The 57,671-nt window shown below is 64.4% G+C and carries 48 protein-coding genes and 2 pseudogenes (2 of these 50 only partly in view); 15 read left to right on the plus strand and 35 right to left on the minus strand.

What is annotated here, in order from left to right; genetic code table 11:
- Positions 1-1,462, minus strand: the 5' portion of a protein-coding gene (locus P7F60_RS23090; RefSeq protein ID WP_277920049.1) for a cellulose synthase. 716 nt of this gene lie to the left of the window's left edge; only the first 1,462 of its 2,178 coding nucleotides appear in the window; the start codon lies at positions 1,460-1,462; its stop codon lies off the left edge, out of view.
- 246 nt (positions 1,463-1,708) lie between these two features.
- On the opposite strand from P7F60_RS23090, the gene bcsN reads away from it, so the two are divergent.
- The 5 genes from bcsN to P7F60_RS23115 all read left to right on the plus strand — a co-directional run bounded on the left by bcsN (position 1,709) and on the right by P7F60_RS23115 (position 8,531).
- Entirely contained in the window at positions 1,709-2,647 is a 939-nt protein-coding gene (gene bcsN / locus P7F60_RS23095; protein ID WP_277920050.1) for a cellulose biosynthesis protein BcsN, read from the plus strand.
- A 62-nt stretch (positions 2,648-2,709) separates the two neighbouring features.
- A complete protein-coding gene (gene bcsA / locus P7F60_RS23100) occupies positions 2,710-4,887 on the plus strand; it encodes a UDP-forming cellulose synthase catalytic subunit (protein WP_277920051.1) in 2,178 nt (725 codons plus the stop codon).
- Positions 4,884-7,151, plus strand: a complete 2,268-nt coding sequence (locus P7F60_RS23105) for a cellulose biosynthesis cyclic di-GMP-binding regulatory protein BcsB (protein WP_277920052.1) — start codon at positions 4,884-4,886, stop codon at positions 7,149-7,151. Before bcsA ends, P7F60_RS23105 begins: the two co-directional genes overlap by 4 nt.
- A gap of 148 nt (positions 7,152-7,299) precedes the next feature.
- The gene (locus P7F60_RS23110) at positions 7,300-8,229 is read left to right on the plus strand and encodes a GGDEF domain-containing protein (RefSeq protein ID WP_277920144.1); all 930 of its coding nucleotides are present in this window, start codon (positions 7,300-7,302) and stop codon (positions 8,227-8,229) included.
- Positions 8,230-8,282: 53 nt separating this feature from the next.
- Complete coding sequence (locus tag P7F60_RS23115; protein WP_277920053.1) at positions 8,283-8,531, plus strand: hypothetical protein; 249 nt, start codon at positions 8,283-8,285, stop codon at positions 8,529-8,531.
- A gap of 53 nt (positions 8,532-8,584) precedes the next feature.
- On the opposite strand, the gene P7F60_RS23120 is transcribed toward P7F60_RS23115, so the two are convergent.
- The 3 genes from P7F60_RS23120 to P7F60_RS23130 form a co-directional block, all read right to left on the minus strand.
- Complete coding sequence (locus tag P7F60_RS23120; RefSeq protein WP_277920054.1) at positions 8,585-11,776, minus strand: efflux RND transporter permease subunit; 3,192 nt, start codon at positions 11,774-11,776, stop codon at positions 8,585-8,587.
- Between the two features lie 121 nt (positions 11,777-11,897).
- Positions 11,898-13,082, minus strand: a complete 1,185-nt coding sequence (locus tag P7F60_RS23125; RefSeq protein WP_277920055.1) for an efflux RND transporter periplasmic adaptor subunit — start codon at positions 13,080-13,082, stop codon at positions 11,898-11,900.
- Positions 13,083-13,102: 20 nt separating this feature from the next.
- On the minus strand, positions 13,103-13,942 hold the full coding sequence (locus P7F60_RS23130; RefSeq protein WP_277920056.1) for an alpha/beta hydrolase: 840 nt from the start codon (positions 13,940-13,942) through the stop codon (positions 13,103-13,105).
- Positions 13,943-14,108: 166 nt separating this feature from the next.
- On the opposite strand from P7F60_RS23130, the gene P7F60_RS23135 reads away from it, so the two are divergent.
- Entirely contained in the window at positions 14,109-15,047 is a 939-nt protein-coding gene (locus tag P7F60_RS23135) for a LysR family transcriptional regulator (RefSeq protein ID WP_277920057.1), read from the plus strand.
- Positions 15,048-15,055: 8 nt separating this feature from the next.
- On the opposite strand, the gene P7F60_RS23140 is transcribed toward P7F60_RS23135, so the two are convergent.
- From P7F60_RS23140 to P7F60_RS23150, 3 genes are all read right to left on the minus strand, one after another.
- Positions 15,056-16,063, minus strand: a complete 1,008-nt coding sequence (locus P7F60_RS23140) for a GlxA family transcriptional regulator (RefSeq protein ID WP_277920058.1) — start codon at positions 16,061-16,063, stop codon at positions 15,056-15,058.
- A gap of 292 nt (positions 16,064-16,355) precedes the next feature.
- Positions 16,356-16,871 carry a DUF992 domain-containing protein gene (locus P7F60_RS23145; RefSeq protein ID WP_277920059.1) on the minus strand — a complete coding sequence of 172 codons (516 nt, stop codon included), beginning with the start codon at positions 16,869-16,871 and terminating at the stop codon, positions 16,356-16,358.
- Positions 16,872-17,017: 146 nt separating this feature from the next.
- Entirely contained in the window at positions 17,018-17,743 is a 726-nt protein-coding gene (locus tag P7F60_RS23150; RefSeq protein ID WP_277920060.1) for a glutathione S-transferase, read from the minus strand.
- Positions 17,744-17,889: 146 nt separating this feature from the next.
- Here P7F60_RS23150 and P7F60_RS23155 point away from each other — a divergent pair, with 146 nt between their 5' ends.
- Positions 17,890-18,507, plus strand: a complete 618-nt coding sequence (locus P7F60_RS23155) for an NAD(P)H-dependent oxidoreductase (RefSeq protein WP_277920061.1) — start codon at positions 17,890-17,892, stop codon at positions 18,505-18,507.
- Positions 18,508-18,589: 82 nt separating this feature from the next.
- On the opposite strand, the gene P7F60_RS23160 is transcribed toward P7F60_RS23155, so the two are convergent.
- The 5 genes from P7F60_RS23160 to P7F60_RS23180 form a co-directional block, all read right to left on the minus strand.
- Positions 18,590-18,820, minus strand: coding sequence for a hypothetical protein (locus P7F60_RS23160; protein WP_277920062.1), 231 nt, complete (start codon positions 18,818-18,820; stop codon positions 18,590-18,592).
- 122 nt (positions 18,821-18,942) lie between these two features.
- Complete coding sequence (locus P7F60_RS23165) at positions 18,943-20,967, minus strand: methyl-accepting chemotaxis protein (RefSeq protein WP_277920063.1); 2,025 nt, start codon at positions 20,965-20,967, stop codon at positions 18,943-18,945.
- 354 nt (positions 20,968-21,321) lie between these two features.
- The gene (locus P7F60_RS23170) at positions 21,322-22,608 is read right to left on the minus strand and encodes an MFS transporter (RefSeq protein WP_277920064.1); all 1,287 of its coding nucleotides are present in this window, start codon (positions 22,606-22,608) and stop codon (positions 21,322-21,324) included.
- On the minus strand, positions 22,605-23,282 hold the full coding sequence (locus P7F60_RS23175) for a FadR/GntR family transcriptional regulator (RefSeq protein WP_277920065.1): 678 nt from the start codon (positions 23,280-23,282) through the stop codon (positions 22,605-22,607). The genes P7F60_RS23170 and P7F60_RS23175 overlap by 4 nt, the downstream gene beginning before the upstream one ends.
- Positions 23,283-23,354: 72 nt before the next feature.
- Positions 23,355-24,149: a pseudouridine synthase gene (locus P7F60_RS23180; protein WP_277920066.1), complete on the minus strand. Its 795-nt coding sequence runs from the start codon at positions 24,147-24,149 to the stop codon at positions 23,355-23,357.
- Positions 24,150-24,288: 139 nt separating this feature from the next.
- Here P7F60_RS23180 and prmB point away from each other — a divergent pair, with 139 nt between their 5' ends.
- The gene (gene prmB, locus P7F60_RS23185; protein ID WP_277920067.1) at positions 24,289-25,206 is read left to right on the plus strand and encodes a 50S ribosomal protein L3 N(5)-glutamine methyltransferase; all 918 of its coding nucleotides are present in this window, start codon (positions 24,289-24,291) and stop codon (positions 25,204-25,206) included.
- A gap of 44 nt (positions 25,207-25,250) precedes the next feature.
- Here the strand turns inward: prmB and P7F60_RS23190 are convergent, their stop codons facing one another.
- Entirely contained in the window at positions 25,251-25,694 is a 444-nt protein-coding gene (locus P7F60_RS23190; protein WP_277920068.1) for an SRPBCC family protein, read from the minus strand.
- A gap of 209 nt (positions 25,695-25,903) precedes the next feature.
- On the opposite strand from P7F60_RS23190, the gene P7F60_RS23195 reads away from it, so the two are divergent.
- Together P7F60_RS23195 and P7F60_RS23200 are read left to right on the plus strand one after the other, a co-directional pair.
- Complete coding sequence (locus tag P7F60_RS23195) at positions 25,904-26,062, plus strand: hypothetical protein (protein ID WP_277920069.1); 159 nt, start codon at positions 25,904-25,906, stop codon at positions 26,060-26,062.
- Between the two features lie 9 nt (positions 26,063-26,071).
- The gene (locus P7F60_RS23200; RefSeq protein WP_277920070.1) at positions 26,072-28,561 is read left to right on the plus strand and encodes a LuxR C-terminal-related transcriptional regulator; all 2,490 of its coding nucleotides are present in this window, start codon (positions 26,072-26,074) and stop codon (positions 28,559-28,561) included.
- Positions 28,562-29,689: 1,128 nt separating this feature from the next.
- Here the strand turns inward: P7F60_RS23200 and P7F60_RS23205 are convergent.
- The 6 genes from P7F60_RS23205 to P7F60_RS23230 all read right to left on the minus strand — a co-directional run bounded on the left by P7F60_RS23205 (position 29,690) and on the right by P7F60_RS23230 (position 35,185).
- Positions 29,690-30,721 (minus strand): C45 family peptidase, encoded by a 1,032-nt coding sequence (locus tag P7F60_RS23205; RefSeq protein ID WP_277920071.1) that lies wholly within the window; start codon positions 30,719-30,721, stop codon positions 29,690-29,692.
- Positions 30,711-31,439 carry a glutamine ABC transporter ATP-binding protein GlnQ gene (glnQ, locus tag P7F60_RS23210; RefSeq protein WP_277920072.1) on the minus strand — a complete coding sequence of 243 codons (729 nt, stop codon included), beginning with the start codon at positions 31,437-31,439 and terminating at the stop codon, positions 30,711-30,713. Before glnQ ends, P7F60_RS23205 begins: the two co-directional genes overlap by 11 nt.
- On the minus strand, positions 31,436-32,092 hold the full coding sequence (gene glnP / locus P7F60_RS23215; protein ID WP_277920073.1) for a glutamine ABC transporter permease GlnP: 657 nt from the start codon (positions 32,090-32,092) through the stop codon (positions 31,436-31,438). Before glnP ends, glnQ begins: the two co-directional genes overlap by 4 nt.
- A 113-nt stretch (positions 32,093-32,205) precedes the next feature.
- On the minus strand, positions 32,206-32,946 hold the full coding sequence (gene glnH, locus P7F60_RS23220) for a glutamine ABC transporter substrate-binding protein GlnH (protein ID WP_277920074.1): 741 nt from the start codon (positions 32,944-32,946) through the stop codon (positions 32,206-32,208).
- A 20-nt stretch (positions 32,947-32,966) separates the two neighbouring features.
- Positions 32,967-34,304, minus strand: coding sequence for an aspartate aminotransferase family protein (locus P7F60_RS23225; RefSeq protein WP_277920075.1), 1,338 nt, complete (start codon positions 34,302-34,304; stop codon positions 32,967-32,969).
- Positions 34,301-35,185, minus strand: coding sequence for a MurR/RpiR family transcriptional regulator (locus P7F60_RS23230; protein WP_277920076.1), 885 nt, complete (start codon positions 35,183-35,185; stop codon positions 34,301-34,303). The genes P7F60_RS23225 and P7F60_RS23230 overlap by 4 nt, the downstream gene beginning before the upstream one ends.
- Positions 35,186-35,275: 90 nt before the next feature.
- Between P7F60_RS23230 and P7F60_RS23235 the strand changes: the two genes are divergently transcribed.
- Entirely contained in the window at positions 35,276-36,115 is an 840-nt protein-coding gene (locus P7F60_RS23235) for a 3-keto-5-aminohexanoate cleavage protein (RefSeq protein WP_277920077.1), read from the plus strand.
- A gap of 208 nt (positions 36,116-36,323) precedes the next feature.
- Here P7F60_RS23235 and P7F60_RS23240 read toward each other — a convergent pair whose 3' ends face one another.
- The 4 genes from P7F60_RS23240 to P7F60_RS23260 form a co-directional block, all read right to left on the minus strand.
- Positions 36,324-36,647 carry a hypothetical protein gene (locus P7F60_RS23240; RefSeq protein WP_277920078.1) on the minus strand — a complete coding sequence of 108 codons (324 nt, stop codon included), beginning with the start codon at positions 36,645-36,647 and terminating at the stop codon, positions 36,324-36,326.
- 88 nt (positions 36,648-36,735) lie between these two features.
- Positions 36,736-38,028, minus strand: coding sequence for a YsnF/AvaK domain-containing protein (locus tag P7F60_RS23245; RefSeq protein WP_347276884.1), 1,293 nt, complete (start codon positions 38,026-38,028; stop codon positions 36,736-36,738).
- A gap of 195 nt (positions 38,029-38,223) precedes the next feature.
- Complete coding sequence (locus P7F60_RS23255) at positions 38,224-39,642, minus strand: FAD-dependent oxidoreductase (RefSeq protein WP_277920079.1); 1,419 nt, start codon at positions 39,640-39,642, stop codon at positions 38,224-38,226.
- A gap of 41 nt (positions 39,643-39,683) precedes the next feature.
- Entirely contained in the window at positions 39,684-41,099 is a 1,416-nt protein-coding gene (locus P7F60_RS23260; protein WP_277920080.1) for an LLM class flavin-dependent oxidoreductase, read from the minus strand.
- A 214-nt stretch (positions 41,100-41,313) separates the two neighbouring features.
- Here P7F60_RS23260 and P7F60_RS23265 point away from each other — a divergent pair, with 214 nt between their 5' ends.
- Entirely contained in the window at positions 41,314-42,525 is a 1,212-nt protein-coding gene (locus P7F60_RS23265) for an acyl-CoA dehydrogenase family protein (RefSeq protein WP_277920081.1), read from the plus strand.
- A 151-nt stretch (positions 42,526-42,676) separates the two neighbouring features.
- Here P7F60_RS23265 and P7F60_RS23270 read toward each other — a convergent pair whose 3' ends face one another.
- From P7F60_RS23270 to P7F60_RS30855, 12 genes and pseudogenes are all read right to left on the minus strand, one after another.
- Entirely contained in the window at positions 42,677-43,891 is a 1,215-nt protein-coding gene (locus tag P7F60_RS23270; protein WP_277920082.1) for an SfnB family sulfur acquisition oxidoreductase, read from the minus strand.
- A gap of 26 nt (positions 43,892-43,917) precedes the next feature.
- The gene (locus P7F60_RS23275) at positions 43,918-44,895 is read right to left on the minus strand and encodes an ABC transporter permease (RefSeq protein WP_277920083.1); all 978 of its coding nucleotides are present in this window, start codon (positions 44,893-44,895) and stop codon (positions 43,918-43,920) included.
- Position 44,896: 1 nt separating this feature from the next.
- A complete protein-coding gene (locus tag P7F60_RS23280) occupies positions 44,897-45,946 on the minus strand; it encodes an ABC transporter permease (RefSeq protein WP_277920084.1) in 1,050 nt (349 codons plus the stop codon).
- Positions 45,936-47,468, minus strand: coding sequence for a sugar ABC transporter ATP-binding protein (locus P7F60_RS23285; protein ID WP_277920085.1), 1,533 nt, complete (start codon positions 47,466-47,468; stop codon positions 45,936-45,938). Before P7F60_RS23285 ends, P7F60_RS23280 begins: the two co-directional genes overlap by 11 nt.
- Before the next feature lie 59 nt (positions 47,469-47,527).
- Positions 47,528-48,532, minus strand: coding sequence for a substrate-binding domain-containing protein (locus tag P7F60_RS23290; RefSeq protein WP_277920086.1), 1,005 nt, complete (start codon positions 48,530-48,532; stop codon positions 47,528-47,530).
- A 205-nt stretch (positions 48,533-48,737) separates the two neighbouring features.
- Positions 48,738-48,934 (minus strand): annotated as a pseudogene (locus P7F60_RS23295) (hypothetical protein); the annotation flags it as partial.
- Positions 48,935-49,003: 69 nt separating this feature from the next.
- Positions 49,004-50,269 (minus strand): SfnB family sulfur acquisition oxidoreductase, encoded by a 1,266-nt coding sequence (locus tag P7F60_RS23300; protein WP_277920087.1) that lies wholly within the window; start codon positions 50,267-50,269, stop codon positions 49,004-49,006.
- A 70-nt stretch (positions 50,270-50,339) separates the two neighbouring features.
- The gene (locus P7F60_RS23305) at positions 50,340-51,152 is read right to left on the minus strand and encodes a MetQ/NlpA family ABC transporter substrate-binding protein (protein ID WP_277920088.1); all 813 of its coding nucleotides are present in this window, start codon (positions 51,150-51,152) and stop codon (positions 50,340-50,342) included.
- Between the two features lie 19 nt (positions 51,153-51,171).
- Positions 51,172-51,831, minus strand: coding sequence for a methionine ABC transporter permease (locus P7F60_RS23310; RefSeq protein WP_277920089.1), 660 nt, complete (start codon positions 51,829-51,831; stop codon positions 51,172-51,174).
- Positions 51,821-52,870 carry an ATP-binding cassette domain-containing protein gene (locus P7F60_RS23315; RefSeq protein WP_277920090.1) on the minus strand — a complete coding sequence of 350 codons (1,050 nt, stop codon included), beginning with the start codon at positions 52,868-52,870 and terminating at the stop codon, positions 51,821-51,823. Before P7F60_RS23315 ends, P7F60_RS23310 begins: the two co-directional genes overlap by 11 nt.
- A 5-nt stretch (positions 52,871-52,875) precedes the next feature.
- Entirely contained in the window at positions 52,876-54,108 is a 1,233-nt protein-coding gene (locus P7F60_RS23320) for an acyl-CoA dehydrogenase family protein (protein ID WP_277920091.1), read from the minus strand.
- 231 nt (positions 54,109-54,339) lie between these two features.
- A pseudogene (locus tag P7F60_RS30855) lies at positions 54,340-54,436 on the minus strand (ABC transporter ATP-binding protein); the annotation flags it as partial.
- Positions 54,437-54,898: 462 nt separating this feature from the next.
- On the opposite strand from P7F60_RS30855, the gene ssuD reads away from it, so the two are divergent.
- The 3 genes from ssuD to P7F60_RS23340 all read left to right on the plus strand — a co-directional run.
- Positions 54,899-56,068 carry an FMNH2-dependent alkanesulfonate monooxygenase gene (gene ssuD, locus P7F60_RS23330; RefSeq protein WP_277920093.1) on the plus strand — a complete coding sequence of 390 codons (1,170 nt, stop codon included), beginning with the start codon at positions 54,899-54,901 and terminating at the stop codon, positions 56,066-56,068.
- A 138-nt stretch (positions 56,069-56,206) separates the two neighbouring features.
- Entirely contained in the window at positions 56,207-57,556 is a 1,350-nt protein-coding gene (locus P7F60_RS23335; RefSeq protein ID WP_277920094.1) for an LLM class flavin-dependent oxidoreductase, read from the plus strand.
- Between the two features lie 26 nt (positions 57,557-57,582).
- Positions 57,583-57,671, plus strand: the beginning of a protein-coding gene (locus P7F60_RS23340; RefSeq protein WP_277920095.1) for a glycine betaine ABC transporter substrate-binding protein. Its footprint extends 880 nt past the window's final position; only the first 89 of its 969 coding nucleotides appear in the window; its start codon is at positions 57,583-57,585; its stop codon lies off the right edge, out of view.

Consider the following 57,671-nt stretch of genomic DNA (forward strand, 5'->3'; position numbering starts at 1 on the left):
GGGCAACGCCGGCGCGGTCGCCCAATGCATCCAGCGACAGCGCCAGCCCGTAGGCGGCCGGCTCATAGGCGGCGTCCCAGGTCAGGATCAGGCCGAACCAGTCGGCAGCCGTCTGCATCTGCCGAAGCGAACGGGCATACCAGCCGAATTGCTCGGCCGCCGCCGTATTGCGCGCCTCGACGACTGGTGTCGCCATGCGCGCCAGGACGGTGTTGTCGATGATCTTTGGCGGGTCGAGCGCCAGCAGATTGGCGACGGCGGCGAGGTAGGTGGCCCTTGTCTCGTCCGTCGCATCGCGGAAGCGATACAGCGTGTTTTCGGCGGCCTGCGGATCGCGCAGCGCCACCTGCGTTAGCGCCAGCCCCTGCGCCGCCGTCGGCGTCGCCTCTTTCTCGAAAGAGCGGCGGAACCAGTCCTGCGCCGGTTCGAACTGGTTGCGGCGATAGAAATACCATCCGAGCAGCAGGCTGTCCTCGGCGTTTTCGGTGCGGCGCGCCTCGTCCGACAGCCGCGTCAGGTAATCCTGCGGCACCACCGCCTTGGGATCGGTTCCGCCGCGCGAGACCAGCGTGCGGGCGATGCCGGTGCGGATGGCGTCGAATTCCGGCTTGCCGTCCGTCCCCGTCTGCTCCAGCCGCATCAGCGCGTCGAGATGCGGGATATCGAGAACCAGGCTGGCCTTCTGGATGGTGGCGAGGCGCTCCTGCGGATTGTGGCAGTTTTGGAGGATATAGCCATAGGCGTCGCGGGCCCGGTCCTGCCGGTCGGTGCGGGCAAAGGCCTCGCCGACGCGCCAGAGGATATCCACCTCGCTGCAGGTCAGCAGTTGCGGCGCTTCGGCCGCCAGTTCGACGACCCGGTCGTTCTGATGCGCATCGGAGGCCTGCACCAGCTGGCGGCGAGTCGTCGCCAGCCGCAGGCTTTCCACGAGTTCGTCCGGCGGCGACCAGTCCGGCTCGTTTTTCTTCCGCTCGGCAATCGCCTTGGTGACGTCGTCATAGCGGCCTTCGGAGTAAAGTTTCCACATGGCGTCAAGCTGTGGATCGCTGCCGGCGGCGATCGCCAGAGGGTCGGCCGGCGGCTCCCAGCCGGGGTAGAGCGCGCGCAGGCGCGAAATTTCCGCCTGCAGGCGCACCGTGTCGCCGCGCGCGGCAAAGTAGCGTAACGCACTTTCGTCGACCACGGGCCGCGCAGGCTTTTCAGCAACCGGAGATTGTGATCGGGGCGGTGCATTCGGCGCGGCGGGAGCCGCCTGCGACACTTCGACGAACTGGGCCGGCAGGATGTCGGCCGCCGTCATGCGCTCGCCTTTGCGGGCCACGACGTCCGTCTCGGGCTCGGGCAAGGCGCGGGTGGCCAGCGGATCGATCTCGTTCGGCCGCCAGGATTCCCGCTCGGTCGTCCCGATCACGCCTGCCGTCACGGCAGCGATCGCCGTCAATGCCAAGAGTGATGTGCGCATGCTGACTCCGCCTTTGCCGCAGAACGCCTGAAACGGCCAATTCACGCGCCAGAATTGCCCGATAGGGTAAACAAATGCTTTACATCGGCCTCAAAGATGTTTCGAAAATGCGCGCGGAGCGCGTATCGAAGGATTTTCAGCTACCGTAAATACAAAAAAATGCCCCTCTACCCTTGAGCGGGCGGCGAACTTCCGTAAGTACTAACCCGTAATAGTCAGGGGTGATTCGAGAAGGAGCTGCGCCGGGTGCGATCGGCATTTTTAATTGCCCCGCTTTTGATGATGCTTTCGGCCTGCGCCGGCGAGCCGACCCGCATGGGTGCCTCGACGAAGCTGGTGGAGGCCGAAGAGGCGATCCTGATGCCGCCGCCGGGCTCGTTTTCTGTCGCCGGCATCACCCAGAAGCGCTTCAGCAACGGCCTGCAGCAGGAGATTTTCCTGTCGACGACGTCGGCGGTGCCGGGGCAGAACGTCGTGCAGATGCGCCTCTATGGCACACGCAATGATTTGCGCTACCGCGACGACCACCTGCGCTTCAGAACGGTGACGGAAGCCGGCATCGATGCGGAAATGCGCGGCACCCTGCCCGGCATTCCAATGAAGCGCTCCCCCTATCTGGTGCAGAACGATTACGGCGCATTCGGTTATGCCTTCGGCCGCCCCTCGCCCACCGAGCTCTGCATGTATGCCTGGCAGCAATTGCGCACCCCGGAAGGCGAAAAGCCGCCCTTCGCAGGTTTCGGCGCCGTTCAGATCCGGGTGCGCATCTGCGAGACGGGTGCGAGCGAACGCAAGCTGCTGGCCTTCATGTATGGCTATTCTATCATCGGCGCGGTCGACGACATGCGCTGGAACCCCTATGGCCCGCCGGGCCCGGTCAGCGACCGGCTCGGCCATTCCGGCAATCCGATCTATCCGCCGGAAATGACGGTGGGCGCCGAACCCGACGCGGCAAGGCCCGTCGCCGTCGCCCGGCCGGCGCGACGCGCCGTGCAGCCGGTGGCGGAGCCCGTTCCCACCGCCCTGCCCGGCGCCGACCGGGTCGTCGTGCCCTCGCCGGTGCGCGCCTCGAGCGTGACCCAACCTGCCGCAAACGTCGCTCCGGCTTCTTCGGCCGGCGGGACGATCGTCCCGTCTCCGGCCTGTGTCGGCGCCAATGCCGCGACCGCCGGTGCATGTCCGTGAAAACCGCTGCCCGCGCCGTCGCGCGGCCGGGCTCGATCATGGCCGCCATGAAGGAATAGACGATGCGCAAGCTGCTCCATCTGCTTCTCTGGGTGCTGTGCGCTGCGGCGATGATCGCGCTCGCCTTCCTGCCGATCGATGCCCGCACGCAGCTCGTCACCACCGTGCTGGTCATCATCGTCATGGCGGCGATGAAATACATGCGCGTCGGTGGAGCCGGCCGGCTGGTTCTGCTGGCGCTCGGCACCTCCATCGTCTGGCGCTATGTCTACTGGCGCACGACGAGCACGCTGCCACCGGTCAACCAACCCGCCAACTTCATCCCCGGACTGTTGTTGTATCTGGCGGAAATGTACAGCATCTTCATGCTGTTCCTCAGCCTGTTCGTGGTCTCGGCGCCGCTTTCCCCGCGCCAGCCCCATCGCACCATCGCCGACGCGGAACTGCCAGAGGTCGACATCTTCGTGCCGACCTACAACGAGGAAACGACGCTGCTCGCCAATACGCTGGCCGCAGCCCGCAATCTCGATTACCCTCCGGAGAAGGTGACCGTCTGGCTGCTGGATGACGGCGGCACGCAGCAGAAGCGCAATTCCGCGACCCTGCTCGAAGCCAAGGTGGCGGAGGAACGTCACCAGACCTTGCAACAGCTCTGCGAACAGCTCGGCGCCCGCTACCTGACGCGCGAACGCAACGAGCACGCCAAGGCCGGCAACCTCAATAACGGCTTGCAGCATTCGTCGGCAGGCCTGGTCGCGGTCTTCGACGCCGACCACGCCCCGGCGCGCAATTTCCTCAAGGAAACCGTCGGCTATTTCAACGACGATCCGCGCCTGTTCCTGGTACAGACCCCGCATTTCTTCCTCAATCCCGATCCGGTGGAGCGCAACCTCAACACCTTCAACACCATGCCGAGCGAGAACGAGATGTTCTACGGCATCATCCAGCGCGGGCTGGACAAGTGGAACGCCGCCTTCTTCTGCGGCTCGGCGGCGGTGCTGCGCCGCGGGGCGCTGGAAGAGACCGGCGGCTTTTCCGGCCTGTCGATCACGGAGGATTGCGAGACGGCGCTGGAGCTGCATGCGCGCGGCTGGAACAGCATCTATGTCGACATGCCGCTGATCGCCGGCCTGCAGCCGGGCACGTTCGCCAGCTTCATCGGCCAGCGCTCGCGCTGGGCGCAGGGCATGATGCAGATCATGCGCTTCCGCTTCCCGATCCTCAAGCGCGGCCTGACGCTGGCGCAGCGGCTTTGCTACATGTCGTCGACGATGTTCTGGCTGTTTCCCTTCCCGCGCATCGTCTTCCTGCTCGCGCCCCTCTGCTATCTGTTCTTCGACCTGCAGATCTTCACTGCCTCGGGCGGCGAGTTCATGGCCTACACGTTGTCCTACATGCTCGTGAACCTGATGATCCAGAATTACCTCTACGGCTCCTTCCGCTGGCCGTGGATCTCGGAACTCTACGAATATGTGCAATCGGTGCATCTTCTGCCGGCGATCATCTCCGTCGCCCTCAACCCGCGAAAACCGACGTTTCGCGTCACCTCGAAGGACGACTCGATTTCCGAGAACCGGCTGTCTGAACTGGGGCGGCCGTTCTTCATCATCTTCGTGGTGTTGCTGGCAGCGGTCGCTGTCACCATCTACCGGCTTTACGCCGAACCGTACAAGTTCGACGTGACGCTGGTCGTCGGCGGCTGGAACCTGCTCAACCTGATGCTGGCCGGTTGCGCGCTGGGCGTGGTGTCCGAACGCGGCGAGCGCCAGTCCTCGCGGCGCGTGCAGGTCAGTCGCCGTGCCGAGCTCTGTGTTGGCGGGACCTGGTATCCGGCGATGATCCGGGACGTCTCGGTCAATGGCGCCAGCATCCAGGTCTTCACCAAGGATACCGGCGCCTTCCGGCGCGATACGCTCGGCGCGGTGCGTTTCCGGCCGCACGGGGGCGCGGCCTCCGCCGAATTGCCCATCGAGCTGCGCCATGCGCAGGCGGCCGGCGAGATCGTCACCATCGGCTGCCGCTACAGGCCCGAAAATGCCGGCCACCACGCTTCGATCGCCGACCTGATCTTCGCCAATTCCGAACAGTGGAGCCTGTTTCAGAAGTCGCGCCGCCGCAATCCCGGCGTCATCGGCGGCACCGTGCGCTTCATCGGCATGGCGATCACCCAGACGTTCCGCGGCCTGCACTACCTCGCATTCCGACGCGGCGGCAAGACGGACAAGGCGGTGGGCGCATGAGAAAACGAGCCGCCCTGCTGTTTCTGTCAGCGATGATCGCGCCGGCAATGGCGCAGACGGACACACCCTTCGACATGTCGCCGGAGCGCAAACCCGCGCCCCAAGCGCCGGCCTTGCCCACGCCGGCGCCCGTTTCCAAGCCACCCGCCCGCCGCTATCTGCTGCAGGCGCCGATCCTGCATCTGCAGGGCGAAAATGTCGGCCAGGCCTGGACCTTCAACCTGACGCCGGAGCAGGCGGCGAGCGCCGTCAGCCTCGATCTCGGGTATACAAACGCCCTGGTCGTCGCGCCCGAGGCATCGCAGATACGGGTGACGATCAACGAGACGGCCATCGTCGAGCAGCCGGTGCGTGGGGCTCAGCGACCGCAGCAACTTTCCCTGCCGCTGCCGCCCGGCCTGTTGATGCCGGGCACGAACCGCATCCGCATCTCCGTGCAGCAACGGCACCGCACCGATTGCACCATCGATTCCACCTATGAATTGTGGACGGATGTCGATGCCGCCAGCACTTTCCTCACTTTTTCCGCGCCGGATGCCAACCGCATGAGGCGGCTGGAGGATATCCGCGCCATCGGCGTCGATGAGGCCGGCCGCAGCCGCTTCCATCTCGTGGTGCCCGCGCTCGGGCAAACGGATGCGGCAACCGCGCTCCTGAAACTGGCGGAAGGGCTTGCCCTCCTGGGCAATACGGTCAACGCCTCGTTTTCCGTCTCCCGCGACATGCCGGCCGAAGACAAGCCCGGCGAAATGGTGATCGTCGCGGCGACCGCCGACGAGATGCGCACCTTGGCCAGCCTCACCGACGACCCATCCGCTGCGGCCGCTACGACGCGCTTCCTCCAGTTGCCGGGTCATGGCGATGCCCTCGCCTTCACCGGCGCGGACTGGACGGCGATCGGCACGGTCGTTGATCAGTTCCTGTCGATGGCGGGAACGGCGGGCGGGCGGCGCGGCATGATCGACACCACGCCATCGCGCGCGGTGGATACGCCAATGCTGGACGGAGCGGCATCGCTGACCTTCGCCAGCCTCGGACGACCGGGCGAGGAATTTTCCGGCCGCCGCTTCAGCACGGATATCGCGGTCGCCATGCCGCAGGATTTTTACGCCAACGCCTATGGCAGCGCCACCATCCTGCTCGACGCCGCCTATACCGCGCAGGTGTTGCCCGGCAGCCGGATCAACATCACTGTCAACGGCAACCTCGCGACGACCGTACCGATCACCGCTGCCGGCGGGGCAGTGCTGCGCCAGTATCCCATCAAGGTCAGCATGCAGCATTTCCGCCCGGGCGTAAACGTCATCGGGCTGGAGGCGATGCTGCTGACGCAGGCCGACCGCGTCTGTGCGCCGGGCGCCCCCGCAGAAAAGACGCCGCGTTTCGCCTTATTCGGCACCTCGCGCTTCGTGGTACCGGATTTCGCGCGGCTGTCGCTTGCCCCCAATCTGGCGGCGACGGCCGGGCTCGGTTTTCCCTATGTCGGCGCAACGGCGCCGACGACGGTGCATCTCGGGCGGAACGACGAAGCGACGCTTTCGGCCGCCGCCACCGTTCTCGGCAAGCTGGCGCAGGCCGGCGGCCATGCCTTCCCGATCCAGCCCGCTCCGGCCGCCGGCAATGGCGACGACCGCAATGCAATCTATGTCGGCACCGCGACAAGCCTTCCCACCGAGCGCCTCACCGGCGTGATCCTGTCGACGCCGGTCGATGGCCAGCCGGGCGGTGGCGAGCGCAGCGATGTCAGCGTCGATTCCTGGCGCGACAAGATCGATCCGGGCACGCTGGCCGGCACGCTGGCGCGCATGAACGCCTGGATGAAGGAGACCTTCAACCTCGATCTCGCCGCCGTCCATCTCATCCCCAGGGCAAACGAACCCTATGCCCTGCCCGATACCGCCGGCATCTTCGTCTCGCAAAGCATCGACCGCGATGCCGGGACGGTGCAGACCGTTGTTTCCGCCGCCAATGACGCGCTCTTGCGATCCGGCACGCAAGTCCTGGGCGACCAAGCGAACTGGATGGCCATTGCCGGGCAGACCAGCGCCTATGACACTGCCAGCTCCGGCATGATTTCAGTGCCGGCCGACGATCCCGGGCTCCTGTCCTTCCAGCCGGTGAGCTTCGCCAACCTGCGACTGGTGGCGGCCAACTGGCTCTCCGGCAATTTCGTCTTCTACGCGCTCGGCCTCGTCGTCTGCGCCACTGCGCTGGGCCTGGCGTCGGCTGCGCTGCTTGCGCGACTTGGCCGCAGGGACGATTAGATTTCGCGCCGTCCTCGACATAAACCCCGGCACCGAACGCACGGGCGGGATTCCTTAAGGCTTTGTTTATGGGTGGCAACTAGATTTCGCGATGACGCCCTACCCCAAGGACATGATGGCTTTGGTCGATATCGAGACGATGCTGCAAATGAGGCAGCTCATGGAAGAAGCAGGCGTTCTGATCGCACTCTATGATCAGGACGATTGCCTGCGTTACGCCAACGACGCTTTCCGCGCCGCCTGGTTCATCGGCCAGGACGAGCATCCCGGCTGGCCCGATCTCATGCGCCGGAATTTCCATGCGGGACGCGGGACCGTCGTCAAGACCACGGATTTCGAGACCTGGCTGCGATCGACGATGGCGCGGCGCGGCAAGGCCGGCTTTCGCGCCTTTGAGACCGATCTTCATGACGGCCGCTGGCTGTGGATGACCGAGACGATGCAGCCGAACGGCTGGATGCTGTGTGTCGCCAGCGACATCACCTCGATCCGTTCCGACGAACGGGCATTGCGGCAGGATCGCGATACTGCCATAAAAGCCTCGCAAACCGACGAACTGACCGGCGTCACCAGCCGCCGCTTTGTCATGGCCAAGCTGGACGAGCTGGTGCGGGGAACCGGCGACCAGTGCCGCGAAGTCGGCTGTCTGGCGGTGCTCGACATCGACAACTTCAAATACATCAACGATCGGTTCGGCCATAGCGTCGGCGACGCCGTGCTCAAGGATTTCGCGATCACCCTGCAGCGGCTGACGCGCAAGACGGACGTTTTCGGCCGCGTCGGCGGCGAGGAATTCGTGCTGATCCTGCCCAACACCGTCATGGGCGAAGCGGAAGCCATCCTGCAACGGATGCTGCTTGCCATTCGCCATTCCCGCCCCCTGCCCGCACAGGTGAGTTTCCGGTATACCTTCTCGGCCGGCCTCGCCTGTGCGCTGCGCGGCGACGATTCGCACGAACTCTATCGCCGCGCCGATCTTGCACTTTATGCAGCAAAGATGCGCGGACGCGACCAGGTCGGCATCGACCTCGCCGGTCCCGCCCCAGGCGATGTCCGGGGGCTGATTGCCACGAAATAGGCCGGAACAAAATGATCTCCCCCGGGGTTGGAATCCCGAAAGGAGATTTCCCGATGATCAGTACGGATACATGGTTGAAGATAATCGGCGCCATGATGGCCAATGCCATCGTTTTTGGCGTCGGCGTGGTGACGGTGCTCATGGTGCCCTGGCTGGCGGACCATGCGAAATATTCCATTCCCGCCGTGACCGTCATCAGTTTCGTCACCGCGCCGTTCCTGGGCGCGTTCGTTGCCGACCGGATGCGCATCCGCAACTGGGGCCGCGAGAAATGGCGACGCGGCGATCTTATTTCCGGTTGAATGCCCCAGACGAAAAGACCCCGGTGGACCGGGGTCTTTTTTTGATCAGCAACCTATTCGGCGGCCATCGGATGCTGCGCTGTGGGCGCTATAACCGCGCCGTGATGCTGCAACGGACGGTTGCCGGCGAGGCGTCGCACCAGCACGTAGAAGACCGGTGTCATGAAGATGCCGAAGACGGTGACGCCGATCATGCCAGAGAAGACGGCGACGCCCATCGCCGCGCGCATTTCCGCACCCGCCCCGGTCGAGGTGACCAGCGGCACCACGCCCATGATGAAGGCGGCCGAGGTCATCAGGATTGGCCTGAGGCGTAGCCGGCTGGCCTCGATTGCCGCCTGCACCGGCGAGCGTCCGGCAAATTCCAGCTCGCGGGCGAATTCGACGATCAGGATCGCGTTCTTCGCCGACAACCCCACCAGCACGATCAACCCGATCTGGGTGAAGATATTATTGTCCCCACCCGTCAGCCACACGCCGGTCAGCGCCGCGAGCACACCCATCGGCACGATCAGGATGATCGCCAGCGGCAGGGTCAGGCTTTCATACTGGGCGGCCAGCACCAGATAGACGAGCAGCAGAGCGAGCGGGAAGACGAGGATGCCCGAACTGCCGGCGAGGATCTGCTGGTAAGTCAGGTCGGTCCATTCGAAGCCGATGCCCTTGGGCAGGGTCTCGGCTGCGATGCGCTCGATGGCCGCCTGCGCCTGTCCCGAGGAGAAGCCCGGCGCCGGGCCGCCATTGATGTCGGCGGCGAGGAAGCCGTTGTAGCGTGTGGTGCGTTCCGGCCCGGTCGTCGCCTCAACCTTGAGCAGCGTCGACAGCGGGATCATCTGGCCCGATTGCGACCGAACCTTCAGCGCACCGATATCCTCGGAGCGGGCGCGGAATTTCGCATCCGCCTGCACACGCACGCTGTAGGTGCGGCCGAAAGCATTGAAGTCGTTCACATAAAGCGAGCCGAGATAGATCTGCAGCGTTTCGAAGACATCGGTGACCGAGACGCCGAGCTGTTCGGCCTTCTCGCGGTCGAGATCGGCATAGAGTTGCGGCACGTTGATTTGGAAGCTGGAGAACAGGCCGGCAAGCTCCGGCGCCTGATAGGCTTTCGCGAGAAACGCCTTGGTCGCCTCGTCGAGCGCCTGATAGCCGAGGCCGGCGCGATCCTCGATCTGCAGCTTGAAGCCGCCGGTCGTGCCGAGACCCTGGACGGGCGGGGGCGGGAACATGGCGATAAAGGCGTCCTGGATGACGCCGAATTTCTGGTTCAGCTGCATGGCGATGGCGCCCGCCGAAAGCTCCGGCGTGGTGCGCTCCTCGAACGGGGCCAGCGCCACGAAGACGATGCCGGCATTCGAGCCGTTGGTGAAGCCGTTGATCGACAGGCCGGGGAAAGCGATGGCATGTTCGACGCCGGGCTGGGCCAGCACGATATCGCTCATCCGCTGGATGACGTCCTCGGTGCGGTCGAGGGTCGCGGCATCGGGAAGCTGGGCGAAACCGATCAGATATTGCTTGTCCTGCGCCGGCACGAAGCCGCCGGGGACCGCCTGGAAAAGCTGGTAGGTGGTACCGGCGAGCACGAGATAGACCATCATGATGATGCTCTTGCGCGACAGGATCTTGCCGACGCCACGGCCATAGGCATTCGAGCTGGCGCCGAAGGCGCGGTTGAAACCACGGAAGAACCAGCCAAGCGTCCGGTCCATGAGACGCGTCAGCCAATCCTTCGGCGCATGATGGCCCCTAAGCAGCAGCGCCGACAGTGCCGGCGACAGCGTCAGCGAATTGATCGCCGAAATGACCGTCGAGATGGCGATGGTCAGCGCGAACTGGCGATAGAACTGGCCGGACAGGCCGGTGATGAAGGCGAGCGGCACGAAGACCGCGACCAGCACCAGCGCAATCGCGATAATCGGGCCGGAGACTTCGCGCATCGCCTGATAGGTGGCCTCACGCGGCGAAAGCCCGTTCTCGATATTGCGCTCGACGTTTTCGACCACGACGATGGCATCATCGACGACGATGCCGATTGCCAGCACCAGTCCGAACAGGCTGAGCGCATTGATCGAGAAACCGAAGGCATACATGACGGCGAAAGTGCCGATGATCGAGACCGGGACGGCGAGCAGCGGAATGATCGAGGCGCGCCAGGTCTGCAGGAAGAGGATGACGACCAGCACGACCAGCGCCACCGCTTCGAGCAGCGTATGCACGACCTTGTCGATGGAGGCACGCACGAACTGCGTGGTGTCGTAGACGATGTCGTAACGCACGCCTTCGGGCATGGCGAGTTGCAGCTCGTTCATCGTCGCGGTCACCTGGTCGGAGATCTCGATGGCATTCGAGCCCGGCGCCTGGAAGACGGGGATGGCGACGGCCTGCTTGTTGTCGAGCAGCGAGCGCAGCGAATAGTCGGCAGCGCCGAGTTCGATGCGGGCGACATCCGAAAGCCGGGTGATCGCGCCGTTTGCACCGCTCTTGACGATGATGCGGCCGAATTCCTCCGGCGATTGCAGCCGCCCCTGAGCATTGACGGACAGCTGCAGGTCGATGCCACCGAGGTTCGGCGAGGCGCCGATAACGCCGGCAGCGGCCTGGACGTTCTGCTGGCGGATGGCGGCGACGATATCGCTGGCCGCAAGGCCGCGCTCGGCCGCCTTCTGCGGATCGATCCAGATGCGCATCGAATAATCGCCCGAGCCGAAGATCTGCACCTGGCCGACGCCGTCGATGCGGGCGAGCCGGTCCTTGATGTTGAGGACGGCATAGTTGCGCAAATAGGTGATGTCGTAGCGATTGTCCGGCGAGGAGAGATGGATGACCATCATCAGGTCGGGCGAACTCTTGACCGTGGTGACGCCGAGGGCGCGCACCTCCGCCGGCAGGCGCGGCTCGGCCTGGCTGACGCGGTTCTGCACGAGCTGCTGCGCCTTGTCGGGATCGGTGCCGAGCGCGAAGGTGACCGTCAGCGTCATGACGCCGTCGGCGGTCGCCTGGCTGGACATGTAGAGCATGTCCTCGACGCCGTTGATCTGCTCTTCCAGCGGCGTCGCCACCGTCTCGGCGATCACCTTCGGGTTGGCGCCCGGATATTGCGCCCGCACGACGATGGAAGGCGGTACGACTTCGGGATATTCGGAAATCGGGAGCGAGCGCATGCCGATCAGGCCGGCAATGACGATCAGCAGCGACAGGACACCGGCAAAGACCGGGCGGTCGACGAAAAACCGTGAGATGTTCATGGCGGCACCCTCTCCAAAGGGCTGACATAGGGACGAACCGTCCCTGGCCTACGGCCAAGGGCCGAAAGCTTGGGGGTAGATCAAAGGGAAAAGCCGGCGGGTCCATGCCCGCCGGAGAGGTTTACTTGGCTGCGGCGACTTCCGTCTGCGGATCGACCACGGTGCCGGGACGGACGCGCTGCAGGCCGTTGACGACGATGCGATCGCCGGCGGCGAGGCCCTTTTCGACGATGCGCATGCCATCAACCGAGGCGCCGAGCTGAACCTGGCGATAGGCGACGGTGTTCTTCGCATCGACGAGGAAGACGTATTTCTTGTCCTGATCGGTACCGAGCGCCCGCTCGCTGATCATCAGCCGCTTTTCCGCCTTCGGCTCGCCCATGCGGATGCGCACGAACTGGCCGGGGATCAGGCGGTTGCCGGGATTGTCGAAGACGGCGCGAACGCGGATCGTGCCGCTGGCGGCATCGACCTCGTTATCGATCAGTTGCAGCTTGCCAGACAGCGGCGTGCCTTCGTCGCTGAGCGTGCCGATCTCGACCGGAACCTGCTCGATGGCCGGCAAAGCGCCGGAATCCTGCGGCAGGGCGGCGAGCGTGCGGGCGATCAGCTCCTCATTGGCGTTGAAGCTGGCGTAGATTTCGCCCGACGAGACCAGCGTCGTGAGCGGCAGCGAACCGGAGCCGGCGGCGACAAGATTGCCTGCGGTGATCTCCAGCTTGCCGGCGCGGCCGGAAATGGGGGCGCGGATTTCGGTATAACCGAGATTGAGCTTGGCCGTGGTCAGGGCCGCTTCTGCGGCCCTGAGATTGGCGCGCGCCTCGTCATGGACGCTGCGGCGCTGGGCGAAATCGCTCTGCGAAATCACCTTCTTGGCCTGCAGCGTCTCGCCGCGCCCCAGCTCGGTTTCGGCCAGCGCCAGCTTGGCCTCGGCGGAGGCGACCAGACTTTCGGCCTGCGCCACCGCCGCCTCGAAGGGCGCAGGATCGATCTTGACCAGGAGGTCGCCAGCTTTCACCAGCGCTCCCTCACGAAAATGCACCGATTGGATGGCGCCGGCGACGCGCGAGCGCAGTTCCACCCGGTCGACAGCCTCCAGCCGGCCTGAAAATTCCTGCCAGGTGGTGACGTCGCGCGGCTCGATGGCCGTCACGGTGACGGGAACGGCCGGCGGCGGTGCTACCGCAGCGGCGGGCGTGGCATTGGCGCCGGAGGTCAGGTCGAAATGAAAGGCCGCTCCCGAAATCGACGCAGCGACACCCAGGCCGGCGCCCCACAGGGCCCAGCGTTTCTTGTTCGACGACATGTGTATCTCCTTATGGCCCCTCAGTCGGACCGGTCATGTCTCTTGAAACAGGAGGCTCTGCTGTCCAGACCCTCGATAAAATGCTCGAATTCGGTGCGAAGCTCGCCGGGCGGAACGCATCCGCAGCGGGCTCGCGCCTCATAAATCTGCGTCCAGCCCCGGCAGGCCGGCAGGACACGGCTCGTCACCTTGACGCCCGCCGCAACAAGGCGGGCGGCATAGGCGGCCGCCTCGTCCCGCAGCGGATCGTCCTCCGACGTCAGGATCAGCGCGGGCGCCACGCCTGACAATCGCGAACAGTGCCCCGGCGCGGCATAGGGGTGGCAAAAACCGCCGCCGGAGCCGAGATAATGGTTCCAGCCCTCTGTCCAGCGCTCGCGCATGCCGCTTTCCTCCGCCTCGCGAAAGGAGGCGGTGGCCATCAGCGGGTCGATCAGCGGCGACAGGAGGATCTGGCCGTCGATCTCGTTCGGCATCTGGTCGCGCGCCTTCAGCGCCACGCCCGCCGCCAGGTTGCCGCCGGCCTCTTCGCCGGCGACAAGCAGCGGCGAACGCCGGCCGCCATATTGCTTGCGTTTGCCGCTGAGGCAGCGCAAGGCGGCGAAGGCGCATTCAAGCGCCTTGGGAAAGACGTTTTCCGAAGGCTGCCCATAATCGGCCTCGACCACGACCGCGCCGGACTCGGCAAAAGCCCGTGCCACGGGGCTTTCGTCGTTCCGCTCCCGGTCGAGGAAGGCGCCGCCGCCGAAATACAAAACGACCGGCGCATTCTTGCCCTGGGCGGAACCGTCATAGACGCGAAACGGCATGGTGCAGCGCCCGGTGCCATCCACATCCATGTCTTTCCATTCGCCATTCATGGCCTTCACCTTTCACATGCCGCTCACTGTCCCCGAGGGGATGGGTGCATGCTCTCACTTGCCAAGTCATATCATTATTCATCGAAACTTGGATAAGAGCGTATAATCGGGTATCACTATTCGGATTTTCGAATAATGGTATAATTTTTCCGCGAAGGGGTCTCCCATGGATCAGCTTTCGGCCATGCGGGTTTTCGTGCGCGTGGTGGAAACGGGCAATTTTTCGCGCGCCGCCCTGGCGCTCGGCATGCCCAAGACCACCGTCACCAATCTCATCCAGGGGCTGGAAGCGCATCTGCGCACGACCCTTCTCAACCGCACCACCCGCCGCGTGATGGTTACCACCGACGGCGCACTCTACTATGAACGTGCCGCGCAGATCCTCTCCGAAATCGATGAGCTCGACGGCAGCCTGTCGCATTCCCAAGCCCAGCCCTCCGGTCGCCTGCGCGTCGAGATGGCCGGCGCCTTCGCCGACCTGATCGTCATTCCGGCGCTGCACGATTTCCACGAGCGGCATCCGCAAATCCAGATCGACCTCGGCGTCGGCGACCGGCTCGTCGACTACATCGCCGAAAACGTCGATTGCGCGCTAAGGGCCGGCACACCGAGCGACCAGTCGCTGATCGCCCGCAAGGTCTCCGAAATCGACCTGGTCGCCTGCGCCGCCCCTGCTTATATCGACCGGCACGGCGTGCCGGAAACACCAGACGACCTGACCCGCGACCACTATGCCGTCGCCTATTTACAGGCGCAGATGGGCCGGGTGATGCCGATGGAATTCGACAAGCAGGGCGAAGCGAAGCAGATCCTGCCGCGCTACATCGTCTCGGCCAATGACAGCCGCACCTACATGGCGGCGGTGCTGACCGGTCTCGGCATCGCCCAGATGCCGCTTTTCATGGCCCGCGAAGCGCTCGCCGAAGGCCGGCTGGTGCCGGTGCTGGAGAGCTGGCATCGCGATCCTCTGCCCCTCTATGTCGTCTATCCGCAGACGCGGCATCTTTCCAACAAGGTGCGGGTCTTCGTCAACTGGCTGGTAAAGCTGCTGCGCAATATCGACCAGCCCGACAGTGCCAGGCTGAAGGCCTTGGACCTTCCATAAGGGTGAACTTACGCGGCACGTGCGCCGGTGCGCAGGTCGGTTGGGGTCATACCATAGATGCTCTTGAAGACACGGGTGAAATGCGAGGCGCTGGCAAAACCCGTCTCCAGCGCGATCTCGATCAGCGGCGCCTTGGATTTCAAAAGGAGCACCTTGGCGTGCTCCATGCGCACCTTCTTGTAGACCACCATCGGCGACATCTTGACTTCGTTCATGAACAGCCGTTCGAGCTGGCGGCGTGACAGCCGCGCAGAGGCGGCAAGCTTGGCCATGGTCAAGCCACCGTCGAGATGGCCTTCCATCAACAGCAGCACGGATTTGATGCGGCTGTCCTGACATTCGATCGCCAGCGGGCGGCGTGGCTGGATGTCGAAGGGCGAACGCGCCTTCTCGATCTGCAGCACTTCCAGCGCGTTCTTTTCCGCGGCGCGACTGATATAGCGCCGCACCAGTGCCGCGGCCATGTCTGCGGCGCTGGAGCCGCCGGCACAAGAACCGCGATTGCGGTCGAGGCTGTAGATCCGGTCCGAGCGCACCTTGTGGTCGGGAAAACGTTCGCGGAACGCCTGCACATGCAGCCAGCTCACGCAGGTATGGTGCTGCTTCATCAAGCCGGCTTCGGCCAGGATGAAGGTGCCGGTACAGACGCCGATCAGCGGCACGTTGGCGGCGCTGGCGCGCCTGAGATAGGTCAGCGTCTGGCTATCGACCGGCTCCTTGACGGTCAGCAGGCCGCCGACGACGACGATGTATTGAAATTGTGAGGGATCGACGAGATCGGAGGTCGGCGCCACCTGCACGCCGCAGCTGGACGAAATCAGATGGCGGGTGCTGCTCAGCACCTGCCAGTCGGCCAGCACGCGGCCAGAGCGATCGAGCTCGTCGCTCGCCAGGCGCAGCGTATCGACGAACAGCGCGAAGGCGGAGAGCGTGAACGACCGGGCGAGCACGAAGCCGACCCTGAGCTTGCGCTCCGCAATATCGACGCCGACAGGTTTCGGGACCGAAATCGTCATTGGTTTTGCCTCCCAGCATTCAAAAGTCCCGCGCGCCGCCACAGCCTGCATGCGCGAAATCCGACGCCTTGGTACGGGGGCAAGGCCCGTTCCTGACGCCGGCGGATTCGCGCATCCTGGCTGAATTTGTCCGGTTCGCGCCGGTCAAGTGTCTATTTGTAGCTGATATAGCCGCCATGTACAGCCTTCTCGCAAGAGGGCGGGCAATGACGGGCTTTCGAAGCGGGGCGACGATACGCCTGGGAGGCGAACCCATGGCCTTTCGGCCATGGGGTTTTCACAGGCGTGAGGATCAGGCCGGGGTAAGCGTTACCGAAACGCCGCCGGCGGCGGCGTTCAGGCCAAGCTGGCCGGTGACGCTGATCGTCTGAAGGTGGATCGAGCCGCTGGTGCCGCCGATCAGGACATTGGCGCCGACGCCGGCGCCGACCGTCGCCTCCGCCGTCACCCCTTCATAGAGGCCGGCGAGCGAGCCCTGATGATAACCGGCGGTCGGCGCGAAGACGGCCCAGACCAGTCTTCCGCGCGTGGTCACGCCGACATCGACGCCGAGCTTGCGGATCACACCGGTATACTGATCCAGCGGCTCATTGCTCCTGGCAGAACGGAAAGTGCAGCCGACTTCCTTCGCAGAGCCGAGCACGTAGCCGGCGCCGCCGCCGATATCGCATTCCAGGTAACCGATCTTGACGCCATCACGCGCGCCTTCCGGCGCTTCATAGCGCCGCTCGACGAGATCGGCCGCCTGGGCCGCGCCGGCAAGGCAAATGCCCGTGGCGAGCATGATTTTGAAAAGGTTGTTTTTCATTCCCTGTCTCCTTGGTCTGCAACCGCGCGCGGCGAAGCGATGGCGATCGTCGCGGGGGTTAACGCATGTCATCGAAAATCGATCCGGCGGCATTGAGGCGGAATGGAAATTCCGGATTGAGACCACAGGTTTTTCATCTCCGCATGTCAGGACTCGCCGTCCAATTCCGGATAGTGGCGGAATATGCCGTTTTCGTTGAAGGCGAGACGCCGGGGCGACGCCAGATAAGCGGCGATGCGCGGCCTTGCGGCAACGAGCCCATGCAACGCCGCCAGCCCCGCAAACCGTTCTTCAAAATCCCTCATCGCCCGTGGAAAGGCGTAACGGAGACCCTCGACGACCTGGAACAACGACAGATCGACGGTGCTCAGCGCGTTGCCGACAATATGGGCGCCGCCGGCCGGGTTGCGCTGCAGCACTCGCTCGAAATAGCCGAGGAATTTCGGAATGCGGCTGGTGCGGAATTCGGCGCTGCGCGCCTTGGCCTCGGCTTTCTGGTCCTCGTAATATTTCGACAGCGCGATCGGGTGATGGGAATCGTGGATCTCGGCGACAAAATCGGTGATCGTCAGTTGCAGGCCGTTGGCGAAGATGCGCAAGGACTCATTCCCAGGCGCCAGACCCAGCTTGGGCCCGAGATAGAACAGGATGTTGGCGACATGGGAGACGATCTGGGCGCCATCCTTCAGGAAAGGCGGCGCGAAGGGGATATGCGCCTCGGCTTCGCTCTTGATGATCGCCATCATCGCGTCGGTGCCACGATCGGGCTCGCGGGTCACGTCGATGTAGTCGGAACCCGCCTCTTCCAGTGCCAGCCGCACGAATTCCCCTCGGCCCTGAATGCCGTCCCAGTAATAAAGCTCGTAGGTCATGGCTGATCCGATGCCTTTTCCAGTTTCACCGGCTAGAAAGGGTGCCATAGTTTTGCGGCGATGGCGAGTTTCCGGTGTCGCGGCACGGACAGGAACAATTCTCCCGCGCGGTCGTTCGGTTGGCTTTGCATCATGAAGGAAACCCCATGCCGCTCAGCGCCCTCGCCTTCAACGCCACCCTGAAACCTTCCGGCTCTTCGGAAAAATCCTCGACCGACCGGCTGCTTGCCCTGATCGTCGAAGCGCTTGCCGAACAGGACGTGGAAACCGAAACCATCCGGCTCGCCGATCACGACATCAAGCCGGGCGTCACTTCAGACGAGGGAAAGGGCGACGCCTGGCCGGCGATCCGCGAAAAGATTCTCAAGGCGGATATTCTGCTTGTGGGTACGCCGATCTGGCTCGGGCAGCCGAGCAGCGTCTGCAAGCGGGCGCTGGAGCGCATGGACGCCTTTCTCGACGAGACCGACGACGAGGGCCGCATGGTCTCCTACGGCAAGGTGGCGGCCGTCGCCGTCGTCGGCAACGAGGACGGTGCCCATCATGTCTGCGCGGAACTGTTCCAGGCCCTCAACGATGTCGGGTTCACCATCCCCGCCAATGCCGGCGCCTATTGGGTCGGCGAAGCCATGGGCTCGACGAATTTCGTCGATCTCAAGAAGGTGCCCGAGACCGTGGAAACGATGGTCTCGATGCTGGTGCGCAACACCATCCATCTGGCAAGCCTGCTGAAGGACGCGCAATATCCGGGTGAGGAAAAATAACCTGCAACGGATGCAAGAACGCTGGATCCGTGTTTTTTCTCGGCCAAAGGTCTTGCATCCTTCGCAAGGATTGGTGGGTTTTTCAAGGAGAGGCCGGCCGCGTCGCCGGATCGATTTCCTCCGACAGCAATCTCAGCAGTTCGTCGCGATCCCGGATGCCGAATTCATACCAGTCGATCAGCGAGCGGGCCTTGGCCGCACCGGCATCACTCAGGATCGAGGCGCCATTTTTTACGCACCACTCCTGAAGGATCGATTTCAGGAATACCATCGTTTCCGAAGTCAAAGCTTCTTTCGGCCAGTCTGTCAGCATTACCCACTCCCGCCACATGATTCGACTATAGGACAGGCGACGGGAAATGACTGTCGCAACAGAGCAACAACGACATGATGATGCGGCCCGGCGCTGTGGCGCCGGGCCGCGTTTTCACCCGTTCAGAACTCTTCCCATTCGCTGCGGTTATCGATCGCCGCGTTGCCGGCGAAGGCGGAGGCCACCTTGCGGCCCAGCACCCGCGCGGGAGAGACAACCGCCGGATCGGCATGACGGGCGATGCGCGCCGCCGGCATGTGGGCAGCGCCACCGCCGTCGAGGTGGAACTGGCCGACCAGCTCCCGCAGGCGTACCGCTTCCGTGGCAAGCGTATTGGAAGCGGCGTTGGATTCCTCGACCATGGCGGCATTCTGCTGGGTCGTCTGGTCCATGGCGTTGACCGCGGTATTGACCTCGGCGAGGCCGATCGACTGCTCCCTGGCGGAACTGGCGATCGATTCCATATGGGCATTGATCTCGACGATGAAGCCGCTGATCGTCTTCAGCGCCGAGCCGGTATCGCGCACCAGCTTGACGCCGTTGTCTACCTCCGACGAGGAATTCTGGATCAGGCCCTTGATTTCCTTGGCCGCCTGGGCCGAGCGCTGCGCCAGTTCGCGCACTTCCTGGGCAACGACCGCAAAACCCTTGCCGGCCTCTCCGGCACGCGCCGCTTCCACGCCGGCGTTCAGCGCCAGCAGGTTGGTCTGGAAGGCGATCTCGTCGATGACGCCGATGATATTGGAAATCTGCTGCGAGCTTTCCTCGATCTTGCGCATCGCCTCCTCGGCATGGGAGACGACCTGCGCGGATTCGGCGGCCGAATGGTTGGCGCGGCTGGCGACGCTGCGCGCCTCCTCGGTGCGCTTGCTGGAACTTGCGACGTTGGCGGTGATTTCGTCAAGCGCTGCCGCCGTTTCCTCCAGAGACGCCGCCTGCTGCTCGGTGCGCTTCGACAGGTTGTCGGTGCCGACGGCGATCTCGCGGGTGCCGGTGTCGAGTGTCGAGATCGAGCCGGAGATGGCCGAAAGCGTCTCGCGAAGCTGGGCGACCGACTGGTTGAAGTCGTGGCGCAGCGCTTCGAAATCCTCGGCGAAGGCCTCGTTGAGCTGGAAGGCGAGATCGCCCGACGCCAGCCGCTTGAGCCCGGCGGCAAGGCCGGAGGTCGCAACGCGCAGCCGCTCGGCGGCGTCGAGTTCAGCCTTCTCCTGCATGGCGATGCGTTCGACCTCCGCGCGTCTGCGGCCTTCTTCCGCTTCCCTCTCCATACGGCGGTTGGCGATGGCGGCCTCGCGGAAGACCTCGAGCGCCTTGCCCATGTCGCCGATCTCGTCATCCTGTCCGGCGAGCGCGATCTGCGTATCCAGTTGCCCGCCGGCCACTTGCTCCATCGATTTGCCGAGCTTGCTCATGCCGCCGATGATGCGCTTGAAGGTGACGAAGCCGACGATGGCAAGCATTAGAATCAACACGGCCATGGCGACCGTGGTCAGCATCCAGTAGAAACCGGCGCGGGCATTGGCTTCGTCGATGGCGGCCTGGGTGCGGCCTTCCAGCTTCACGAAGAAGGCATCCACCGGCTTCATGATCTCGGCCTTGAATTTGTGGTAGTCGGGCGAGCTGAGCATCGCCGTGGCCTTCGCCTTGGCATCCGGGCCGAGCGTGGGGATGTTATCGACGAGGTTCATCGCATCCGTCTCGAGCTTGATCAGTGCATCCGAGCGCTTGCCGGCCTCATCCAGCAGCGCGAACTCCTCGGCGGTGAAACCGGCCTGCTTCATCAAGTCGACGGTGGAGATGGCCGGGCCGTCCGGTCGCGGCTTGGTATCGCCGCCGGCGACGAAGTCCCAGTAGATCCGGTGATAATCCTGCGGGCGCGGGCGCTTGCCGTTGCGGATTTCGACGACGGCGTTGTATTGGTCCTTGTAGGATTTGTCGCCGGTCTCGGCATAGGTTCTCACCAGACGCGTCAGGTCGTCGGAAGACTGACGCAGGCCGTCGGCCAGCAGATAGGAGCGATACTTCTGGTCATAAGCGTTCGTGACGTCACGGGCGGCGCCGGCATACCCCCAGAGGCTGCCGACGAGACTCGTGATCGCAAGGCCCGTGACCGACGCGAGCACGATGAATTGGCTCTTTATTCTCATGATGGACATTCCCTGGAGGTGGACATGTCACTTCTGCCGCGCCGAACTCATTTCTGACGTCATGAAGTCATGCCGCACATGAGTGCAATTCCCGACGACATCTTCGGGTGAGCGACAGAACTAAAGTAAAATGGTTATCGAATCGAAAATTTTTCAAAAAACCACGGCTCGAAACAGTATTGATCAGACACAACCTGGAATGGATTCTTAAAAAAACTGTCATATGACAATCTAAAGTCGATCAATCCACGGTTTAATCATAGAAAAATCGGACACTCCTGAGAATATATCGCCGCGCATGACGACATTCGCGATGTATTTGTCGCTCGGTGGGATTCATGCCGGGCGACGGCGTCAGTCGACGGCCTCGCGTGTCTCGGCCTCCACGTAAAGCGCGCTGCCGGCGCGCCAGCCGTTGACGGCCGCACCCAGACCGAGCGCGACGAACAGCACGGCGCACCAGGCGAAGCTGCCGGTCCATCCCCGGATCAGGCCGACGATCAGCGGCCCGGTCGCGGCCAGCAGATAACCGACGCACTGCGCCATGCCGGAAAGATGCGCCGCGACATGCGGATCGCGCGAGCGCAGCACGATGACGGTCATCGCCGCTGCAATCAGCCCGCCCTGGCCGATACCCTGCAGCACCGCCCAGATCCATACCGTCGACAGCGGCGCAAACAAAAGGCCGAGCAGCGCGATGGCGGCGAAGGCGCAGAGCGAGACGTTGACGAGGCGCTGATCCCTGCCGCGCACCGCGATATGCGGCACGACGAGGCAGGCGGCCGCCTGCACCATCACCGACATCGAAACGATACCGCCGGCGGTGATGCCATCCAGCCCGCGTTCGCGCAGGATCGGCACCAGCCAGCCGAAGACACAATAGGCAAGCGCCGATTGCAGCCCGGTGAACAGCGTCACGCTCCAGGCCATCCGATCGCGCCAAAGGCCATGCACGCTCAGCCGGTTGCGCTTCACCTGGCCCTTGACCGCGAAGACCTGCGGCAGCCAGAGCAGCCCGACCAGCAGCGCCGGCAGCGCCCAGGAGGCCAGCGCGCCGGCCGTGGAGCCGCCCAGCGCCTTCTCGATCGGCAAAGTAAGGCCGGCGGCGCCCGCTGCACCGGCGCAGAGCGCCATGGTGTAGAAACCGGTCATCAACGCGGTGCGGTTGGCGAAATCGCGCTTGACCAGACCAGGCAGCAGCACATTTCCGACCGCGATGCAGGCCCCGGCCAGCGCCGTGCCGAAAAACAGCAGGGCAACGGAGGACAGGCCGCGCAGGGCGGTTCCCAGCGCCAGCAGGAACAGCACGCCGAGCAAGGTGCGCTCCGACCCGAAACGCTGCGCAAGACGCGGCGCCAACGGCGAAAAGGCGCCGAGGCAGACGACCGGCAGCGTGGTCAACAGGCTGGCGCCGAGCGGCGACAGCGCCAAATCGCTGCGGATTTCGGGCAGTAGCGCCGACGCGCTGGAAAATACCGGCCGCAAATTGAATGCGATCATGACCAGGCTGGCGCCGAGCACGAAGCGGCCGAAAGCGCCCCCTCGCGACGGCGCCGGCGTCTCGATCTCGTCATCGACGACGAGCGTGTCCTCGACAGCGTCGAGCGTGCGGGCAACGGCCTGGGGTATCGGCTTGGTCATGAGCGGAGCGTCCTGTCGAGCGCGGCGAAGACCGGGGCCATGAAACGGCGCACGGCGGCATCGGCCTTGCCGGCATCGCCGGTTTCGATGGCGTCGACGATATCGGCATGGGCCTGCAGGTCAGGCTCGGGGAGGTCTTCCTCGAGCGTTGCGGCAATGGTTTCGGCTATCGAGGCAGAGAAGAAATCATAGATTTCCACCAGCGCCCGATTTCCGGAGGCGGCGATCACGGCCTTGTGGAAAGCGAAATCGCGGCGGACGAAACCCGCCTTCTCATTTCCCTCATAGAGCCCTCGCCCGGCGAGCAGCCGGCGCAGCCCTGAAATCGTTTCCGGCGTCCGGCGCAGCGCCGCCAGCCGCGCCGCCTCGACTTCGAGCGCGCAGCGCGCCTCGAACTGGTCGCGCAGATTGGCACGCTTGGCCATGCTCAGCAGCCGGGCGCTGTCGGTGGCAGAGCGCACATAGGTGCCGGAGCCCTGGCGGGTTTCCAGCAGGCCTTGCGAGACCAGTGCGCGCACGGCCTCGCGCACCGTGCCACGGCTGACGGACAGCATGGACGACAGGCTGGCTTCGTTCGGCAGTTTTTCACCGATCGGCCAGCGCCCGCCGAGAATTTCGGCGCGGATGGCATCGGCGGCATTGTCGGCCAGATTGGTGCGGGAAAGCGGCTTCATCATTTTATCATAAAGTCATCAGATGATTTATCATCTATGACAATCGAATCCCTTCGTCAATGCCCGGTCTGCTCAGGCCCTGCGGTCGACGCGCCGGCGCAGTCGCTCGATTTCGGCCTCGGTCAGCGCCCGGACCGCGCCCTTTTCGAGATCGCCAAGCGCAAGGTCGCCGATCGAAACGCGCACGAGGCGCAGGCAGGCGATGTCCATCACCTCCAGCATGCGACGGATTTGGCGATTGCGGCCCTCGTCGAGCACGATTTCGATCCAGGAATTGCGCTCGCCATCGCGCAGTTTTCGCGCGCTGCGCGCATGGAGCCGCTCGCCGTCGTGCTCAACGCCGGCGACCAGCGCCTCGAGAAGCGCGGGGTCGGCGATGCGGTCCATCTGGACGTGATAGGTCTTGGGCACATGCGTTTGCGGGTCGAGCAGCGCCTGTGCGAATTCCGTGTCGTTGGTGAACAGCAGCAAACCTTCGCTCGCCTTGTCGAGGCGGCCGACGGGCGAGAGATGCGCATGGTCGAGATGCCTCAGGCAATCGAAGACCGTCGGCCGCCCCTCGGGATCGTGGCGGGTGGTCACCAGCCCGCGCGGCTTGTTCAGCATCAGGTAGACGCGCTCCTCGGCCGCGATCCGCTGTCCGTCGACGGCGATCTTCGCCAGGGAGAGGTCCACCCAGGCGGCGATATCGCGAACGACGCGGCCGTCCACGGCGACCCGGCCTTCCGCGATCAGGGCTTCGGCCTGGGTGCGCGAACAGAAGCCGAGCTTCGACAGGGCGCGCGGCAGGGTCACCCGCTTGCCACCGGGCGCGGCCTGCGCCGCCCGGCCGTCCGCAGGTTTCTGCCGCTTGCGGCGATCCTTCATGGTTCTGTCCTCGGGTCTTGTCAGCCATTCGCGATTCGAAAGGCGAATCGTCTTAACAAAAAATCGCAAGCCTTTGACCGGGTGCGCCCCTGATTGTAGAACCGCTCACAGCGCCAAAGCCAGCAGAAGTGAGAAGACGGTGAACCAGGACGACATAACCAGCGAACTCGTAACGTTGCGCGACTACTGGCGCTATGCGATCTCCCGCTTCAACGCCGCCGATCTGAGCTATGGGCACGGCACGACGACGGCAGGCGACGACGCCGCCTATCTGCTGCTCGATACGCTCGAACTGCCGATCGATACGCTCGACCCCTTCCTCGACGCCCGCCTACTGCCGGCCGAGCGAAAACTGCTGGCCGCGCGGATCGAGACGCGCGTCTCCACCCGCAAGCCCTCCTCCTACATCACCGGCCGCGCCTATATCCAGGGTGTGCGTTTCCATGTCGACGAGCGGGTGATCGTGCCGCGCTCGCATATCGGCGAGATCCTGTTCAGCGAATATCTGAACAGCCAGGGCTCGACCTTTCTGCCCGATCCGATGGCGGTCGAAAGCGCTGTGGATATCTGCACCGGCTCCGGCTGCCTTGCGGTGCTGGCCGCCAAATTCTTCCCGAACGCGGCCGTCGATGCCGTCGACCTCTCCGGCGATGCGCTGGAAGTTGCCAAGATCAATCTGGCGGAGCATGAGGTCGAAGACCAGGTGACGCTGTTCCAGGGCGATCTCTTCGCCCCACTGGCCGGCCGCAAATACGACCTGATCATCACCAACCCGCCCTATGTCGACCACGAAGCAATCGCCGCCTTCCCGGCGGAATTTCGCGCCGAGCCGGAAATGGCCCATGACGGCGGCGAGGACGGGCTCGATCTCGTCCGCACGCTCCTGACGCAGGCAGCGGATTACCTCAATCCCGGCGGCGGAATGCTTTGCGAAATCGGCTCGGGCCGGGAAATCCTCGAGGAGGAATTCCCGCATCTGGAATTCTTCTGGGTGGAAACGGCAGAGTCGCAGGACGCCGTCTTCTGGATCACCGCCGAGGCGCTCGGCGTCGAATAGGCCGATGCCGGCAGCGGATCGCAATTCGCTGCCGGCATGTCGAATTACTGGCGGATGTCGGGCTCGACCAGCCTTGCGAGATTGCGCAGCGATTCCTGCCAGCCGAGATAGCACATCTCCGGCGGAATAACGTCCGGAACGCCGGCCTGGATGATCTCCACATCGGTGCCGATCATTCCCTTCCGAAGCGTGACCGTCACCTGCATTTCACCCGGCAGATTGGGATCGTCGAACCTGTCGGTATAGCGCAGGCTTTCGCCGGGGATCAGCTCGACATATTCGCCGCCGAAGAAATGGCTCTCGCCGGTGGTGAAATTGCGGAACGACATCCGGAACGTACCGCCTACCGCAGGCTCCAGATGATGCACGGTGCAGGCAAAACCGTTCGGCGGCAGCCACTTGGCCAGCGCATCCGCCTCGATGAAGGCGCGGTAGATCTTGTCGGGGCTGCTGGCCAAGACGCGGTGCAGGCGTATGGTGTTCGGCATGGTCATTTCCTCCTGAAAGACTGATGGAATGCTCCAAGGACGCGCGACATCGTGCCGTCCCGACATCGGGGCGGATATTTTTTCCGGCGTCAGGATCGCGCGAATGCGGGTGGAAGGAAAGCCGGCCGCATGTGGTTGACCTGTTGCCGTCTTTTGCCTTTCATAGGCGCGATTGCCGCGAGATTGGCGCGGCGACGAGTGGACGGTGAATGATTATTCGCGATACCAAACTGCACCCGCCTGCGGAGCGTGGTCCCTGGGTTGCGCGCCCGCGGCTTCTGCACCGGCTGCGCGGCAGCGGGGATGCCTCGCTGACGCTGGTCGGCGCCCCCGCCGGTTTCGGCAAGACCGTGCTGATGGCGCAATGAAGCCGTCGGTTGGCAGAACAGGGCGAAGCCTCCGCCTGGCTGTCGCTCGATTTTCAGGACAATGACGAAAACGTCTTCGTCGCCCATCTCGAAGCCGCCCTTCGCCCGTGGCTGGCGAGCCGAGGCGTGCTGGTGGAAACGCTGCGCTCCAGCCCGATCCTGCTCATCGATGCGGTGGTCGCCGAAATCTGCCAGATGACGGCGGCTCTGGCGCAGCCGCTGACCCTGTTCCTCGACGACCTGCATCTCATCGAAAACCCCGCCGTCATCGGCATCGTTGAGCGGCTGGTGCTGGATGGCCGCATGCATCTGGTCATCGCCACCCGCACCGTGCCGCCGATGTCGCTGGCGCGGCTGCGGCTGTCCGGGCGCCTGGTGGAAATCGGCGTCGAGGAGCTGCGCTTCGATCGCGGCGATGCCGACCTGTTCCTGACCAACCGGCTGGGCGCCGGTCTCGCCCCGGATCTGCTCGACCTGATGGTATCGAAGACCGAAGGCTGGGCCGCCGGCCTGCAGCTCGCGACGCTGCAACTGGCCGCCGGCGAAACGCTGGCCGGCTTTTCCGGGGGCGGACGCGAAGTCACCGAATTCCTGATGCAGGAGGTTTTCGGCGTGCTCGATGCCGGCCTGCAGGATTTCCTGATGCAGACCTCGGTGCTGGAGCGGTTTTCCGCCGAAAGCTGCGCCACGATCCTGCGCCTTGCCGAGGCCGAGACTATGATTGCTACGGCGGAAGCGCGCCAACTCTTCATCGTGCGGCTGGACAATGAGGGACGCTGGTATCGCTACCACCATCTCTTCCGCGATTTCCTGCGCCGCCAGTTCGAGAAGCGCAATCCGGCGGCGATCGCGCCGCTGCATCTGGCCGCCGCCGAATGGTATCTGCGCGAGGAGGTCGCCGCCGAGGCGGTGCGCCACACGCTGGCAGCCGGCGACGATCGCCGCGCCGCCGCCATCGTCGAGCGCTGCGCCTTGCCGATGATTGCCGATTGCCGGTTCCGCGATATCGAGGAACTGCTGGCGCAATTGCCGCGCAGGATCGTCAACGAGCGCATCCGCCTGCAATTCGCGATCATCTGGATCTCGGTGCATTCCAGCCAGACCCGCCGCGCCACCGCGGCGCTTGCCCGCGCCTATACGCTGCTGGAGGCCGATCCGGATCGCGCCGGCGACAGCGGCACCCTGCCCCCGACCTCGATCGCCAACGAGCTAGCGGTGCTCGATGCCGCGGTCGCCAGCACCTGCGAGCGGTTCGAGGAGGCCCGCGACAAGGCGCGCGCCGCGCTGAAGGCCCTGCCCGTCTCGGCCTGGTTCCTGCGGGCCGTCGCCTACAACATCATCGGTTACAATGATTATGCGCTCGGCGACATGCAGGCGGCGCGTTCAGCGGTGACGGCGGCGCTGGCCGCCCATCATCGCTCCGGCAGCATTCTCGGTCTCGTGTTGTGCAATTGCTATCTCGCCGCCATCGAGCGCAGCGCCGGGAGGCCGGATCTGGCCCGCGACGTGCTGAACGCTGCCATCGCCGCCGCCAGCGAACAGCTCGGCCCCGGCTCCTATGGCGAAGCGTTGGCCAAGACGATGCTGATGGATATCGCTTACGAGACCGGCGACATCGCCGAGGCGCTGCGGCTGCTGGAGGATATCAGGCCGCTGATCGAGGGCGCCGTCGTCATCCTGTCGCCGATCGTCAGCGTGCCCGCCTATGCGCGGCTGCTGCATCATCACGGCCGTGGCGAGGATGCGCTGGCCATCCTCGCCGATGTGGAGGCGACCGCCGACCGCATCTATCTGCGCCTTGCCGCCGTCATTCTGCATGAGCGGGTGCGGCTGCTGCTTTCGGCCGGCCGCATCGCCGAGGCGCGCTCCTGCATCGACCGTTTTCGCATCGAGCGCGGCGACGCGGCGCCGGCGATCATCCTGGAATTCGCGGTGCTGGCCGAAGCCCGGATCCTGCTGGCGGAAAAGCGGCTGGCGGAGGCGCGCGTCCTGCTGGAGCGGCTGATCCCGCCGCTGCGCGCCGGCGAGCGCAGCCGCCGGCTGATGGTGGCACTGCTGCTGTTCGCCCGTTGCTGCACGGGGTCGGAAAGCCGCACGGCGCTGGCCCAGGCCCTGCGCATCGCCTGGCGCGGGCGTTTCCAGCGCCTGCTGCTCGACGAGGGACCGAACCTGGCCGCCAGCCTCGCCCCGGCCCTTTCCGATCTCGCCGCCGAAGACCCGGCGATCGCCGAATTCGCCCGCCAATTGCTGGCGGCGCTTGAGGCAGAGGGCGCCGGCCTTCCCGCCACGGCGAAGGGACCGGCAGACTCCCTGACTCCGCGCGAAATCGAGGTGCTGACGCGCCTCTGCGCCGGCGCCTCCAACCGCAACCTCGCCGACGACATGGCGCTATCCGAACCGACCGTCAAATGGCACCTGAAGAACATTTTTGGAAAGCTCGGCGTTTCCAACCGGGTCCAGGCGGTGCGCAAGGCTCAAGAGGTCGGGCTGGTGGAGTAGAGCACTTCCCCGAGAAGCGGATACCGATTTTCCGTTCGGGCGCCTCAGTTGACGCCCGTGATCATCGAGATAATACCGGCCTCGGCGGCATTGCGGATGCCGATCTGCTTGCCGGGATGCAGGAAGCAGCGGCGGTCGGCTCGCCGAGCAATATCAGCTTCTTGGCCATGGGAATCTAGCAACGATCCTGCCGGGCGACTTCGAGGATTGGGAAGCGTCCGGAGCCACCGGGGGTAACTGAGCCGCCTTGCGCCCCATTACGAGGCCGTCGAAAGCCGCGTCTTGGCGGATGGCGGCATCGAAGGAAACGGCCCGCTTTTCGTCAGTAATTACGCAACGATATTCATCCGTCCGACCGGCATTACCTTGTCGTGGCAAAGGAGCTGGGCCTGCCGGTCACGGAGGATTGCAACCGCGCTCACCCGAAGGCGTACGCATTATCGGATCACTGCAAAGAATGGGAAAGATGGTCTGCCACCGATGCCTTCTTGAAACCTACGCTGTCGCGCAACAACGTCACGCTGCTCAAGAACTGCATTGTCGAGAGCATCGTCATGGAAGGCCGTAGCGCTGTCGACGCCGGGTCATCTCGGCATCAATTCCTATTACAAGGCCATCAACCCACCTTGAACTCCATGCTGTCGCCATGGTCGGGCAAGGCTCTTCACGGTGCACTATTTGCTGACCCACCGCGGACCTTTGCGTCTCAGCCTCACTCAATGCGGCAGCTTCTTGCGGTCGCGGGACGGGCTCGACCGGCCGGATCAGCAGCGTTACCTGAACCCGGTCACCAATACGACCACTCCAGCCGACAAGCGGCCGATGTCGGCGTCGTATCCGCCGCTCGCTGCGTTAGGCCACACGGGTCCATCGAGGCGATACGCTGCCCGTGTGTTTGACATTGCCGCTGATGACGACCAGGGTCGCTGGCATGATATTGCAGCAAGTCACGATGGTGTCATCTTCGGCCGCTGGCATCAGCGCGTAATCCAGGCCAGAATGGCCGTCTGCAGGAGGTCGCATTGAGTTTGGAGGCGGTTCGGCAGGACTGCTCGATGATGCCTCGGCTAGTCCCCATGAGCGTTTCACCGCTTGGATACGATGTCCTTCCGCTCCTGACGGCCATGTTCAACTCGGCGTCAACGTCCCATCCATCATAAAGCGCGGCGCATTGCCAGCTTGATCATAAACCTGCCAAGCGACCGAACGTGCGCCGATTCGGAAAACCGCCGTGGCAAGCGTATTTTCATGATCGGGGTCGTCGGACTGGGTGCGATGGATCGGAAGTGCCGATACGCCTTTGTCCCAAAGAATATCGAGCGGGTTGAGGGAACCATCGACCATGAGCCCCTCGCCTCGCTGCTGGCGCGAGCGGGAGGAACCGGTGATGACCTGCCGCTCTCCTTTCGTGCTGTCGTGGATCAAATGGTTGGCATGGCATTGCGGACGCTCGACAACGGCCACGCTACAGGTCGTGTGGGTATATTCGATGCTGAGCAGGCGCGGATCGCCCTGCTGGGCGAGCGTCATGTGGAAGGCGCCTGCGCGCTCGGCGCTCTTGAGGAGACCAACGGCCGCGTCAAGCGAGGCGCTGTCGAGCAGCGCCCGGCCCAGGATCATGCGCGGCAAACCGGCGCCGACGCAGCGCGAGCGGATATTGTTGACGGTCTGGACGAGACCCGCCTCGGTGACGGCGAAGGTGTGGCCAGGGATCGAGGCGGGATAGACGAACCCGGTGAACGCCCGGCCGCTTTCGGGGCGGACATGGGCAAGCGCGCAATGACCGCGAAATCCGGGATCGCCATCCTCGTTATGGGCAAGGACCGGTTCCCGGCCGGGGATCTGGACCGTCGTGCAGCCATCAGGTGCGAAGGCCCAGACATCGCCACGGCAGTTCCAGAGGAAGACGTCGTCGAATGGCAGATCGAGACCAGCGGCAAGGCCTTGCAGTTCCGCCCAGTGGAACGGGAAACGCGCCTCCACCAGCCCGCGCATGGCCGCAACGCGCGGATCGTCGCGCCAGGCCATGACGGAGGTCCAGGCGTGACCGAGGACGAGATGGCGATGGGCGATCTCCCGGCCAAAACGGCCGAGCTGGACGCCGACGTCGTGTGGTGAACCTGCAACTTCGATGAAACCGAGCCGGTTGTCAGTGGACATGCTGCAAGAACTCCCGCAGGCGTGGATTTTCCGGGTTGGCGAGCAGAGCGGCAGGATTGCCGTCGACGGAGATTTTTCCGTCCTCCATGAAGATCAGCCGCGTGCCGACCTGGCGGGCGAAAGCCATCTCGTGCGTGACCACGATCATCGTCATGCCTTCCTCGGCAAGCGACTGCATGACGCGCAGGACCTCGTGGCGAAGCTCCGGATCGAGCGCCGATGTCGGCTCATCGAACAGCATCAGCTTCGGCTTGACGGCCAGTGCCCGGGCGATCGCCACACGCTGCTGCTGCCCACCCGACAGCTCGGACGGATAATGATGGCCGCGCTCGGCAAGCCCGACTTTCGCAAGAAGCGCCTTGGCCTGCTCTTGCGCATCGGCGCGGCCGACGCCACGCACGCGGCGGGGACCGAAGGCGACATTTTCCAGCGCGGTCATTTGCGGGAAAAGATTGAACTGCTGGAAGACCATGCCGGCCTCCTGGCGGATCATCCGCACCTGCGAGCGGCCGGCCTTGACGCTGATATTGTCGACGACGAGATCGCCGCCGTTGATCTCCTCCAGCGCGTTGATGCAACGCAGCAGCGTCGACTTGCCGGAACCGGACGGGCCGATCAGCACGACCACCTCGCCCTTGTCGATATTGAGATCGACCTCCCGCAGCACCACGACGGAGCCGAAGGTTTTCGTGACGTTTCGAAATTCCACGATGCTCATAGGATCCGCATCCTCTTTTCGGTAACGCGCAGGATCAGCGTCAGGGTTCCGGTCATCAACAGGTAGAGGATCGCCACGGCACTCCAGATCTCGACGGCGCGAAAGTTGGCGGCCATGATCTCCTGGCCCTGGCGGGTGAGCTCTCCGACGCCGATGACGATGAACAGCGAGGTATCCTTGAGGCTGACGATGAACTGGTTGCCGAGCGGCGGGATCATGCGCCGGAAGGCGACCGGGCCGATGATATAGACCAGCACCTTCCACATCGGCAGGCCGAGCGCGAGGCCCGCTTCCTTCAGTCCCTTATGCACGGAGAGGAAGGAGCCGCGCACGATCTCGGCGATATAGGCACCGGCATTGACGACAATGGCGGTGACGGCCGCGGTCATCGGGTTGACGCGGACATCTGCCAGCACCGGCAGCGCGAAATAGATGAACATCACCTGCACGACGATCGGCGTGCCGCGGATCAGCTCGATATAGACGAAGGCGATGGCGTTGAGCAGCTTGTTGCCATAGGCGCGCATCAGACCCGTTACGAAGCCGACGATAAGGCCGCCCACGAGGCCGGCAAGGGTGATGAGGATGGTAAGGCGGGCGCCGCTCAACAGAGCAGGCATGGCCTCGCCGACGACGGACCAGTCGAATTCCATGGATTGGCTCTCCGGCTTGGGGGAGCGCGCCGCATGAGCCGGCGCGCCCGGCTAGAGCATGATCCGACCGGAGTGAACGAGGATCGGCGGGATCATGCTGCAAGGAGCAAGCGTCAGAGCTTCGGCTCGGTCCCGAACCACTTCTTGTAGATCTCGGTGTAGCGGCCGTCCTTCTTCATGTTGGCCAGTGCAGTATTGACCTTGGCAACCAGTTCGCTGCCCTTCGGGAAGCCGATGCCGTATTGATGCGCCATCATCTGCTCGCCGACGGCCTTCACCTTGCCGCCGCCGGCGGTCTTGATGTAGTAGAGCACGTTCGGCGTATCGTGCATGGCGGCGTCGACGCGGCCGGTCTGAAGCTCCAGATAGGCGTTGTCGATGTTCGGGAACTGGCGCAGCTCCGTCTCCTTGAAGTGCTCCTTGGCATAATCCGTGGCGGACGTGCCGGTCTTGGTCGCCAGGATCTTGCCCTTGAGGTCGTCCGCGCCCTTGATGGCGCTGTCGGCGGGCACCATCAGCAGGAAGCCGCTGTCATAGTAGCCGTCGGAGAAATCGATGGCCTTCTTGCGCTCGTCCTTGATCGTGATGCCGGCCAGCGCCACATCCACCTGCTTGGTCTGAAGCGCAGGAATGATGCCGTTGAAATCCATCGGCTGCAGCGTGTAGGTGACGCCGATTTCCTTGGCGATGGCATCCCACATGTCGATGTCGAAGCCGACATATTTGTCGCCTTCCTTGAACTCGAAGGGCACGAAGGCCGTATCGGTGGCGACCACCAGATCCGCGGCGCGCGCGCCCTGGGAGAAGACGAGCGCCGATGCGAAGGCGGCAAACAGAATAGAACGCAGTTTCATAGTAGTTCCCCTTTTCCTGGTTATGCGTGTGGGAGAGCGTTTATGGCGGCATCGATCGCGTCGCCCAGCCTCTCGACGATGCGGGTGATATCGGCGCGGTCGACGATGAAGGGCGGGGCGAGCAGCACATGGTCGCCGAGGCGGCCGTCTATGGTGCCGCCCATCGGATAGACCATCAGCCCGCGCGCCATCGCTTCCCTCTTGACGAGAGCATTCAGCCTGAGTTTCGGATCGAAGGGCTGCTTGCTCGCGCGGTCTGCGACAAGCTCGACGCCGCGAAACAGGCCGCGCCCGCGAATATCCCCGACATGATGGTGATTGCCGAGGCGGTCGGTGAGCTGGCTCTCCAGCTCCGCGCCCATGGCCACGACATTGGCGAGCAGGTTTTCCTGGCGAATGACATGCTGCACGGCAAGGCCGGCAGCCGCCGCCATCGGATGGGCCATATAGGTGTGGCCGTGCTGAAAGAAGCCGGAGCCGTTTGCGAAAGCGTCGAAGATCCGGTCCGAAAGCAGCACCGCGCCGACCGGCTGGTAGCCGCCGCCAAGCCCCTTGGCGATGGTCATCAGGTCGGGTGCGACGCCGTCCTGCTCGCAGGCATGCAACGTGCCGGTGCGGCCCATGCCGCACATCACCTCGTCGAGGATCAGCAGCACGCCGTAGCGGTCGCAGATGGCGCGGATGCGCTTCAGATAATCGGCGACGGGCGGCACGGCGCCCGACGTGGCGCCCACCACCGTCTCGGCGACGAAGGCGATGACCTCGTCCGCGCCGAGTTCGAGGATCTTGTCCTCCAGTTGCTGCGCGGCGCGGGCGGCATAAGCCTCGTCGCTCTCGCCGGGCTCCTGCAGACGATAGGCGTAGCAGGGATCGATATGATGGGTTTCGATGAGCAGCGGCTTGAACTGGGCCCGCCGCCATTCGTTGCCGCCGGCGGCGAGCGCGCCAAGGGTATTGCCGTGATAGCTCTGCCGGCGCGCGATGATGTGGCGGCGCTGCGGCTCGCCCTTCTCGACAAAATACTGCCGCGCCATCTTGAGCGCCGCCTCGACGGCCTCGGAACCGCCGCTGACCAGATAGACGTGACCGAGTCCTTCCGGCGCGCCCTCGACAAGGAGATCGGCGAGGTCCTCGGCGGCCTGCGAGGTGAAGAAGCCGGTATGGGCATAGGCGAGCCGGTCGAGCTGCTCGTGCAGGGCGGCGATGACGGCGGGATGGGAGTGGCCGAGGCAGGAGACCGCCGCGCCGCCGGAGGCATCGATATAGGCCTTGCCCTCGGCATCGAAGAGTTCGATGCCCTTTCCACCGACAGCGACCGGCAGGCGGGAGTGGATGGCGCGATGCAGAAGATGGGTCACGGACGCTTCATCCTTGTCTTGAGATGGGTATTGAGGGCGGCGGACTGGCGATCGACGCCGGCGAGAGCCGCGCTCGCCGCATCGCCCACCTGCCCGGCGACCAGTGCGCCCAGTGCCTCCGCGATGACGAAGGCCGGCGACATGGTGTGGAGAAACGAGGGGCTTTCGGTCGGCACGACGACGGTGCAGGCGGCAAGCTGCGCAAGCGGAGCGACGGGGCTGTCGGTGATCGCGACGAGCGGGATCCCACCCTCGACGGCATAGTCGGCGATCTCGATCGTCTGGCGCGTATAGGGCAGCACGCTGACGGCGACCATCACATCGTCGCGGCCGGCGCTGCCGAGCGCATCGGCGCCGATGCCGCCGACGGCGTCCAGCATGATCGAATGCTTGCCGGCGAGCGAGAGGATATAATGCAGGTGCCAGGCCGGCGAATGGCTGGAACGCAGGCCGAGGCAATAGACCCGCCGCGCCGCGCTCAGCCGCCGGGCCGCTTCGGCCAGCGTATCGAGGGCGGCGGGCTGCGACAGTTGCGCAATCTGTGCTGCGATCCCGCCCAGCATGTCGGCCGCCAGCGCTTGGTCGCCCTTGAGCTTCTGGCTTTTCGCCTGCACTCCGACACGGCCGGCAAAGCCCGTCACCTCGCCCCGCATCGCGTCGGCATATTGCTGGCGGATATCCTCGTAGCCTGTAAGGCCAAGATGCTTGGCAAGCCGGGTCATGGTCGCGGGCTGGACGCCGGCATGTCGCGCCTGCTCGCGCATGGAAAGCAATGCAACGTCGCGCGGCTGGTTCAGGATATAGCGCGCGGCGGCCTGGAGCTGATCCGACATCGTGTCGAATGCCTTGATGATCGTGTCTGCGAGAGGGCCGGTTTGCATAGGATTCGATTACACCCTTCATTGGTAGTTTGCAACATATGTTTCATTGATATAATAATATGATCCGTATGAATCATCGAGGATCGACGGATGACCGACCCCTATAGCTCGCATCGTGTGGCGATTGCAGTGGCGCCGAACGGCGGGCGCCGCACCAAGGCCGATCATCCGGCCATCCCGCTGACGCCGGCGGAACTGGCACGCACGGCGGCCGAATGCCTGGATGCCGGCGCCTCGATGATCCACGTCCATATCCGCCGCCCCGATGGCCGCCACCTGCTCGACGCCGAGGCTTACCGGCAGGCGATCGACGCCATCCGCAAGCAGGTCGGCGACCGGCTGGTCATCCAGATCACGACGGAGGCGCTCGGCATCTACGCCCCGGCCGAACAGATCGCGGTGCTGAAGGCCGTGAGGCCGGAAGCCGCGTCGCTGGCGCTGCGCGAACTCGCTCCGGACGAGGCCGCCGAGCCGGATTTTGCCGAGGCACTCGCCTGGATGAAGCGGGAAAACGTCTCGCCGCAGATTATTCTCTACGACCCGGCGGAAGCCGTTCGCCTCGCCGATATGATCCAGCGGGGCATGGTGCCCTGGCCGGATATTCCCGTGCTCTACGTGCTCGGCCGCTATACGGTTCTCCAGACCTCGCAGCCCGCCGACCTGCTGCCCTTCCTCGCGCCGAATGCCCCGCGCTTCTCGCACTGGAGCGTTTGCGCCTTCGGACGCCACGAGGCCGCCTGCGTCACCGCCGCGGCCCTGCTCGGCGGCCATGTTCGCGTCGGTTTCGAAAACAATCTGCATTTGCCGGATGGCTGTTTTGCACCGTCGAACGCCGCGTTGGTGGGGGCGGTTGCGAATGCCGCTCAAGGCCTTGGTATGGAAATATGCAATGCGGATGAGCTTCGCGCACGTCCTGTTTCATCTGCCTGACAATCGAGAGCATTGAAGCAGCAATCGCGCTGTGGCGGCCGCCATGTGGCCGGCCGCCGGACACGTTGCGGAATGCCTTCCAAAAGCACCTCGAAGCGGCGAAGGGCGAGGTTGCCGTGTGGGATCTGCAGGTCAGCTCTGTGCAGATATGGAAAACATGCCTTTGCGAAGCGCCGGCCTGGGATGAGGAAAGTTTGCCGGCGATGACCTACCCCATGATGAAAGGCTGGCCGATGCGGACCATATGAACCTTCGGCTTGCTAAAAGGGAAGCGGACCACGTCGATGTCGCCATTCTCGACGTCTACCTGCAGGGCGAGAAGGTATGACCCGCCGCCGAAAACCTGGAAGAGCAAGGCGTGCCGTTCCTGTTCGCCACCAGCTACAACCAGTCGATTATCCCGCCGCGCGTCGGTAGCGTTCTTCGGTATGACGAGCCAATCGGCCCGAAAAATCTTGGTCGCGTTGACGCAACGATCATCGACAAGGCGCATTCCTGGAAAAGCGCAACTAAGTCGATCTATCGGTTCCATGCTTCAGCGTCCCGACGTCAAGACGATCGATGTCAGTCAAGGACGGGACGCCAGCCGAGCGGTTGCCGGCTGACGTGTCGGTTTAGATTCAGTCGCGATTGAAGCCCTGGCGTTGCGTCATCGCGCCCTGCGACTGGGTTTGGTTGCGCTGATCGTCAATCTCGACCTCGGTCTTGCGAACGCTCTCATTGATCGTTTCGGTACGTTCGGTCGCGGATTTCTTAATGCCGATTTCCTCGACGACGCGGGCGTCCTTGGAAACAACCGCTTCCTCATGATGTTCTTCGGCGGAAATGGTGCGATCCTGGAATACTGCATCGGCATTGTCCACCGGTCGGTCAACCGGCCGGCGCGTGATCGTGACCTCTTCATCGCGAAGCGAGACATTCTCGGAAACCGGCGTCTCGATCGTATAGGCGCGTACCTTCACGCTCCCGGAATTGACGTCGCGCTTTCCGACCCGCAGGTTTTCCTCGACGACCTTGATCGTACCGTCGTCGGAGGGTGCGTCAAAGGCATCTTCGCGGCTGGTGCCGAGTGCGCTCAGGTTGCGATCGTGGGCCGATGCTGCCGCGCTGGCGTTCGCAGCGGATGTGTCCCAGCCCTCGCTGCGCCATTGGTCGGCGCGTTCGTCGATATCGATGCTGCCTTCGTCGTCCAGAATGGCGTGGGCGGTCTTGTAGAGATCGTCGCTTATCCCCGAAACAGAAACGAGGAACCCACCACGACGCAGACCTTCTGAATAAACGAGGCGATCGTCATTGGGGAAGAAGAAGTCTTCAAGCGCGGCCCAGAAGCCCTTGCGGTCGTCGCTGCCCGCAATTGCCCGATCGCCATCGGCTTCATAGCCGGGGACGAAACGGATGGAGTCGTGGGGTATCCCCGCTTCCTCCAACCGCTTTACGGCGTTTTCGGCATCTGAACGGCTGTCGAAGAACGCAGTAAGCGTGTTCGAAGTGCCGGAAGCGGCGGAATAGGCATTGGAGGCGTTTTCGATGGTCATGTCGGTTTCCTTTTCATCGTTCGTGCGTACGACCGTGGCGGTCTGCCTTCGAAGAACGGTTGCGTGAGTTTCGGTTTCTGTGGTGACGTCCCGCCGTATGTGGATTTCCTCGATGAGAAAGAGGCGTTTGACCATGCGTTCTTCAACGATCGGGACGATGGTGACGTCCCCTTCGGTCCGGATAGCCGGCGGGGTTTGAATTTCGACATCGAAGGCGACGCGCGAGACGTCGACCTTCTGCCTGGCAAGTTGGATATCGACGACGGCCTCGACGAGGTCTGTGTCGGTCATGACATGCACGTAGCCGTCCACGACCGAATGCTTGTCGATTTTCAGGTGTTCTTCCAGAAGGGGAATTTTCGTTTCGGGTTGCGGCATGGGCTTCTCGCTGGCGTCGTCAGCTCACAACGGAGCGAGAATCGAATTGTTCCGGCCTTAACGATATCGGCCGCTACGGCAGACAAAGCCTTTGGAACGATCGTTTGCGGCCTGTGAGGTGACGCTGAACATCGAAAATGCCGCATCGTCCCAAGCCGAAGCGCTCCCGCTTCACCTGGAAATGCCTGAGGAAGGCTAGATCGACCCCTGGTCGATCCTGGCGCGCAGCTGAATTGCGACGTTCTCGGCAACGAAAACGGCGTGGTCCGTCACCTGAGGAAGCCCCATCAGCTCTCCGAATGTGCCACGTGCCAACGGGCCCGCGACGTAAAGCGTTTCACTCGCCTTCCCGGTCCTGTTTATCGCCCGACTTTGCTCGTCGACGAGGATACCGAGACCGACCGCATCCGGTTGCAGGTCACCCGAACCGGCGAGCCCAGAGAGGAACGCCTGGCTTGAAAGCACCGAAGCGTGACCGGGACCCGTCGTCACCACCACGCTGTCGAAGTGTTCCAGATACGTTTCCCGCCGGCGACGCGGACGGAGCCGCACCGCGATACCGTCCGCTGCGGAACAGGTCACCCCCGTGATAGCCGCCGGACGAAAAACGAGTGTGCCCGCTGAAAGACGCCGCTCTATGACAGCCTCCACTTGCGGCGCGATACGGAAGCGGTGCACATCCCAGTAGGGCCGCAGAAAGCGAACGACGCGGCGGCGCTCGGCGACCGGCAGCGCGCGCCAGATGTCGCGTCCCTGGGCGCGGAGCCGGTCGAAAACCGCGTGCCAGCCAAGGCCCAGAGCTTTGGCCTGCGAAAGGCCGTGCCGGATGCGTCGCAGCAGGCCCCGCGCCGAGCGGGATGGCGGATCGGCAAATTCGCCGAAGGGCTCGTAAGCGGAGAAGTCGTGGCCGCGCGAGCGGAGGCCACGGCGCGAGACGGCGGTGATCTTCCCACGATGCCCGAGGGCATCGAGTGTCGCGATGACATCTGCGGCGGTAAGCCCGGTACCGACGACCAGCACGCGATCATCTCTGCTGATGCCGGAGAGAGCACCTGGCACCGTCGCATCGGGAACATAGCCTGGATAACCGGAAAGCGCTCGATGGAGGGCTTCGGGTGGTTGAGGGCTGGGATGCGTGGTTGCGAGAACCAGGATATCCGCATCGAGCGCCGATCCCCCGTCGAGTTCCACATGCCAGCCGCCTGCAGGCGCCCTGGTCACGGCGCGGACGCGGCTGCGACGATGTTCGATCAAGCCACTCGCAACAAAGGGGTCAAGATTTTCAGAAACATATCGACCGAAGGCGGACCGTCGCGCGAAGACGTGCCCCTCCGGCGTCACGGCCTCCGGGTCGTCGGCGAGCGTGCCGCTCTCGACGAGCCAGCGCTGAAAATGCTCGCCATCTTCGGGTAGAAGCGTCATGCGCGCAGCGGGAACGTTGATACGGTGCGCGCGCTCGTCCGAATCGTAGGCCAACCCGCCGCCGAGCAGCGGTCGAGGTTCCAAGACGACGACCCTTGCATGAGCGGCGGGCATCCGGCGTATGAGATGATAGGCACAAGCGGCGCCGGAAAAACCGCCCCCAATGATTGCGACCACTGGTCTGGCCGACATTCGGTTCACCTCCGCATCCAGGATTGGCATCGCCACGGGCGTCACGCACCGACAGATTTCAGCGCGGGAATGGCCGCGGCCTCACGACGCTTCACCGCCTCGATATCGCGGTAGCCATCGGCGGGATGGGTCTTGGGCAGATAGGGCCCGTCGCCGAAAAGCTTCTCACGCAGGGTACCGTCCCTGTAGGCGGTCGGATAGGCGCCGCGCCTCTGAAGTTCCGGCACGATATGGGCAACGACATCCTCGAAACTGTCCGGCGTCACCGCATACGCCAGGTTGAAGCCGTCGACATCGGTATCCTCGACCCATTCCTGCAGGATGTCGGCGATGCGCTCCGCCGAACCGACGAAGACCGGTCCCATACCGCCGATGCCGCCAAACTGCGCCAGTTCATCGATAGTCCAGGATTTATCCCCGCCGGCGATGTGCTCGACGAAGGAATGAATGGCATTGGTCTCGATCTTCTCGACCACGTCGGTTGGCGCATATTGGCCGAAATCGATGCCGCTCCAACCGGACATGAAGGTGAGCGACCCGTCATAGGAGACGTAGCTCTTGTAGTCCTCGAACTTCTTCTGCGCCTTCTCCTCGGTCTCGTCGGTGATGACCGTCACGAGGGTGTAAATATAGACCTTCTTCGGGTCGCGGCCGGCCGCGGCGATGCGCTGGCGGATATCGGCGACATAGGCCTTCAGCACGGATTTTGTGGGCGCGGCGACGAAGATGCATTCGGCATGGGCGGCGGCAAAGGCCTTGCCCGGCCCGGAGGCACCGGCCTGGTAGAGCACGGGCGTTCGCTGCGGCGAGGGCTCGGTGAGACCATAACCCGGCACGTCGAAGAACTTGCCCCTGTGGTTGATCTCGTGAACCTTTTCCGGATGCGTAAAGATGCGCTTGTCGCCGTCGCGCACCACGGCGCCCTCTTCCCAGGAGCCTTCCAGCAGCTTGTAGAGCACCTCGACATATTCGGCGGCGACTTCGTAGCGATTGTCGTGCCGGCGAAGGCCGCCCTGTCCGACATTCTTCGCGCCGCTCTCCAGATAGGACGTCACGATATTCCAACCAACGCGCCCCTTGGAATGGTGGTCGGCGGTCGCAAGGCGTCTGGCGAAGGTATAGGGGTGCTCGAAGGAGGTGGAGGCGGTGATGCCGATGCCCAGATGCTTCGTGGCGAGCGCGATGGGTGCAGCAAGCTGCAGCGGATCGTTGACGGGGATCTGAGCCGCCTGATGGATGGCGTGGTAATTCGAGCCCTTGTAGACATCGTAATAACCGATGACGTCGGCAATGAAGATACCGTCGAAGACACCGCGCTCCAGCGTGCGGGCGAGATCCTGCCAGTAGTCCAGATCCTTGTATTTGAACGACTTGTCGCGCGGGTGCGCCCACAGGCCGGGGGATTGATGGCCCACGCAGTTCATGTCGAAGGCGTTGAAGCGGATTTGCCGTGCCATGGGTGTCTCCTGAATACGAGGATGCCTGACGCATCGATCGGAGACGAAGATAATGCTTATCCGCTCCAAATACAGAAATTCTATCTTTTTTATAGATTAATAGTGGAAATGGCTTTCTAGCTACGATGCCCCGACTTTGGGAACATATGTGCAAGCGGCGGAAATCCGTGCACTGCACATCGCCCCACCCTGACCGCCGCGCAGGAGACCGATCATGAGCACCCTACACCTTGTCAAGGAGCCCGAGCGCCAGGACGACCGGGCGCGCCTTTTTGCAAAAGCCGAGGAAATTGCCGCAGACCTTGCCCGTCGCGGCGCTCAGCTCGATAGAGAAGGCAAGCCGCCGTTGGCGGAAATCGACCGATTGAAACAGGAAGGCCTGCTCAGCGCGCTGCATCCCGTCGAGATCGGCGGCGGCGGGCTCGACTGGGTGGACGGTCTGCGCCTGGTGCGCATCCTCGCCCGCGGCGAAAGCTCGATTGGCCAGTTGCTCGGCTATCATTTCGTCAACAGCCAGTACGTCTACTGGGCGGCCGCCGACCCGGACAAGGCCTTCGACCTCGGTGTCGAGACGGTCGCCAAGTCGCTCTATTGGGGCGCCGCCGTCAACCCGCGCGACCCCGGCCTGACATTGACCAGAAGCGGCGACCGCTATCGTCTCAACGGCAAGAAGACCTTCTCGACCGGTGCGCATGTCTCCGACCGCATCAATGCCAATGCGGCCTTCGGCGAGCAGATCGCCAATCTCGTGCTGCCGACGGACCGGGCCGGTTACATCGCCAACGACGATTGGGACAATATCGGCCAGCGCCTCTCCGACAGCGGCAGCGTCGAGTTCAGGGATTTCCCGGTCTACGAAAGCGATTTCCTGCTGCCGCTCGCGGGGAAGGACGCCGCGCCTGCGGTGCGGTCGACGTTCAACACGCCGCTGATCCAGCTCGTCTTCGTTAACTTCTATCTCGGGACGGCCGAGGGCGCGCTGGCGGCGGCAGAGGATTATGTGCGAAACACGACGCGTCCCTGGGTCACGTCCGGGCTCGAAAAAGCCAGCGAGGATCCGTATATCCTGGAGCGCATCGGCGAGTTCCACGCGGCGCTGAAGGCCTCCGCCGCCCTTGCCGACGCGGCGGCGGTTGCCGTCCAGTCGGCGCTTGCGGGCGGAGGAAGCGTCACCGCGCGCCAACGCGGCGCGGCGGCGATCGAGGCCTATGCGGCAAAGGTCAACGCCACCCATGTCGCGCTGGAGGTCACGTCTCGCGTGTTCGAGCTGACCGGCGCCCGCTCGACCGCCTCGCACCACGGCTTCGACCGCTACTGGCGCAACGTGCGCACCCACACGCTGCACGACCCCGTCTTCTACAAAGCCCGTGAAGTCGGCGATTTCGCGCTCAACGGCCGTGTGCCGGAGCCGAGCCTCTATAGCTGAGGGGAGAAGCAGGCGGAAGAACCGGAGGCGGCCAATGGCCGCCTAATGCCGTTGGCGACCGGCATTCCCGCCCGCAAGCATACTTCCAAGAAAAAGGCCGCAACTCCGAGAGTTGTGGCCAGGCGACGACCCTCATGACGACGCGCGGATTTCAGAGCGCGCCACTCTTCGGCGGCGTGACACCATTGAGGTGATAGTTGCCGACGACGTGGTACTTCCAACGGACCGGATCGTGCAGCGTATGCGTGCGGGCATTGCGCCAGTGACGCTCGAGGTTGAGACCGCGCCTGGTGGCGGACGAGCCGGCCAATTCGAACAGCACGTTCGTCGCGTCGATGGCGAGTTCCGTCGTCAGCACTTTGGCGGCGGCCACCGCCAGCGTCGCGGCGACGGCATTTTCCGCGGTGAGGTTCACCTGCGCCTGATCGACCTTGCGCCCTGCCCGCTCCAGCGTCGCCTCGGCGGCATCGAGGCGGATGGCGAGTTCGCCGATGCGGGCGATGGTCAGGGGATCGTCCGCGGCGCGCTCGACACCGCTGCCGGTCCAGGGCCGCGCCCTGTCGCGGACGTAGTCGATCGTCTCCTTCAACGCCGCGCGCGCGATGCCGAGATCGATGCCGGCATGGATGATCTGGCCGACGGAGCCGATCGTGCCAGGGCGCTCGAACCCTTTCTGGTGCGGCACGACGGCATCGGCCGGCACGTAGACGTCATTCAGGATCGTCGTGCCGCTGCCCGTCGTGCGCTGGCCGAAGCCGTCCCAGTCGTCGACGATCTCGATACCCTCGGTCTCGCGCGGGGCAAACGACATGGTGAGGCGATCCTCTTCGTCGAGCGCGAAGATCGCCACCCAATGGGCGAAGAGCACGCCGGTCGAATAGAATTTCCGTCCGTTGATGCGGAAGCCCGCGCCATCGCGTGTGATGCGCGTGTTGTAGTCGCCCACCGTCTTCGTGCCGACCTCGGAAAGGGCGTTGCCGAAGCGCTCGCCGGCAAGCGCCCGGCCGAAATAGAAGCGCTTCTGCGTCTCGCTGCCGTCGTGGCGGAGCGCTTCCAGAATGTAGAAATGGTTCTGCGAGATCTGCCCGATCGAGCTGTCGGCCTCCGAGAGGATCGCCGTCACCTCGGCGAGCACGACATTGGAGACATCGATGCCGCCATATTCGGAGGGAACGGTGATGGCCAGCAGGCCGGAGGCGGAGAGCTTGTCCAGTTCCTCATGCGGCAGCGCCCGCTCGTGATCGCGCCGGCTCGCGCCGCCGGCGAACTCGGCGGCAAGCGTGCGGGCGATGGTGAGCGCCTCTTCTTCGCTGTCGATACGGTGGGCGGTCTGCGAGGGGTCGGCAAGCCGGGTGACGCTGCTCATGAAGAATCCTTTCGATGAATCCGGGTTCAGGCCCGGCCGGCGGCCTTGCGGTTGGCGAAGCCGATGGCGAGGACGCAGAAGATGAGGAGGCCGGTGCCGACCTGCTGCCAGTAGAAATTGAGGCCGGACAGCAGGAGGCCATTGGCGACGATGCCGAGCAGCAGCACACCGAGAACGGTGCCCGGCACGTTCGGCCGCCCATGCGGGTCGAAGGTCGTGCCGATGAAGGTGGCGCCGATGGCGTTGAGGAGGAAGGCGTTGCCGGAGGACGGAATATAGACCGTGACCGTCGAGGTGAGAATGAGGCCGACCACGGCGGCGATCGTCGAGACCAGGATATAGGTGGCGGCCGCGATGCGTGGCAGGCGCAGCCCCGAATAGCGCACGACGCTCGCCTGGATGCCGGTGGCGAGCGCCACCCGGCCGAAGCACGTGCGCGAAAGCACGACCCAAGCCCCGCCGATGACGAGCGCGGCGACGAGAAGCGGCACGGGAATGCCCGCGAGCGTGCCCTGTCCGAGGAAGCGGAAGGCTTCCGGCACGCCGGCGGGCGGCAGGTAGACCGGGTTTCCGCCGTTCGTCAGCAATTGCTGCACGCTGCGGCCGACGAAGAGCGTGCCGAGCGTGGCGAGGAACGGCGAGATGCCGATACCGGCGATGAGCACGGCGTTGAACAGGCCGACCAGTGCGCCGCCGGCAAGCCCGCCGAGGGCGGCAAGCGCGACCGGCTGGCCGGCACGCACCAGGGAGACGAAAGCGAAGCTCGAAAAATCCACCGCCGTGCCGACCGAAAGGTCGATGCCGCCCGCCGAGACGGCGAAGGTCATGGCGATGGAGACGATGGCGAGCAGGGCGAAATTGTTCACCAGCACGCTGAGGAGGTTTGCGCCGGACAGGAAGCCGGGCGCAAGCGCTGCGAACAGGATGAAGACGGCGGCGAGCGCCGCGACCAGCGCAGAGCGCGCGACGCCGCGGCTGAAGGAGGAAACAGCGACGTTCCCCATGTCAGACATTCTCCTTGCGGCCGAGCACCGTGGTGGCGGAAACGACCAGCAGGATCAGTAGTCCCTGCACGCCGCTGACCAGCGTGCTGGAAATGTTGAGAAGCTGGAAGCCGTTGATGAGGAAGCCGACGAAAAGCACCGACAGCAACGTGCCGGTGATTGTCGGCACCAGCCGGCGGGAAAAGACCGTGCCGAGCAGGGCGGTGACGACGACCGGCAGCAGCATGTCGCCGGCCCCGGTGGTGCTGCCCGAAAGGTAGGAGACCGAAAGGATGCCGGCGAGCCCCCCGCACAGGCCGCTTGCCAGGAACGAGCCGGCGACGAAGGTCTTGACGGGCAGGCCCGCCGCCCGCGCCGCATCCGGGAATGCGCCGACCGCGTAGAGGCGCAGGCCGAGCGGCGTGTACTGCACGATGGCGGCGACGACGAGCGTGAAGCCGAGAAGGAGGTAGGCGAGCACGGGAATGCCGAACGGGCCGCCGGCCGAAAGCGTCGAGAGGAACGCGCCCGATGCGGGGACGACGGTATTCTGCGTCAGCACCAGTTCGAGGCCGGCGACGACGTTCATGACGGCAAGCGTCGCCAGCAGCGGCACGATACCCGCAAGCGTGACGGCGGCGGCATTGACCGCGCCAATGGCGAGTCCCGTGCCGAGCGCGCCGGCAATCGCGACACCATCGCCATGTCCCGCCTGCGCCAGCGTGGCATAGACGGCGGCGCTGAGGCCCATATTGGCGGCCAGCGACAGGTCGATGCCGCCCGTCACGACGTTCGAGCCGCCGGCGATGATGACGATGGTGAGCCCGATGGCCAGCACGCCCGCTATGGCCGACTGGCCGAGCACGTTGCCGATATTGCCGACCGTGAGGAAGAACGGCGCAGTGACGGAGAAGACGATGAGAACGCCGAGGAAGACGGCGAGCGCCCCGCCACGCAGCGCCAGCGTGGCAAAGCGGCGGCCGAAGGTCGGGCCTGCGCCTGGCGGTTCGAATGCCTTCTGGGCCTCGACTTCGAGTGCGGAGGCAGGGATATAGGGCGTGTCAACCAGCATGGCGAAGCGTCTCATGGGCGCCCGTGACATCGGCAAGGACCTCGTCCGGGCTCGTTTCGGAGGAAATGAACTGCCGCGTGACGCGGCCGCGGAAGAAGACGAGAACGCGATCGGTGACGCCGAGCAGTTCCTCGATATCGGAGGAAAGCACGAGGACGGCCGCGCCGCGTTCGGCAAGCTCGCCGATCAGCCGGTAAATCTCCACCTTGGCCGCGATGTCGACACCCGTCGTGGGTTCGTCGAGCAGATAGATTTCCGACTGGCGGCTCAGCCATTTGGCGATCGCCACCTTCTGCTGATTGCCGCCCGAGAGCGTCTTCACGAGGGCATCGACGCTGTCGGTCTTGATCTGCAGTCGCCTGACGAGGTCTTCCGTCTGCCGCCGTTCCGCGCCGCGATCAATGAGGCCATGCGAAAAGCGGTCGAGGCTGGCGAGCGTGGTGTTTTCCGTGACGGAAAGGTCGAGCGCGACGCCGTCGCGGCGGCGATCCTCCGGCACGAGCGCCAGATGGCGGTCCGTCGCAGCCGCGGGATCGGCGCAGAACACCGTCTCGCCCTTGACGGAAACGGTGCCGCCGGTCGGCCGGTCGAGGCCGAAGAGCGTTCGCACCACCTCCTTCGCGCCCGAACCGACGAGCCCGGTGAAACCGAGAACCTCGCCCTTGCGGAGCGAAAAGGAGACGGCGTCGAAGCGGTCTGCGAGCGCCAGGTTGTCCACCTCCAGGAGCACCTCGCCCGGTGTGACGGCCGGCTTCGGATAAAGTTCGCCGATATCGCGATTGACCATCAGCGCGCCGATCTCGGCCGCCGAGGTTTTAGCGACGGGCAGGGTCGCGACATCGCGGCCGTTGCGCAGCACCGTCACCGTGTCGCAGAGATCGGCGATCTCCCCGAGATAATGCGAGATGTAAAGGATGGTGACGCCCTCCGAGCTCAGGCGGCGGATGAGCTGGAAAAGCAGGTCCGCCTCGCGCCGGACGAGTGCGGCGGTCGGTTCGTCGAAGACCAGCACCTTGGGATTGGCGATCAGTGCCCGCGTGATCTGGACGATCTGCTTTTCCGCCGCCGAAAGATCGGCGATCAGCGCGGAATGGGGCAGTGCCAGGCCGAAATAACGCTCCAGCACCTCGGCCGACTTGCGCCGCATCGCCCCCCGGTCGAGGAAGGGCGTGCCCGGGAAACGCAGCTCGCGGCCGAGGAAAAGGGCCTCGCCGACCGTGAAGGTGGGAACGAGAAGGCGGTCCTGGTGGATGAAGTGAATGCCGAGTTCTTCCGCAAGATGCGGCGTCAACCGGTCATAGGACTTGCCGTCGATCTCAAGCCTGCCCTCATCCGGCCGGTGAAGGCCGGCGATGAGCTTGATCAGCGTCGACTTGCCTGCGCCGTTCTGCCCGACGAGACCGTGGATCGAACCACGCACGACGGTCAGCGACGCACCCGACAGGGCCGTCGCCCCGCCAAAGTGCTTGACGATGTTTTCGAGACGGATGATCGCCTCGCCATTCCCTGCTGTACCAACCATGACTGCAATCCCCATTGACAGAACGACCGCGGCGCAGCCGCCGCGGTCCGGCCGGACGATCAGCCGATGCCGAGCTTCTTGGAGATCTCGCCGACGTTCTGCTTGTTGGCGAGCAGCGCCGGCACATAAGTTTCGCGCGGCAGCGTTTCGCCGGCAAGGTGACGGGCGACGTTGCGGATGGCGACGCGGCCCAGTTCGGCGGGCTGCTGGGCGACGTCGGCGGCGGCCGGCGAGTTCGGATCGGCGACGAGCTGGAGCACTTCCGGGCTGCCATCGACACCATAGGTCCGGATCTCCGTGCGGCCGGCGGCGGCAAGCGCCTGCGTTGCGCCGAGCTGCGGAATGTCCCATGCGGACCAGATCGCCTTGATCGACCCCTTTTCCGGATATTTCGCGAGAATGGCGGTAATTTGCGTGAACGCATCCTGGACGGTGTTCGGAATCACGTCGCGCAGCTCCGGCTGCACGATCTGAACCTTCGGGAAATATTTCACCACATTGACCAGCTGGTCATAGCGGATGGCGCAGGGTGTCACGCCGTAGAAGCCGTTGAACACGACGATATTGCCCTCGCCGCCGATATCGGAAACGAGTTGAAGGGCGAGGTCCTTGCCGATGCCCCAATTGTCCGAGGTCGAGTTGTTGATCGAGTTGACCGAGCCGACATCGATGGTGAAGACCGGGATATCGGCCTCACGCGCCTTTTTCAGCCACGGGTCGATGACGCTGAGCGTACCGAGAAGCTGGACGATGGCATCGGGCTTCTGGGCGATCAGCGTCTGGAGCTGGGACACGAGCTTGCCGTCGTTGCGGCCGGCATCGACGGCGATCGGCTCGCCGCCGAGGCGCTTCACCTCTTCGATCTGGGCGTTGTAGGCCTGGAGATCGAAAAAATGATCCGTGCCGGCAGTGCTGATGCCGATGCGCTTGCCCTTGAGAGAGAGGCCGTCCTCGGCTGCTGCGGCATGGGCCGAGAGCAGGCCGGTTCCTGCCACAACGCCCGCGACGGCGGTGAGCTTCAGGAGATTGCGGCGATTGACGCCGGATCGGATATCGTCGGACATGATGTGCCCCGTTGGATCGATAATGATATAATTCTATAAAATATATAGACTATCTCGTGGAGATAGGCAGGATTTTCCAAAATCCGGGGCGGTCGCGAAAAGATTGAACTTTTCGAAAGGCTGACGAATCCGCAGCTTGCCCCGGTGCGGCGCCCATCCCGCGCAACGCCCGGGCGGGATGCCGATCCGGCAGGCGATCGCCTTCGCCGAAGCCAAGCCCCTTCGTCACGGCGGCCATGGCCGAGACCAGCATCAGGGGATCGTTGACCGGAAGCTGGATGGTTTCGCGCAGCGTCAGGCCGACGACTTCTGGTAGGCATCGCACACCCCGACGATATCGGCGGGGAACAGCCCGTCGAACGGGTCGCGCTCCAGCGTCGCGGTCAGCGACGTCCAGGTGTCCGGCCTGTTGTGGTCGCTCGACCGGTCGTGCGGACGGGTCGAGCAGAATTTCCCAGGCCATGGACCGGGTCAGATCCAGGAATGCAGCGGCGGCTGCACGCCGCTGAGGTAATATTGCCCGACCGCATGGAGCTTCCAGCGCACCGGGTCGTGCAGCGTGTGCGTGCGCGCATCGCGCCAGAAGCGGTCGAGATTGTGCACGCCGAGGGTCGAGCGCGTGCCGGCAAGCTCGAACAGCTTGTTGGCAGCCGCCAGCGCCACCTCCGTCGTCAGCACCTTGGCCTCTGCGACCGCGATCTTCGCCTTGCCGATCGTCTCGTGGTTGACGTCGGCAATCGTCGCATCGAGTTCACGGCCGGCACGATCCAGCAAAGCTTCGGCGGCGTGCAGGCGGATCTTCAGGTCGCCGATGGCCGCGATCGTATAGGGATCGTCGCCGGCGCGGTCCGAGCCGCTGTCGATCCACGGGCGGGCGTGGTGGCGCACGAGATCGATGGTCGCCTCTATGGCGCCCCGCGCGATGCCGGCGTCGATGGCCGCATGGATAAGCTGGCTCTGGGGACCGACGGCGCTCGGGTTCTCATAGACGATATGGGCCGGCAGCACGCGGTCTGCGGGAATGGCGACGCCATTGAGGACAACCGTTCCGCTTGCCGTGGTGCGCTGGCCGAAGGCCGACCAGTCGTTGACGACCTCAAGCCCCTGCGCGCCCCTGTCGGCGACCGCAACGACAACGTGTCCGTCCTCGTCCAGCGCCACGATCGGCACGAGATGGGCGAAGAGCGCACCGGTCGAATAGAATTTCCTGCCCGAGACCACGACGTGATCGCCCTTGCGGACGAGCTTCGTCTCGAAGGCCTCGACATTCTTGCCGCCGAATTCGGAAAAGGCGTTGCCGAGCCGTCTTCCGCCCAGGACCGCACCGAAGAGATCGCGCTTCTGCGCCTCGCTGCCCGTCTGCCTGATGACATCGATGATTTCAAAACTGTTCTGGGCGATCTGCGTCAGCGAGGAATCGCCGGCCGCCAGCGTCGCGAAGACCCTTGCCAGCGTGACCTGCGAGACGCCGGCTCCGCCATAGACCTTGGGAATGGTGATGCCCCACAACCCGCTCTGTGAAAAGAGATCGACTTCGCGGAACGGCAGGCGCCTTTCGCGGTCGCGCTCCTTCGCCTCGGCTGCAAAGAGCGGCTGTAGCTGTTCGGCGACGGCAATTGCCTCCGCGTCGTCGCGGATGACATGGGCCGGCGCCAGGGGCGGGCTTGGCAGCCAGCCGGGATCGCCCGGCTCTGCGTGAGGGGTTCTGGGGGTTGCGTTCGCAGCGTTCGAGCTCATGTTGCACGGCCATCCATCGAAAGGAGGGGCCGGGCTGCGGCAAGCGCAGCCCGGCGGCGAAAGGCGGAAATCAGAAGGCGGCGACCACCTGTCCCTTGTAGCGCTCCTCGATGAATTTCCGCGTCTCGTCACTGTTGAGCACCTTGGCAAGCTTGGCGACGCGCGGGTCGTCCCTGGTTTCGGGGCGCGTCACCAGATATTCGCTCCAGACGTTGTAGCCGTCCTGGCCGCGGTCGATAAGCAGCGCCTTCTCGATGTCGAGCTTGGCCTCGAAGACATAGTTGCCGTTGAGCGCGGCGAGATCCACCTCGCCCAGCGCCCGCGGCAGAAGGGCGGATTCGAGCTCGACGATCTTGAGGTTCTTCGGGTTGTCGACGACGTCCTTGATGGTCGGCAGCGGGTCTTCCGGCGAGGTCAGCTCCGGTTTGCCGGAGACCTTGATCAGGCCGAGTTTCTGCAGCAGCAGAAGCCCGCGACCACCATTGACCGGGTCGTTCGGGATCGCGACGGTCGCGCCGTCTTCGAGTTTCTCGACCGCATCGATCTTCGTCGAATAGGCGACGAAGGGCTCGATATGCACGGGTACGATGGGGACGAGTGCGGTGCCGCGTTGCTTGTTGTAGTCGTTGAGGAACGGCCTGTACTGGTAGTAGTTGGCATCGAGCTCGCCGGAGACCAGCTGGGCGTTGGGCTGGATGTAGTCCGTGAAGACGCGGATATCGAGATCGAGGCCATCCTTGGCAAGGATCGGCTTCACGAATTCGAGGATTTCGGCGTGCGGGACGGCGGTAGCGCCGACGACGAGCGTTTCGTTCGCCTTGGCGGAACCGAAGGCGGCGAGCGCCAGGCCGGCCGCAAGGCCAATGGATTTCAGGATGCGCATGGGATGCTCCGAGCGTTGGTCATTTGCGGGAAAAATGGGTGACGAGCCGGTTTCCGCTCGCCTGGATAAGCTGGACGAAGACGATGAGGATCGCGACGCAGACCAGCATGATTTCGGTCTGGAACCGGTGGTAGCCGTAGCGGATCGCCAGATCCCCGAGGCCGCCGCCGCCGATGGCGCCGGACATGGCGGTGTAGTCGACGAGCACGATCGCCGTGACGGTGATGGCGGCAAGCAGGCTCGGCAGCGCCTCGGGCAGAACGGCGCGAACAATCGTCTGCGCGGTGGAGGCGCCCATGGCAAGGCTCGCCTCGATGATGCCGCGGTCCACCTCGCGCAGAGCCGTCTCGACCAGCCGCGCGAAGAAGGGCGCCGTGCCCACGACGAGCGGGAAGATGACGCCGCGGATGCCGAGCGACGTGCCCGTCACAAGCACCGTCACGGGCATCAGCACGATGAGCAGGATGATGAAGGGCACGGAGCGGACGATGCTCAGCACGAAGGACAGGCTGCCATAGGCAATGGGCGCCTGGAAAAGCTGTTGCCGCCCGGTCAGGAATAGCAGGATGCCGAGCGGCAGGCCGAGGAGAACGGTGAGCAGCAGCGCGCCACCGACCATGGCCAACGTCTGCGCAAGGGCGGCGCCGATATCGCCCCAGTAGAGATTGTCAAACGACATGGCGCACCCCTTCGATTTCGGGCAGAGGCGCCCCGCCCTGCAATTCGACATCGACGCCGCTGGCGCGCAGCCCGGCAATGGCACCTGCCACGTCGCGCCCGCTGAGCGAGACGATGAACTGCGCATAGGGCGTTTCGCGGATATGGCCGACGCGGCCGGCGAGGATCGCGTAGTCGACGAGATTTTCGCGCGCGATGCGGCCGAGGATCGGCTTGTGTGCGGAAGGCCCGGTGAAGGTGAGACGCACGGCCCGGCCAGCGGGATCGGGGACGGCGGCGGCATCGAGCGAACCGCCGTCGGGCTCCGCCTCGCGCACCAGACGCAACGTGGCGGCATGGCGCGGGTGCAGAAAGACCTGGCTCACCACTCCCGCCTCGACCACGCGACCGCGATCGAGCACGGCGACGCGGTCGCAGGTGTGACGGATCACATCCATTTCATGGGTGATGAGCACGATGGTTACACCGAGATCGCGGTTGATTTGGCGCAGCAGATCGAGCACCGCCCCCGTAGTCTGCGGATCGAGCGCGCTCGTCGCCTCGTCGCAGAGCAGCACCTGCGGCTCGCAGGCAAGGGCGCGCGCGATGCCGACACGTTGTTTCTGCCCGCCCGAAAGCTGGCGCGGATATTTCCGCGCGTGTTCGGCAAGGCCCACGCGGTCGAGGAGAGAAGCCACCCGTTCGGCAATCTCCGCCTTGCAGAACCGGCCGGTCAGTTCGAGCGGATAGGCGACGTTCCCGGCGACCGTGCGGGCGCTCAGCAGGTTGAAATGCTGGAACACCATGCCGATCGTCCGGCGCAGATCGCGCAGACGCTGGCCCTTGGCATCCGTCACGCGCTCGCCTGCGACGAAGACCTCGCCGCCATCGGGGCGCTCAAGGAGATTGATCAGCCGAACCAGCGTCGACTTGCCGGCGCCGGAGGAGCCGATGATCCCGAAGATCTCGCCCCTGGCGATGGCAAGGTCGATGCCGTCGAGCGCGGCGATCGCGCCTTCCTTGCCGGCAAACCTTTTGGTGATGTTCTCAAGCCGGATCATCGCGCTCAGCCCGCGCTCGCGCCGATGCGCCACTGATAGGGCGGCGGCGTGCCGTTGACGGCGAAGTCGCCGATGATGCGGTGCTTGTAGATGCGCGGATTGTGCGAGGCGAGCGTGCGGGCATTGCGCCAGTGACGATCGAGTCCGGCGGGCTTCTTGGTTGCGGAGGCGCCGAGCGCGTCGAACAGCAGGGTCGAGGCGTCGAGAATCAGATCTGAAACGACCGTCTGGGCCTGCGCAGCTTCCAGTTCGGCAACCGCGTTCGCCTTTTCCTCGGCCTCGGCATCGTCGAGGAAATGCGCGTCGAAGGCGCGCTGGAGGCCCGCGGCCGCCTGAAGCGTGATGGCACCCGCCGCATAGGCCGCGGCGCGGATGCGCCCGACCACCTGCAGCACCTGCGGATCGTCACTAGAGCGCCCGGCAGCGGCGTGGGTATAGGTGCGGCGGCGCTCCGCCACCGCTGTCGCGACATCGGCAGTGATCGCCCGGCCGATGCCGGCAAGCGTGGCAAGGTGGACGAGCTGGTAGAAGGCGGACGAATAGCGGAAGCGCTCGTCGTCGATGACGATGTCCTGCGGCTCGACCAAGACATCGCGGAAGGTCGTCGTGCCGCTCGCCGTCAGCGTCTGCCCGAAGCCATCCCAATCATCGACCACGTCGACACCCTCGGCATTGCGGCGCACCGCAACCGAGATGCCGTCGCCTTCCGCATTCGACGCGCCGACATCGATCCAGTCGGCGAAGAGCGAGCCGGTCGTGTAATATTTCGCGCCGTTAAGGACGAGCCTGCCGTCCTTCTCGGAGATATGGGTGGAAAAGCGATCAAGCGCTGCACCCGTACCGATCTCGCTCCACGCATTGCCGGTGATCTCGCCGCCGCCGATACGGCCGAGCCAGAGGCTGCGACGCCCGGAATCCCGCGTATTGAGAATATCCTCGGTGAACCCGAAATGGCCGCGCAGCGCCTGCGTGACATTGGAATCCGCCGCTGAAAGCTCGATCAGCAGATTGAAGAACTGCGGCAGGCTTGCCCCCTTGCCCCCCGCCTCCACCGGCAGGCGCAGCGCGCCGAAACCCGCCTGCTTGAGCTGACGGATCGCCTCGTGCGGCAGGCCGCGATTGAGGTCACGTTCCGTCGCGCTCGCCGCAATCTCCGCAAAGATCGGACGGAATGGCGCGGCCAGTGCTTCATATCCCTCACCCGGGCCGGCGCCCCAGGCGTTTTCAATCTGCGTCATGGAGCCTTCTCATCGCTTTCGTGACCGTGCGTCACACTGAAACTGAGCGCGAGAGTAGCGTCCGACTCATAGAAATACAGAAATTCTATCTTTTTTATGTATTTTAAAATGGAATGACGTTTCTTTTTCGCAGCCCGCGCGAAAGCGTGACCGGCCGGAAAAGAAAACCCCGGAGCGAGGAGCGCCGCGGTCAGGCATCTTGCCTCGGATTGGAAACGCGGGTGTAGAGATGAGCGAATCGAGCTTGCCGAAGGGTTCGTCGAGCAAGAGCAGCTTCGGATCGTTGACCAGCGCGCTGGGCCATGCCGCCCGAACGCTGATGCGGATATATCCCCTCGCTGTCGCTGGATGGCGCCTTTCGGCACCTTCGCAGCCCCTGCCATCGTCGGTGCAATTTGCGGTGCGCTCATGCCCGCGCTGCGCCCCTTCGGCGGGCTGACGCGCCGCACCCGTACCGCGGTCATGATCCTTTTGCCGCTCGTGCTTTCCGGCGTCGATCCGCAATGGCTCGGCTTCTAAAACGAGGCTCATCTGGTCGCGGCGATCCTTTCCGTCATCTGCTTCAGGGCGTCCCGTTACAGCCGATGGCTGGAGAAGCGGCGCGCATCTGTCAGAAAACATCCATGATCGAACAACGCCGGGAAACGCCTTGGGCGATGAAAAATTCCATCAAACCCCGGAGGGAAGAAAATAATTCCTTACTGAATCTATAGATTTTATTATTCTGCCGTGACCGGACAGGCCTCGCCCTGCCCTCTGATCGAAAGACCGCACAGACAGGATGACCTCCATGACACAGACCGACCAGCCCCTCGATTTCCTCTGGTTCATTCCAAGCTCCGGCGACGGCTCCTATCTCGGCTCCGACGATCTGGCCCGTCCGGCCGATCCGGGCTACTTCCGCGAAATCGCCGCGGCCGTCGATCGCCTTGGCTATTCCGGCGTCCTGATCCCAGTCGGTGCGGCCTGTGAAGAATCCTTCGTGCTGGCCGCGGATCTTGCCGCCCGCACCGAGCGCCTGAAATTCCTCGTCGCGATCCGCCCCGGCACTGCCACGCCCGCCTACTACGCCCGCCTCGCCTCGACGCTCGACCGCGTCTCGAACGGCCGCCTGCTGCTCAACATCGTCGTTGGCGGCAGCGCGCAGGAGCTGGCCGGCGACGGCATCTTCCTGCCGCATGACGAGCGCTATGACCATGCTTCGGAATTCTTCCAGGTCTTCAACGAGTTGATCGAGACCGGGCAGTCGACGTTCGACGGCAAATATATCAAGGCGATCGGCGCCAAGCTCGGCCTGCCGCCGGTGCAGCTCCCGCGCCCGCCGATCTATTTCGGCGGCTCCTCGGATGCGGCGATCGATTTTGCCGGCGGCCTCGTCGACAAGTATCTGACCTGGGGCGAACCGCCGGCACAGGTGGCGGAAAAGATCGCCCATGCCCGCAGGGTCGCGGCCGCCAAGGGTCGCGAGGCCTCCTTCGGCATCCGCCTGCATTTCATCGTGCGCGAGACGGACGACGAGGCGTGGGAGGCCGCCGACCGCTTGATTTCCAAACTTTCCGATGAGGCCATCGCGTCGGCACAGGACGTTCTGACGAAGAATTCCGATTCCGTCGGCCAGGCACGCATGGTGGCTTTGCACAACGGGCGGCGCGACAAGCTGGAGGTTTCGCCGAATCTCTGGGCCGGCATCGGCCTGGTGCGCTCGGGGGCCGGCACGGCCCTCGTCGGCTCGCCGCAGACCGTCGCCGCACGCCTGCGCGAATATCAGGCGCTCGGCATCGATACGGTGATCGCCTCGGGCTATCCGCATCTTGAGGAGGCCTATCGCGTCTCCGAACTGCTCTTCCCCGAACTCGGCCTGCCCGGCCCGCGCAACCAGTTGCGGTCGTCCTTCGGCGACCACCAGGTCTTCGGCGGCGGCGGCCATGGCGGCAACGTCAAGCTGACGTCCGCGTCGTAGCGCAGGCGTTGTCGGCTGGCGCCCAAGGCGCGGATCGATGACCGGATGACCATGCCGCCAGCGGTAGGCGTCCGGCATGGCCGGGCGTCGACACGCTCCCCAGCGCAGACGCCGATCAAAAGGTATCAGGAACCAGACATGTCACCCCGCAAGATCGTCCTCGGCACCATCCTTTACCCGAGCGGCCACCACGTCGCTGCATGGCGACACCCGTCCACGCAGGTCGATGCCAATATTGATGTCGCCCATTACATCGCCGCCGCCCGCTCGGCCGAGGCGGCAGGCTTCGAGATCGCCTTCATCTCCGACCGTCTTGGCGTGCCAAAGAGCCGGGCCGAGGCCCTGCGCCGTGTCGACGAGTGGTCCCATGGCTTCGAGGCGTTGACGCTCGCGTCGGCGGTCGCGACGGCGACGCGGACGATCGGCGTTGTGGCGACCGCTTCAACTACCTTCAGCGAACCTTACAACCTCGCACGGCAGCTCGCCTCGCTGGACCTCATCAGCAACGGGCGCATCGGCTGGAACGTCGTCACCTCCTCGCTCCAGCAGGAAAGCGACAATTTCAATCCGGGACCGGATTTCGACCATGCCGCCCGTTACGCCCGGGCTGACGAATTCGTCGATGCCGTGCTTGCTCTCTGGCAGAGCTGGAACCCGGACGGTTTCGTGCGCGACAAGCGGAGCGGCGTGTTCTTTTCCCCGGATGCGGTGCGCAGCGTCGATCATGACGGGCAATATTTCCGCAGCAAGGGGCCTCTCAACGTCATCCCCTCCCGCCAGGGCCGCCCCTTGCTCGTGCAGGCCGGTTCCTCGGACGCCGGCAGGGCCCTCGCCGCGAGGACGGCTGACGTCGTTTTCACAGCCCAGACCGACATCGTCTCGGCGCGCGGCTTTTACCAGGACATCAAGAGGCGCCGCGCCATTGTCGGAAAAAGCGCCGATGAAGTGCTGGTGCTGCCGGGTATCTTCCCCGTCATTGGCCGGACGAAAGCCGAGGCTGAGGACAAGTATGCCGCTCTGCAGGACCTCATCCAGCCAGACGTCGCGCTCGCGCTGCTCGAAACCTATCTCGGCGACGTCGACCTCTCCGGCATCGACATCGACGGTCCGCTGCCCGCGCTTCCGGTTTCCAACGCGATCCGCAGCCGCCAGGCCCTTCTGACCGAGCTTGCCCGCAAGGAAAGCCTTTCCGTCGTCGCCCTCGCCCGGCGCATCGCCGGCGCCCGCGGGCACTGGCAGGTCATCGGCACGCCCGAGGCGATCGCCGGTCAGATCGAGGACTGGGCCGCAAGCGGCGCTGCCGACGGCTTCATGCTGCTTCCGCCGACCTTCCCGGACGGTCAGGACGATTTCATCGACACGGTCGTGCCGCTGCTGCGCGGCCGCGGCCTTCTCAATCCCGGCCCTTCGACCGGCCCGCTGCGCGAGCGGCTCGGCCTTCCTACCCATGCGCAGAACCGGCGTGGCGACGCCCGCAACCGCGCCTGAAACCAACCCAAGCAACGGACCCTGACATGCACACAGCTCTGAAAACCCTTCTCGCGGCCTCCGCCGCGCTCGCCGCCTTCTTTCCGGTGCTTGCGCAGGCCAATCCCATCACCAT

It is taken from the genome of Rhizobium sp. YJ-22 (assembly GCF_029601685.1).
Lineage (GTDB): Bacteria > Pseudomonadota > Alphaproteobacteria > Rhizobiales > Rhizobiaceae > Metarhizobium.

Excerpts from the sequence above, each read along its gene's own strand:
- P7F60_RS23120 (WP_277920054.1), bottom strand. The coding sequence starts at position 11,776 with ATGAACATCTCACGGTTTTTCGTCGACCGCCCGGTCTTTGCCGGTGTC.
- P7F60_RS23230 (WP_277920076.1), bottom strand. The coding sequence starts at position 35,185 with ATGCAAACCGGCCCTCTCGCAGACACGATCATCAAGGCATTCGACACG.
- P7F60_RS23150 (WP_277920060.1), bottom strand. The coding sequence starts at position 17,743 with ATGACCTACGAGCTTTATTACTGGGACGGCATTCAGGGCCGAGGGGAA.
- P7F60_RS23305 (WP_277920088.1), bottom strand. The coding sequence starts at position 51,152 with ATGCGCATCCTGAAATCCATTGGCCTTGCGGCCGGCCTGGCGCTCGCC.
- bcsA (WP_277920051.1), top strand. The coding sequence starts at position 2,710 with ATGCGCAAGCTGCTCCATCTGCTTCTCTGGGTGCTGTGCGCTGCGGCG.
- glnH (WP_277920074.1), bottom strand. The coding sequence starts at position 32,946 with ATGAAACTGCGTTCTATTCTGTTTGCCGCCTTCGCATCGGCGCTCGTC.
- P7F60_RS23165 (WP_277920063.1), bottom strand. The coding sequence starts at position 20,967 with ATGAGAATAAAGAGCCAATTCATCGTGCTCGCGTCGGTCACGGGCCTT.
- P7F60_RS23260 (WP_277920080.1), bottom strand. The coding sequence starts at position 41,099 with ATGGCACGGCAAATCCGCTTCAACGCCTTCGACATGAACTGCGTGGGC.
- P7F60_RS23275 (WP_277920083.1), bottom strand. The coding sequence starts at position 44,895 with ATGGGGAACGTCGCTGTTTCCTCCTTCAGCCGCGGCGTCGCGCGCTCT.
- P7F60_RS23310 (WP_277920089.1), bottom strand. The coding sequence starts at position 51,831 with ATGTCGTTTGACAATCTCTACTGGGGCGATATCGGCGCCGCCCTTGCG.
- P7F60_RS23155 (WP_277920061.1), top strand. The coding sequence starts at position 17,890 with ATGCCGCTCAGCGCCCTCGCCTTCAACGCCACCCTGAAACCTTCCGGC.
- P7F60_RS23195 (WP_277920069.1), top strand. The coding sequence starts at position 25,904 with ATGATTATTCGCGATACCAAACTGCACCCGCCTGCGGAGCGTGGTCCC.
- P7F60_RS23205 (WP_277920071.1), bottom strand. The coding sequence starts at position 30,721 with ATGTCCACTGACAACCGGCTCGGTTTCATCGAAGTTGCAGGTTCACCA.
- P7F60_RS23280 (WP_277920084.1), bottom strand. The coding sequence starts at position 45,946 with ATGCTGGTTGACACGCCCTATATCCCTGCCTCCGCACTCGAAGTCGAG.
- P7F60_RS23265 (WP_277920081.1), top strand. The coding sequence starts at position 41,314 with ATGAGCACCCTACACCTTGTCAAGGAGCCCGAGCGCCAGGACGACCGG.
- P7F60_RS23125 (WP_277920055.1), bottom strand. The coding sequence starts at position 13,082 with ATGTCGTCGAACAAGAAACGCTGGGCCCTGTGGGGCGCCGGCCTGGGT.
- P7F60_RS23255 (WP_277920079.1), bottom strand. The coding sequence starts at position 39,642 with ATGTCGGCCAGACCAGTGGTCGCAATCATTGGGGGCGGTTTTTCCGGC.
- P7F60_RS23245 (WP_347276884.1), bottom strand. The coding sequence starts at position 38,028 with ATGCCGCAACCCGAAACGAAAATTCCCCTTCTGGAAGAACACCTGAAA.
- P7F60_RS23105 (WP_277920052.1), top strand. The coding sequence starts at position 4,884 with ATGAGAAAACGAGCCGCCCTGCTGTTTCTGTCAGCGATGATCGCGCCG.
- P7F60_RS23140 (WP_277920058.1), bottom strand. The coding sequence starts at position 16,063 with ATGACGATTTCGGTCCCGAAACCTGTCGGCGTCGATATTGCGGAGCGC.
- P7F60_RS23290 (WP_277920086.1), bottom strand. The coding sequence starts at position 48,532 with ATGTCCGACGATATCCGATCCGGCGTCAATCGCCGCAATCTCCTGAAG.
- P7F60_RS23240 (WP_277920078.1), bottom strand. The coding sequence starts at position 36,647 with ATGGAACCGATAGATCGACTTAGTTGCGCTTTTCCAGGAATGCGCCTT.
- P7F60_RS23335 (WP_277920094.1), top strand. The coding sequence starts at position 56,207 with ATGTCACCCCGCAAGATCGTCCTCGGCACCATCCTTTACCCGAGCGGC.
- P7F60_RS23110 (WP_277920144.1), top strand. The coding sequence starts at position 7,300 with ATGAGGCAGCTCATGGAAGAAGCAGGCGTTCTGATCGCACTCTATGAT.
- P7F60_RS23145 (WP_277920059.1), bottom strand. The coding sequence starts at position 16,871 with ATGAAAAACAACCTTTTCAAAATCATGCTCGCCACGGGCATTTGCCTT.
- glnQ (WP_277920072.1), bottom strand. The coding sequence starts at position 31,439 with ATGAGCATCGTGGAATTTCGAAACGTCACGAAAACCTTCGGCTCCGTC.
- P7F60_RS23315 (WP_277920090.1), bottom strand. The coding sequence starts at position 52,870 with ATGATCCGGCTTGAGAACATCACCAAAAGGTTTGCCGGCAAGGAAGGC.
- P7F60_RS23115 (WP_277920053.1), top strand. The coding sequence starts at position 8,283 with ATGATCAGTACGGATACATGGTTGAAGATAATCGGCGCCATGATGGCC.
- P7F60_RS23180 (WP_277920066.1), bottom strand. The coding sequence starts at position 24,149 with ATGAAGGATCGCCGCAAGCGGCAGAAACCTGCGGACGGCCGGGCGGCG.
- P7F60_RS23190 (WP_277920068.1), bottom strand. The coding sequence starts at position 25,694 with ATGCCGAACACCATACGCCTGCACCGCGTCTTGGCCAGCAGCCCCGAC.
- P7F60_RS23235 (WP_277920077.1), top strand. The coding sequence starts at position 35,276 with ATGACCGACCCCTATAGCTCGCATCGTGTGGCGATTGCAGTGGCGCCG.
- ssuD (WP_277920093.1), top strand. The coding sequence starts at position 54,899 with ATGACACAGACCGACCAGCCCCTCGATTTCCTCTGGTTCATTCCAAGC.
- P7F60_RS23135 (WP_277920057.1), top strand. The coding sequence starts at position 14,109 with ATGGATCAGCTTTCGGCCATGCGGGTTTTCGTGCGCGTGGTGGAAACG.
- P7F60_RS23270 (WP_277920082.1), bottom strand. The coding sequence starts at position 43,891 with ATGAGCAGCGTCACCCGGCTTGCCGACCCCTCGCAGACCGCCCACCGT.
- P7F60_RS23130 (WP_277920056.1), bottom strand. The coding sequence starts at position 13,942 with ATGAATGGCGAATGGAAAGACATGGATGTGGATGGCACCGGGCGCTGC.
- P7F60_RS23320 (WP_277920091.1), bottom strand. The coding sequence starts at position 54,108 with ATGACGCAGATTGAAAACGCCTGGGGCGCCGGCCCGGGTGAGGGATAT.
- P7F60_RS23300 (WP_277920087.1), bottom strand. The coding sequence starts at position 50,269 with ATGAGCTCGAACGCTGCGAACGCAACCCCCAGAACCCCTCACGCAGAG.
- P7F60_RS23175 (WP_277920065.1), bottom strand. The coding sequence starts at position 23,282 with ATGAAGCCGCTTTCCCGCACCAATCTGGCCGACAATGCCGCCGATGCC.
- P7F60_RS23170 (WP_277920064.1), bottom strand. The coding sequence starts at position 22,608 with ATGACCAAGCCGATACCCCAGGCCGTTGCCCGCACGCTCGACGCTGTC.
- glnP (WP_277920073.1), bottom strand. The coding sequence starts at position 32,092 with ATGGAATTCGACTGGTCCGTCGTCGGCGAGGCCATGCCTGCTCTGTTG.
- P7F60_RS23285 (WP_277920085.1), bottom strand. The coding sequence starts at position 47,468 with ATGGTTGGTACAGCAGGGAATGGCGAGGCGATCATCCGTCTCGAAAAC.
- P7F60_RS23160 (WP_277920062.1), bottom strand. The coding sequence starts at position 18,820 with ATGCTGACAGACTGGCCGAAAGAAGCTTTGACTTCGGAAACGATGGTA.